General features: G+C 69.2%; 51 protein-coding genes (2 of these 51 only partly in view). 30 read left to right on the forward strand and 21 right to left on the reverse strand.

The window, feature by feature from the left end; genetic code table 11:
* From HWX62_RS23380 to dacB, 3 genes are all read right to left on the reverse strand, one after another.
* Positions 1–775: the 5' portion of an SGNH/GDSL hydrolase family protein gene (locus HWX62_RS23380; protein WP_175927719.1), read on the reverse strand. It extends 365 nt beyond the left edge of the window; 775 of the gene's 1,140 nt are visible here — the first part of the coding sequence; the start codon lies at positions 773–775; the stop codon falls past the left edge of the window.
* 96 nt (positions 776–871) lie between these two features.
* On the reverse strand, positions 872–1,786 hold the full coding sequence (locus HWX62_RS23385; protein WP_175927718.1) for a sterol desaturase family protein: 915 nt from the start codon (positions 1,784–1,786) through the stop codon (positions 872–874).
* A 322-nt stretch (positions 1,787–2,108) separates the two neighbouring features.
* Positions 2,109–3,641, reverse strand: coding sequence for a D-alanyl-D-alanine carboxypeptidase/D-alanyl-D-alanine-endopeptidase (gene dacB, locus HWX62_RS23390; protein ID WP_175927717.1), 1,533 nt, complete (start codon positions 3,639–3,641; stop codon positions 2,109–2,111).
* A gap of 187 nt (positions 3,642–3,828) precedes the next feature.
* On the opposite strand from dacB, the gene HWX62_RS23395 reads away from it, so the two are divergent.
* The 6 genes from HWX62_RS23395 (at position 3,829) to HWX62_RS23420 (ending at position 9,210) form a co-directional block, all read left to right on the forward strand.
* Positions 3,829–4,491 carry a response regulator gene (locus tag HWX62_RS23395; RefSeq protein WP_175927716.1) on the forward strand — a complete coding sequence of 221 codons (663 nt, stop codon included), beginning with the start codon at positions 3,829–3,831 and terminating at the stop codon, positions 4,489–4,491.
* Between the two features lie 3 nt (positions 4,492–4,494).
* Entirely contained in the window at positions 4,495–5,841 is a 1,347-nt protein-coding gene (locus HWX62_RS23400; RefSeq protein WP_175927715.1) for an ATP-binding protein, read from the forward strand.
* A 123-nt stretch (positions 5,842–5,964) separates the two neighbouring features.
* Positions 5,965–7,446, forward strand: a complete 1,482-nt coding sequence (locus tag HWX62_RS23405; RefSeq protein ID WP_175927714.1) for a DegQ family serine endoprotease — start codon at positions 5,965–5,967, stop codon at positions 7,444–7,446.
* Positions 7,447–7,549: 103 nt separating this feature from the next.
* Positions 7,550–7,987 (forward strand): carboxypeptidase-like regulatory domain-containing protein, encoded by a 438-nt coding sequence (locus HWX62_RS23410; RefSeq protein ID WP_175927713.1) that lies wholly within the window; start codon positions 7,550–7,552, stop codon positions 7,985–7,987.
* 127 nt (positions 7,988–8,114) lie between these two features.
* Positions 8,115–8,474: a DUF427 domain-containing protein gene (locus HWX62_RS23415; protein ID WP_175927712.1), complete on the forward strand. Its 360-nt coding sequence runs from the start codon at positions 8,115–8,117 to the stop codon at positions 8,472–8,474.
* Positions 8,475–8,502: 28 nt separating this feature from the next.
* Positions 8,503–9,210, forward strand: coding sequence for an SRPBCC domain-containing protein (locus tag HWX62_RS23420; RefSeq protein ID WP_175927711.1), 708 nt, complete (start codon positions 8,503–8,505; stop codon positions 9,208–9,210).
* A gap of 70 nt (positions 9,211–9,280) precedes the next feature.
* On the opposite strand, the gene HWX62_RS23425 is transcribed toward HWX62_RS23420, so the two are convergent.
* Complete coding sequence (locus HWX62_RS23425; RefSeq protein WP_244136082.1) at positions 9,281–10,360, reverse strand: helix-turn-helix domain-containing protein; 1,080 nt, start codon at positions 10,358–10,360, stop codon at positions 9,281–9,283.
* Between the two features lie 152 nt (positions 10,361–10,512).
* Here HWX62_RS23425 and HWX62_RS23430 point away from each other — a divergent pair, with 152 nt between their 5' ends.
* Entirely contained in the window at positions 10,513–11,178 is a 666-nt protein-coding gene (locus tag HWX62_RS23430; RefSeq protein ID WP_175927709.1) for a cysteine hydrolase family protein, read from the forward strand.
* Between the two features lie 37 nt (positions 11,179–11,215).
* Here HWX62_RS23430 and HWX62_RS23435 read toward each other — a convergent pair whose 3' ends face one another.
* The gene (locus HWX62_RS23435; protein WP_175927708.1) at positions 11,216–11,857 is read right to left on the reverse strand and encodes a TetR family transcriptional regulator; all 642 of its coding nucleotides are present in this window, start codon (positions 11,855–11,857) and stop codon (positions 11,216–11,218) included.
* A 317-nt stretch (positions 11,858–12,174) separates the two neighbouring features.
* Between HWX62_RS23435 and HWX62_RS23440 the strand changes: the two genes are divergently transcribed.
* The 3 genes from HWX62_RS23440 to HWX62_RS23450 are packed head-to-tail and all read left to right on the forward strand — an operon-like array spanning position 12,175 to position 18,188.
* Complete coding sequence (locus HWX62_RS23440; RefSeq protein WP_175927707.1) at positions 12,175–13,449, forward strand: efflux RND transporter periplasmic adaptor subunit; 1,275 nt, start codon at positions 12,175–12,177, stop codon at positions 13,447–13,449.
* A gap of 15 nt (positions 13,450–13,464) precedes the next feature.
* Positions 13,465–16,665 (forward strand): efflux RND transporter permease BpeB, encoded by a 3,201-nt coding sequence (gene bpeB / locus HWX62_RS23445; RefSeq protein WP_175985240.1) that lies wholly within the window; start codon positions 13,465–13,467, stop codon positions 16,663–16,665.
* Positions 16,665–18,188 carry an efflux transporter outer membrane subunit gene (locus HWX62_RS23450; protein ID WP_175927705.1) on the forward strand — a complete coding sequence of 508 codons (1,524 nt, stop codon included), beginning with the start codon at positions 16,665–16,667 and terminating at the stop codon, positions 18,186–18,188. Before bpeB ends, HWX62_RS23450 begins: the two co-directional genes overlap by 1 nt.
* 364 nt (positions 18,189–18,552) lie before the next feature.
* Here the strand turns inward: HWX62_RS23450 and HWX62_RS23455 are convergent, their stop codons facing one another.
* Positions 18,553–19,929, reverse strand: a complete 1,377-nt coding sequence (locus tag HWX62_RS23455; protein ID WP_175927704.1) for a nucleobase:cation symporter-2 family protein — start codon at positions 19,927–19,929, stop codon at positions 18,553–18,555.
* A gap of 438 nt (positions 19,930–20,367) precedes the next feature.
* Here HWX62_RS23455 and HWX62_RS23460 point away from each other — a divergent pair, with 438 nt between their 5' ends.
* The 5 genes from HWX62_RS23460 to HWX62_RS23480 all read left to right on the forward strand — a co-directional run bounded on the left by HWX62_RS23460 (position 20,368) and on the right by HWX62_RS23480 (position 25,195).
* Positions 20,368–21,834, forward strand: a complete 1,467-nt coding sequence (locus HWX62_RS23460; protein WP_175927703.1) for an FGGY family carbohydrate kinase — start codon at positions 20,368–20,370, stop codon at positions 21,832–21,834.
* Positions 21,835–22,046: 212 nt separating this feature from the next.
* Positions 22,047–23,153, forward strand: a complete 1,107-nt coding sequence (locus HWX62_RS23465) for an S-(hydroxymethyl)glutathione dehydrogenase/class III alcohol dehydrogenase (RefSeq protein ID WP_006483756.1) — start codon at positions 22,047–22,049, stop codon at positions 23,151–23,153.
* A 17-nt stretch (positions 23,154–23,170) separates the two neighbouring features.
* A complete protein-coding gene (fghA, locus tag HWX62_RS23470; protein WP_175927702.1) occupies positions 23,171–24,019 on the forward strand; it encodes an S-formylglutathione hydrolase in 849 nt (282 codons plus the stop codon).
* Between the two features lie 40 nt (positions 24,020–24,059).
* A complete protein-coding gene (locus tag HWX62_RS23475) occupies positions 24,060–24,881 on the forward strand; it encodes a hypothetical protein (RefSeq protein ID WP_244136083.1) in 822 nt (273 codons plus the stop codon).
* A gap of 17 nt (positions 24,882–24,898) precedes the next feature.
* Complete coding sequence (locus HWX62_RS23480) at positions 24,899–25,195, forward strand: hypothetical protein (protein ID WP_175927701.1); 297 nt, start codon at positions 24,899–24,901, stop codon at positions 25,193–25,195.
* 24 nt (positions 25,196–25,219) lie between these two features.
* Here HWX62_RS23480 and HWX62_RS23485 read toward each other — a convergent pair whose 3' ends face one another.
* Genes HWX62_RS23485 through HWX62_RS23500 form a run of 4 tightly spaced genes read right to left on the reverse strand, consistent with a single transcriptional unit; the run spans position 25,220 to position 28,319 of the window.
* Positions 25,220–26,002 carry a metal ABC transporter permease gene (locus HWX62_RS23485; protein WP_175928162.1) on the reverse strand — a complete coding sequence of 261 codons (783 nt, stop codon included), beginning with the start codon at positions 26,000–26,002 and terminating at the stop codon, positions 25,220–25,222.
* Positions 25,995–26,885, reverse strand: coding sequence for an ABC transporter ATP-binding protein (locus HWX62_RS23490; RefSeq protein WP_175927700.1), 891 nt, complete (start codon positions 26,883–26,885; stop codon positions 25,995–25,997). Before HWX62_RS23490 ends, HWX62_RS23485 begins: the two co-directional genes overlap by 8 nt.
* Before the next feature lie 16 nt (positions 26,886–26,901).
* Positions 26,902–27,813 (reverse strand): metal ABC transporter solute-binding protein, encoded by a 912-nt coding sequence (locus HWX62_RS23495; RefSeq protein ID WP_175927699.1) that lies wholly within the window; start codon positions 27,811–27,813, stop codon positions 26,902–26,904.
* Between the two features lie 44 nt (positions 27,814–27,857).
* On the reverse strand, positions 27,858–28,319 hold the full coding sequence (locus HWX62_RS23500; protein WP_011546084.1) for a Fur family transcriptional regulator: 462 nt from the start codon (positions 28,317–28,319) through the stop codon (positions 27,858–27,860).
* Positions 28,320–28,649: 330 nt separating this feature from the next.
* On the opposite strand from HWX62_RS23500, the gene HWX62_RS23505 reads away from it, so the two are divergent.
* The 8 genes from HWX62_RS23505 to ugpC all read left to right on the forward strand — a co-directional run bounded on the left by HWX62_RS23505 (position 28,650) and on the right by ugpC (position 37,000).
* On the forward strand, positions 28,650–29,426 hold the full coding sequence (locus tag HWX62_RS23505) for an L-iditol 2-dehydrogenase (protein WP_048988957.1): 777 nt from the start codon (positions 28,650–28,652) through the stop codon (positions 29,424–29,426).
* A 50-nt stretch (positions 29,427–29,476) separates the two neighbouring features.
* On the forward strand, positions 29,477–30,433 hold the full coding sequence (locus tag HWX62_RS23510) for a sugar kinase (RefSeq protein WP_175927698.1): 957 nt from the start codon (positions 29,477–29,479) through the stop codon (positions 30,431–30,433).
* Complete coding sequence (locus tag HWX62_RS23515; RefSeq protein WP_175927697.1) at positions 30,421–31,785, forward strand: D-tagatose-bisphosphate aldolase, class II, non-catalytic subunit; 1,365 nt, start codon at positions 30,421–30,423, stop codon at positions 31,783–31,785. Before HWX62_RS23510 ends, HWX62_RS23515 begins: the two co-directional genes overlap by 13 nt.
* Positions 31,786–31,857: 72 nt before the next feature.
* The gene (locus tag HWX62_RS23520) at positions 31,858–33,183 is read left to right on the forward strand and encodes a sugar ABC transporter substrate-binding protein (protein WP_175927696.1); all 1,326 of its coding nucleotides are present in this window, start codon (positions 31,858–31,860) and stop codon (positions 33,181–33,183) included.
* A 114-nt stretch (positions 33,184–33,297) separates the two neighbouring features.
* Positions 33,298–34,251 (forward strand): sugar ABC transporter permease, encoded by a 954-nt coding sequence (locus tag HWX62_RS23525; RefSeq protein WP_011546081.1) that lies wholly within the window; start codon positions 33,298–33,300, stop codon positions 34,249–34,251.
* Positions 34,248–35,099 (forward strand): carbohydrate ABC transporter permease, encoded by an 852-nt coding sequence (locus HWX62_RS23530; protein ID WP_175927695.1) that lies wholly within the window; start codon positions 34,248–34,250, stop codon positions 35,097–35,099. Before HWX62_RS23525 ends, HWX62_RS23530 begins: the two co-directional genes overlap by 4 nt.
* Positions 35,096–35,806 (forward strand): HAD family phosphatase, encoded by a 711-nt coding sequence (locus HWX62_RS23535; protein ID WP_175927694.1) that lies wholly within the window; start codon positions 35,096–35,098, stop codon positions 35,804–35,806. The genes HWX62_RS23530 and HWX62_RS23535 overlap by 4 nt, the downstream gene beginning before the upstream one ends.
* A gap of 84 nt (positions 35,807–35,890) precedes the next feature.
* Positions 35,891–37,000, forward strand: a complete 1,110-nt coding sequence (gene ugpC, locus HWX62_RS23540) for a sn-glycerol-3-phosphate ABC transporter ATP-binding protein UgpC (protein ID WP_175927693.1) — start codon at positions 35,891–35,893, stop codon at positions 36,998–37,000.
* A gap of 14 nt (positions 37,001–37,014) precedes the next feature.
* Here the strand turns inward: ugpC and HWX62_RS23545 are convergent, their stop codons facing one another.
* Complete coding sequence (locus HWX62_RS23545) at positions 37,015–37,899, reverse strand: LysR family transcriptional regulator (protein ID WP_175927692.1); 885 nt, start codon at positions 37,897–37,899, stop codon at positions 37,015–37,017.
* Between the two features lie 113 nt (positions 37,900–38,012).
* Between HWX62_RS23545 and HWX62_RS23550 the strand changes: the two genes are divergently transcribed.
* A complete protein-coding gene (locus tag HWX62_RS23550) occupies positions 38,013–39,209 on the forward strand; it encodes a serine hydrolase domain-containing protein (protein WP_175927691.1) in 1,197 nt (398 codons plus the stop codon).
* On the forward strand, positions 39,206–40,429 hold the full coding sequence (locus HWX62_RS23555; RefSeq protein WP_175927690.1) for an MFS transporter: 1,224 nt from the start codon (positions 39,206–39,208) through the stop codon (positions 40,427–40,429). Before HWX62_RS23550 ends, HWX62_RS23555 begins: the two co-directional genes overlap by 4 nt.
* A gap of 24 nt (positions 40,430–40,453) precedes the next feature.
* Here HWX62_RS23555 and HWX62_RS23560 read toward each other — a convergent pair whose 3' ends face one another.
* The 4 genes from HWX62_RS23560 to HWX62_RS23575 all read right to left on the reverse strand — a co-directional run bounded on the left by HWX62_RS23560 (position 40,454) and on the right by HWX62_RS23575 (position 45,594).
* On the reverse strand, positions 40,454–41,467 hold the full coding sequence (locus HWX62_RS23560) for a sugar-binding transcriptional regulator (protein ID WP_175928161.1): 1,014 nt from the start codon (positions 41,465–41,467) through the stop codon (positions 40,454–40,456).
* 62 nt (positions 41,468–41,529) lie between these two features.
* The gene (gene xylB, locus HWX62_RS23565; RefSeq protein ID WP_175927689.1) at positions 41,530–43,011 is read right to left on the reverse strand and encodes a xylulokinase; all 1,482 of its coding nucleotides are present in this window, start codon (positions 43,009–43,011) and stop codon (positions 41,530–41,532) included.
* Between the two features lie 105 nt (positions 43,012–43,116).
* Positions 43,117–44,511: a D-arabinitol 4-dehydrogenase gene (gene dalD / locus HWX62_RS23570; RefSeq protein ID WP_175927688.1), complete on the reverse strand. Its 1,395-nt coding sequence runs from the start codon at positions 44,509–44,511 to the stop codon at positions 43,117–43,119.
* Positions 44,512–44,682: 171 nt separating this feature from the next.
* Positions 44,683–45,594: a LysR family transcriptional regulator gene (locus HWX62_RS23575; protein WP_175927687.1), complete on the reverse strand. Its 912-nt coding sequence runs from the start codon at positions 45,592–45,594 to the stop codon at positions 44,683–44,685.
* A gap of 99 nt (positions 45,595–45,693) precedes the next feature.
* On the opposite strand from HWX62_RS23575, the gene mdlC reads away from it, so the two are divergent.
* The 4 genes from mdlC (at position 45,694) to HWX62_RS23595 (ending at position 51,408) form a co-directional block, all read left to right on the forward strand.
* Entirely contained in the window at positions 45,694–47,301 is a 1,608-nt protein-coding gene (mdlC, locus tag HWX62_RS23580; protein WP_175927686.1) for a benzoylformate decarboxylase, read from the forward strand.
* A gap of 29 nt (positions 47,302–47,330) precedes the next feature.
* Positions 47,331–48,782, forward strand: coding sequence for an aldehyde dehydrogenase (locus tag HWX62_RS23585; RefSeq protein ID WP_175927685.1), 1,452 nt, complete (start codon positions 47,331–47,333; stop codon positions 48,780–48,782).
* A 14-nt stretch (positions 48,783–48,796) separates the two neighbouring features.
* Complete coding sequence (locus tag HWX62_RS23590; RefSeq protein ID WP_175927684.1) at positions 48,797–49,741, forward strand: 2-dehydropantoate 2-reductase; 945 nt, start codon at positions 48,797–48,799, stop codon at positions 49,739–49,741.
* 257 nt (positions 49,742–49,998) lie between these two features.
* A complete protein-coding gene (locus HWX62_RS23595) occupies positions 49,999–51,408 on the forward strand; it encodes an MFS transporter (RefSeq protein WP_175927683.1) in 1,410 nt (469 codons plus the stop codon).
* 18 nt (positions 51,409–51,426) lie between these two features.
* Here the strand turns inward: HWX62_RS23595 and kynA are convergent, their stop codons facing one another.
* From kynA to kynB, 3 genes are all read right to left on the reverse strand, one after another.
* On the reverse strand, positions 51,427–52,362 hold the full coding sequence (kynA, locus tag HWX62_RS23600; RefSeq protein WP_175928160.1) for a tryptophan 2,3-dioxygenase: 936 nt from the start codon (positions 52,360–52,362) through the stop codon (positions 51,427–51,429).
* A gap of 101 nt (positions 52,363–52,463) precedes the next feature.
* On the reverse strand, positions 52,464–53,714 hold the full coding sequence (gene kynU, locus HWX62_RS23605; RefSeq protein WP_175928159.1) for a kynureninase: 1,251 nt from the start codon (positions 53,712–53,714) through the stop codon (positions 52,464–52,466).
* Positions 53,715–53,744: 30 nt separating this feature from the next.
* Positions 53,745–54,386, reverse strand: a complete 642-nt coding sequence (gene kynB, locus HWX62_RS23610; protein WP_175927682.1) for an arylformamidase — start codon at positions 54,384–54,386, stop codon at positions 53,745–53,747.
* Between the two features lie 129 nt (positions 54,387–54,515).
* Here kynB and HWX62_RS23615 point away from each other — a divergent pair, with 129 nt between their 5' ends.
* Positions 54,516–55,016: an Lrp/AsnC family transcriptional regulator gene (locus tag HWX62_RS23615; RefSeq protein ID WP_006477992.1), complete on the forward strand. Its 501-nt coding sequence runs from the start codon at positions 54,516–54,518 to the stop codon at positions 55,014–55,016.
* Here HWX62_RS23615 and HWX62_RS23620 read toward each other — a convergent pair.
* The 3 genes from HWX62_RS23620 to HWX62_RS23630 form a co-directional block, all read right to left on the reverse strand.
* Positions 55,003–55,512 carry a flavin reductase family protein gene (locus HWX62_RS23620; protein WP_175927681.1) on the reverse strand — a complete coding sequence of 170 codons (510 nt, stop codon included), beginning with the start codon at positions 55,510–55,512 and terminating at the stop codon, positions 55,003–55,005. The two genes, HWX62_RS23615 and HWX62_RS23620, sit on opposite strands and share 14 nt — an antisense overlap.
* 297 nt (positions 55,513–55,809) lie before the next feature.
* Complete coding sequence (locus tag HWX62_RS23625) at positions 55,810–56,475, reverse strand: hypothetical protein (RefSeq protein WP_175927680.1); 666 nt, start codon at positions 56,473–56,475, stop codon at positions 55,810–55,812.
* Positions 56,472–56,810: the final stretch of a selenium-binding family protein gene (locus HWX62_RS23630; protein ID WP_175927679.1), read on the reverse strand. Its footprint extends 1,068 nt past the window's final position; the window shows 339 of its 1,407 coding nt (coding positions 1,069–1,407); its start codon lies off the right edge, out of view; it ends in the stop codon at positions 56,472–56,474. The genes HWX62_RS23625 and HWX62_RS23630 overlap by 4 nt, the downstream gene beginning before the upstream one ends.

A 56,810-nucleotide genomic window follows, 5' to 3' on the forward strand; every position in this document is an offset into this window, starting at 1 on the left:
GCCCCGACAGTTGCGTGAACGCGGCCTGCGTGCCGCCCTGCAGCGCGAGCGGCGTGCCGCCGATGTCCGGCACGTTCGCGACGAACACGTGCGTCGCGCCCGCCGCGACGATCTGCTGGACGATCCCGCCGAGCTGCTGCGCGGCCAGGCCGATCGCCTGCGCGGCCGCGAGCTGCGCGGCCGGCGTATTGCCTTGCGCCTGCGCGACCTGGGCCTGATAGAAGATGTCGTTCGCGCCGCCGTTGATCAGCACGATCTGGCCGGCGTTGAAGCTGCCGTGCTGCGTCAGGTACTGCTTGACCTGATCGGCGATCGGCGTGGTGGTGGCCTGCGCATAGTCGGGGTTCGGCACGCTGGCGTCCGCATGGCCGATGCCCGGCTGCAGCGTCACGCGCGAGCCGCCCTGTGCGTAGCCGAGGCCGCCGGTGGCCTGCAGCGGAATGCCGAAGCCGCCCTGGTTCGCGGGCTGCAGCGTGTCGCCGTAGTACTGCGCGACGTCCTGCGTCCATACCTGGCCCGGGTTGGTCGTGAAGCGGCCGCCGCCGAAGCCGAGCTTGATCTGCGAATAGGTGCCGACGTCGGACAGGCTGTCGCCGAACGACACGATCTGCATCTTCACGCCCGACGGCGGCGTGTTCGACGCGCTGCCGCCGTTGTTGTCGTCACCGCCGCCGCATGCCGCGAGCAGCGCGAGCGCGGCGCCGGCGATCGCGACCTGCGCGATGCGCAGCATGCGCGGCCGGCTGCGGGAAGGTGCGTGTTGTTGTGTCTGCATCGTTCGATCTCCTCGTAGATATGGCCCTGATGTGTTTCTCATCTGCCGCGTGCCTGCTCGGTTCCGGGCTGCGCGGCGGCCGTTGGCTGAAACGGTTTATCGATCGCGCGCGGCCGCCAGCGGCGCGGTGCGCGGATCCGGGTTCGCGGCCTCGGCAATCTGCGCATGATAAGCGCTCGCCCATTCGGGCGGGCCGAAAATCGCGCGCAGCTTGTTGCGCCATCCGCCGACGCGCCACGCGTCGGACGCCAGCGACGCCCACTCGTGGAACGTCGCGACGAACGGGTTGTTCGAGCCGAGCCGCTCGACGATGCCGTATTGCGGCGGATCGTCGGGCGTCTCCTCGACATAGCTGCCGAACAGGCGATCCCAGATCACCAGGACGCCTGCGTAATTGCGGTCGATGTAGCGCGGGTTGCGCGCATGGTGCGCGCGATGGATCGACGGCGTGTTCAGCACGTATTCGAGCCAGCCGAGCTTGCCGATCGCCTGCGTGTGCACGAAGAACTGGAACGCGAGGTTGATCAGCACGATGCCGACGACCTGTTGCGGCGGAAAGCCGGCGAACGCGAGCGGCAGCCAGAACAGCCACATGCCCGCGACCGGGTACATCAGGCTCTGGCGGAAGGCGGTCGAGAAATTCATCCGCTCGGACGAGTGGTGCACGACGTGCGCGGCCCACAGCCAGCGCACGCGATGGCTCGCGCGATGGAACACGTAGTAGAGGAAGTCCTGCGCGACGAACAGCACCGCGAACGACAGCCAGCCGTCGTGCCACGTGTAAAGACGATAGTGCCGGTAGCAGTACGCATAGACGGGAATCACGAACAGCCACGCGATCTTGTCGGCGCCCTGGTGCATCAGCGCGAGCGCCGCGTTGCACAGCGTGTCGCGCCACGCATAGATGTGGTCGTGCGCACGGGTGCGGGCGAGGTGCCAGGCCTCCCACGCGATGCAGAGCAGGAAGACGGGCGCCAGCGCGAGCAGAAGCAATTCGACGTCGAATCGCATGGGCGTGTCTCCTTCGTTCCCCTGCAAGCCATGAGGCCGGGCGTGCGGCCCGTTGTAGATATCGGTCAGGCCAACAGCCTACGCAATCGCCACGCGCTAGGCGAGGGGGCAGCGTAGAGGGTTCCCTCTGAGGACAGGGTTTCTACGGAATCCGTACTGCGCGGGACCGGGCGGTACGGCCCCGCTTCGTGGGGCGCGGTGTGCGCGCGACGCGTGGCGGGCGCGTTTCAAACCGCGCAGCGCGGCATTTCACGGGCGACGCGCCGCAGGGCCGCATGGGCCCGCCCGGTCGGGACGGCCCGCTTGCGGGCTGCGCGGCGCGTCAGTGCGCGCCCGCGTAGATCCACTCGAGCAGCGTGTCGTGCGCGGCGCGCGCGGCTTCCGCGTGATCGTGGTTGATGAAGCTGACGACGATGTAGCTCTGGCCGTCGGCACCTGCGACGTAGCCGGCGATCGCCCGCACGTCGCGCAGCGTGCCGGTCTTGATGTGCGCGTTGCCGAGCACGCCCGCGTTGGTGAGACGGTTCTTCATCGTGCCGTCGATGCCGGCGATCGGCAGCGAATCGATGAACGCCTGCGCGACGGGGCTCGCGTTCGCGGCCTGCAACAGCGCGGCGAGCGACAGCGCGCTCACGTGCTCCTCGCGCGACAGCCCCGAGCCGTTCTCGAGCACGAGGTCGGGCATCGCGATGCCGCTCTTCTGCAGGAACGCCTGGATCGCGCGGCTCGACTGCTCGGGCGTCGCGGGCGGCTTGCCGGCGACCGCACCGATCGTCAGGAACAGGTTGCGCGCCATCACGTTGTTGCTGAACTTGTTGATGTCGTAGACGATGCTGCCGAGCACCGGGCTGTGATGCACGGCGAGCGGGCGCGCGGTGCCCGGTACCTTGCCTTCGCTCACCGGCCCCGCGATCGTGCCGCCGTCCTGCTGCCACAGCGCGAGGAAGCCGCGCGCGAAGAACGTCGTGTGATCGAGGATCGCGAGGTTGGTCGTATGCGCGCCGCAGCGCAGCGGGTAGTCGCCGGCGAACGACGCGGTCATGATCCCGGCGCCGGCCGTCAGCGTCGGGCGCGCGGCCGCGGCCGCCGCGCTGCACGAGCCCGAGCCTTCGACGAGCTGGTTGTCGATCGACAGGTTCGCGAGCGGGGGCAGCACGTCGACGGCGACCTTGCCGTCATCGCCCGGCGTGACCGTAAACGACACGGCCTTGAACGCGTACAACAGCGGATCGGGGCCGACGTTGTACGGCGCGCTCGCATCGTCGTCGAACGACGGCAGGTCGCGCGTCGACGCCGCGAAATAGCTCTTGTCGAGCACGAGGCCGCCGGCCACGCGCTTGACGCCGGCCTTGCGCAGCTTGTCGACGAGATCGATCAGCTCTTCGGGCACGAGCTTCGGATCGCCGGTGCCCTTGATGTACAGGTTGCCCTGCAGCGTGCCGTCGGGGTCGACCGTGCCGTCCGTATACGCGGTCGTGCGCCAGCGGTAGTCGGGGCCGAGGATCGACAGGCCCGAAAAGGTCGTCACGAGCTTCATCGTCGAGGCCGGCATCATCGGCCGGCTCGCATTCCACGCGATCAGCGGTTGCGGATCGCCGACGCGCTCGACGACGACGCTCATCGCCGACGCCGGCACCTTCGCGCGCTGCAGCGCGACGAGCACGGACGCCGGCAGGCCGGCCGCGCGCGCGGCGGGCGACACGACGGCGGTCTTGCGCGCTTCCTTGCGGGCTTGCTTGCGGGCCTGCGCGGGCGGCGCGAACGCGAGGGCCGTGCAGGTGGCGACGACGGCGGCCGCGCGCAGGCAGACGCGGGCGCGGGGGGCGAACCGGGCGGAAAGATCGGAAATCGGCATGGGCGAATACGGGAAAAGCAGGGGCTCGGGCAGGGCGCGCGGGGGCGCCGAAGCGCACATTGTAGAGACAAGTCGCGGCAGGTCCCCATGCAATCCGCCTTACTGTTGCATTGCACGGTGCCGCGCACGCGATTCGCGGCGCTACAATGGTCGCCGTGTTTGACTCGCCCCATGGATGCCTGTCGCGATGCGGATTCTGCTTGTCGAAGATGATCGAATGATTGCCGAGGGCGTGCGCAAGGCGCTGCGCTCGGACGGCTTTGCGGTCGACTGGGTGCAGGACGGCGACGCGGCGCTCACGGCGCTCGGCGGCGAGACGTACGATCTGCTGCTGCTCGATCTCGGCCTGCCGAAGCGCGACGGCATCGACGTGCTGCGCGCGCTGCGCGGGCGCGGGCTGTCGCTGCCGGTGCTGATCGTCACCGCGCGCGATGCCGTCGCCGATCGCGTGAAGGGGCTCGACGCGGGCGCCGACGACTACCTCGTCAAGCCGTTCGATCTCGACGAGCTCGGCGCGCGGATGCGCGCGCTGATCCGCCGCCAGGCCGGCCGCAGCGAGTCGCTGATCCGCCACGGCGCGCTGACGCTCGATCCCGCGTCGCACCAGGTCACGCTCGACGGCGCGCCCGTCGCGCTGTCCGCGCGCGAGTTCGCGCTGCTCGAGGCGCTGCTCGCGCGGCCGGGCGCGGTGTTGTCGAAGAGCCAGCTCGAGGAGAAGATGTACGGCTGGGGCGAGGAGATCGGCAGCAACACGGTCGAGGTCTATATCCACGCGCTGCGCAAGAAGCTCGGCTCGGACCTGATCCGCAACGTGCGCGGGCTCGGCTACATGGTCGTCAAGGAAAGCTGACGCGTGCGGTCGATTCGTCATCAATTGCTGATCTGGCTGCTCGCGATCGTCGTCGCGGGCGTGGGCATGGCGGGCTGGCTCATCTACCGGCAGGCGCTCGCCGAGGCGAACGAGCTGTTCGACTACCAGTTGCAGGAAATCGCCGCGGCGCTGCCGTCGGAGCCGTTCTCGCAGGTGTTCGGCTCGCGCACCAACGGCGACGAAGGCATCGTGATCCAGATCTGGAATCGCAACGGCGTGCTGATGTACTTCTCGCATCCGCGTGCGCCGATCGCGCCGCGCGCGGAGCTCGGCTTCTCGACCGAGCGCACCGATCGCGGCGAATGGCGCGTGTACGGCGCGATCGTCGGCGACAACGTCGTGCAGCTCGCGCAGCCGCTGTCGGTGCGCAACCGGCTCGCGGCGAACGTCGCGTTGCGCACGCTGTGGCCGCTGATCGTGCTGCTGCCGTTCCTCGGCGCGGCCGTGTGGGGAATCGTCGGGCGCGGGCTCGCGCCGCTCGGCCGCGTGACGCGCGCGGTCGAGGCGCGCCGGCCGGAAGCGCTCGATCCGCTGCCCGACGCGCGCCTGCCGCTCGAGGTGCAGCCGCTCGTGCGCGCGCTGAACGGGCTGCTCGCGCGGCTGTCGTCGGCGCTCGACACGCAGAAGGCGTTCGTCGCCGACGCCGCGCACGAATTGCGCACGCCGCTCGCGGCCGTGCAGATCCAGGCGCAGCTCGTCGCGCGCGCGAAGGACGATGCATCGCGCCGCGACGCGATCGCGGATCTCCAGGACGGCGTGTCGCGCGCGACGCGCCTCACCGAGCAACTGCTCGCGCTCGCGCGCGCCGAGCCGGACGGCGCGACGATGCGCGAGCCGGTCGACCTGCAGGCGCTGCTCGCCGAATGCGTGGCTGCGCACGCGCCGCTCGCGCAGCGGCGCGACATCGATCTCGGCTTCGAGGAAACGCACGCGGCGAGCGTCGTCGCGGACGTCGGCGCGCTGCGCGTGATGTTCGGCAACCTGCTCGACAACGCGGTGAAGTACACGCCGGACGGCGGCCGCATCGACGTGTCGTTGACGCGCGACGCGGCCGGCCGCGCGTGCGTGCAGATCGCCGACAGCGGGCCCGGCATTCCGGCCGACGAGCGCGAGCGCGTGTTCGACCGCTTCTATCGCGACAGCACGGCGCGGGCACGCACCGACGTGTCGGGCAGCGGGCTCGGGCTCGCGATCGTCAAGCGCGTGGCGGCGCAGCAGAGCGCGACGGTGTCGCTCGGCGATGCGGCCGCGGGCGGCCTGCTCGTCAGCGTCGTGTTCCGCGATGCCGAGATGCCGGCCCCGGCGCCGCAGCGTTCCGAATCCGTCTGAAGGGGCCCCGGCGACGGCGTGCGGGCCGGGCGCCGGCAGCCGCTTAAGCCTCGCTTAAGGCTGATTAAGCCTCCTTTAAGTCAGGGTCGTTACGCTGCGTCCTAACAACGAGGAGGTCCTACGATGAACACCCGATTCCTTGCGCGCGGCACCGTCGCGGTCGCCGTGGCGGCCGCCCTGTCGGCAGGCTATTTCGCCGGCACCCGCCGCGCCGATCCGCAGATCATCACGCCCGCGCAGGCCGCCATGATGCCGGCCGAAGCCGCCGCCAAGACCGGCATTCCCGATTTCTCCGGGCTCGTCGAGACCTACGGCCCGGCGGTCGTGAACATCAGCGCGAAGCATGTCGTGAAGCAGGTGTCGCGGCGCGTGCCGCAGCCGCAGCTGCCGATCGATCCGAGCGACCCGTTCTACCAGTTCTTCAAGCACTTCTACGGCCAGGTGCCGGGCATGGGCGGCGACGCGCAGCCGGACGACCAGCCGAGCGCGAGCCTCGGTTCGGGCTTCGTCATCAGCTCCGACGGGTACATCCTCACCAATGCGCACGTGATCGACGGCGCGAACGTCGTCACGGTCAAGCTGACCGACAAGCGCGAATACAAGGCGAAGGTCGTCGGCGCCGACAAGCAGTCCGACGTCGCCGTGCTGAAGATCGATGCGAGCGGCCTGCCGACCGTGAAGATCGGCGACCCGGCGCAGAGCAAGGTCGGCCAGTGGGTCGTCGCGATCGGCTCGCCGTACGGCTTCGACAACACGGTCACGTCGGGCATCATCAGCGCGAAGTCGCGCGCGCTGCCGGACGAGAACTACACGCCGTTCATCCAGACCGACGTGCCGGTGAACCCCGGCAATTCGGGCGGCCCGCTGTTCAACCTGCAGGGCGAGGTGATCGGCATCAACTCGATGATCTACTCGCAGACGGGCGGCTTCCAGGGCCTGTCGTTCGCGATCCCGATCAACGAGGCGATCAAGGTGAAGGACGAGCTCGTGAAGACGGGCCACGTGAGCCGCGGCCGTCTCGGCGTGGCCGTGCAGGGGCTGAACCAGACGCTCGCGAGCTCGTTCGGGCTGCAGAAGCCGGACGGCGCGCTCGTCAGCTCGGTCGACCCGAACGGGCCGGCCGCGAAGGCCGGGCTGCAGCCGGGCGACGTGATCCTGTCGGTCAACGGCGCGCCCGTCGCCGATTCGACGTCGCTGCCCGCGCAGATCGCGAACCTGAAGCCGGGCTCGAAGGCCGACCTGCAGATCTGGCGCGACAAGTCGAAGAAGTCGATCAGCGTGACGCTCGGTGCGATGACCGATGCGAAGCTCGCGTCGAACGACGGCGGGCCGGTCGAGCAGGGCCGCCTGGGCGTCGCGGTGCGTCCGCTGTCGCCGCAGGAGCGCAGCGCCGACAACCTGTCGCACGGGCTGATCGTGCAGCAGGCGACGGGGCCGGCCGCCAACGCGGGCATCCAGCCCGGCGACGTGATCCTCGCGGTCAACGGCCGCCCGGTCACGAGCCCCGAGCAGTTGCGCGACGCGGTGAAGGGCGCGGGCAACAGTCTTGCTCTGCTGATCCAGCGCGACAATGCACAGATCTTCGTGCCGGTCGACCTGAGCTGACCGGCAACGGCCGACGGCCGGCCTGACCGGCCGCGGCGGGCGCCGCCGCCGTTCGATCGCGCGACGTTGCGCCCGTATGTGTTCCGACCCCAAGGAGAGAGCCATGCAATATCTACGCAACGTGTCCCGATTTGCCGTCGCCGCGGCACTGAGCGCCGGCCTCGCAGCCGGCGCGACCGGCGCGTACGCGCAGTCGGACGGCTTGCCGGCCGCGCGCCAGCAGGGCGACGTCACCTTCGTGTCCGGCGGCGTCGGGCAGGACGAATCGACGGCGTTCCAGCGCAACGAGGCGCAGTGGCCGCTGGCGCTGCGCTTCACCGGCAAGGGCGGCGAGTTCCTGGCCGACGTGCATGTCCGGATCGTCGACGGCAAGGGCGCCGAAGTGCTGAAAACCGACGCACGCGGGCCGTACATGCTCGTGAAGGTGCCGCCGGGGCGCTATACGGTGCATGCGTCGTACCAGGGCAGCGACGAATCGCGCGCCGTCACGGTCGGCGCGAAGGGCGGCGCGAAAGCCGCGTTCCAGTGGAGCGCGCAGTAACCTACCGCGCGCGGCCCGGGCCCGGCCGCGCAATCGGACGAAGTTTCGCCCATAATGAAAGCCACGGCATGCGTGCCGTGGCTTTTTCGTTTCCTGCCCGGCCTGGCGGCCGCCCGAAGGAGAAACGATGTCCGATCCAGCCGACCCTCGACTCGAAATCGTGCCGAACCGTCATCGCGTGCGCGTGATCCACCGCGGCATCACCTATGCCGATTCGCACGGCGCGCTGACCGTGCGTGAGGCGGGGCTCCCGGACATCCATTACCTGCCGCGCCGCGACGTCAACATGCGCCGGCTCGTGAAATCGGGCGTCACGACGGCCTGCCCGTTCAGGGGGCAAGCCGTGCATTTCGACTTGCAGACGGAAGACGGCGTGATCGAGAACGCCGCATGGAGTTACGAAGAACCGAAGGAGGCGGCGGCCGTGCTCGCGCACTACGTCGCCTTCGACGTCGCACGGGTCGACAGTCTCGTCGAGACGTCCTGATGCGGCGTGCGTTCATCGGGGAGGCGTCATGGAACTGAACGACACGTTACGCGTACCGCTCGCGCCGCCTGTCGTGCGGGATGCGCTGGAGGATCTCGCGCTGCTGCGCGCGAGCTTCGATCATTGCGAATCGTTCGTGAAGCTCGCGCACGGCGAGTTCGCGCTGACGATCACGGTACCGCTCGGCCCGCTGCGTGCCCGCTACGACGTGCGCGCGCATGCGGTCGCCGAGCAGGGCGACGCGCAAGGGCAGCCGCGCCGCGTGCTCAACTTCAAGGCGCGCGCCGACGGCCTCGGCGCGCTGCGCGGCCAGGTCGAACTCGTGCTGATGCCGGATGACGATGCGACGGCCACGCGAATCGAGTACGTGGTCTGGGCGACGGCGAGCGGGCCGCTCGCCGAGTTGCCGGCGCGGCAGATCGACAATGCGCTGCGCGAATGGACCGACACGTTCTTCCGCGAATTCTGCGCGGTCGTGCAGGCGAAGCACGGGCTCGCGCCGAATCGTGCGAGCGCCGCCGCGCAGCGGCGCCAGCATGTATTTCTGCGGCCGGCATCGCTGGTGGCCGCGACGAAACGTTCGATATCGCCGCATCTGGGCGGCGCGCTGAGCGGGCGTGCCGCGACCGCGCTCCCGCATCGCGATTCCGGCACGGTGCCCGTATGGGCCTGGGCGGCGATGATCGTGTTCGTCGCGCTGCTGCTTTACGCGACGCGCTGGATCAACGGCGGCTAGGAGCCGGCGGCAACCCCGTTATCGGCGCGAACAGGCCCTGAGCGGCTGCCTGCTTCCCGCGCGGCGGCTGTTACCGCCCCGCGTGGGCACCGGCGCCGGCGCCGCGAAACTCCCTTCGATACGCAGACGGCGACGTGCCGAGCGCGCCCGCGAAATGCTGGCGCAGCGACACGCTCGAGCCGTAGCCGGCCGCCTGCGCGATCGCGTCGATCGATTGTCCGGTGGTTTCGAGCAGATGCTGCGCGCGCGCGAGCCGCTCGGCCTGCAGCCATGCGGTGACGGTCGTGCCCGTCGCCTGGCGGAAGCGGCGCGTGAACGTGCGCCGGCTCATCAGTACGCGTTCGGCGAGCGAATCGACGCTGTGCGCGGCGTCGAGATGGGCGCGCACCCAGTCGAGCAGGCCCGCGAGCCGCGCGTCGCGCGGGTGCGCGGCGACCGGCTGCGGCACGTACTGGGCTTGCCCGCCCTGGCGATGCGGCGGGATCACGAGGCGGCGCGCGATCCGGTTCGCGGCGTCCGAGCCGAAGCGTCGGCGCACGACGTGCAGGCAGCAGTCGAGGCCCGCGGCCGTGCCGGCCGACGTCATCAGGTTGCCGTCGTCCACGTACAGCACGTCGGGATCGAGGTTCACGCGCGGAAAGCGCCGGGCGAAATCCTCGGCCCACGCCCAGTGCGTGGTGGCCGGGCGGCCGTCGAGCAGGCCGGCCGCCGCGAGCACGTAGGCGCCGAGGCAGAGGCCGACGAGCTGCGCGCCGCGCGCGGCGGCCGCGCGGACGGCATCGAGCAGCGCGTCGGGCGGCGCTTCGTCCGGGTCGCGCCACGAAGGCACGATCACGATGTCCGCATCGTCGAGCGCGTCGAGCCCGTGCGGCGCGGTGATCGTGAAGCCGCCCGTCGTCGCGAGCGGGCCGCGCTCGGCCGAGCAGACGCGGAACTCGAACGCGGGCGACGCGGCCGCGTTGCGTTCCTTCGCGAACACGATCGACGGCACCGACAGGTGGAACGGGCTGATGCCGTCGTACGCGATCACGGCGACGACGGTCGGAACCGACGAGGCGGACGAAGCGGACGAGGTGGGCGAGGCGGACGAGGTGGGCGAGGTGGGCGAAGCGGACGAGGCGGACGAGGCGGACGAGGCGGCGGCGAGCATGGCGGACTCCGCGGAGGCGATGGCCCGATTCTATCGAAGAATGGCCATCGGGCCACTATCGGCGCCGGTCGCGCGGCCCGACAATGCATCGCATCGCGCTGCTGGCCGCCCCGCGCCGGGGCGGGGCAGCGCCTCCCGACCAGGAGCCCGTCATGTCGAACGCCGTCCCCCATTTCGCTTCCCGTCCCGCTGCCCGCCGCGCACTGATCGTGATCGACGTGCAGAACGAATACGTGACGGGCAACCTGCCGATCGAATATCCGCCGCTCGACGTGTCGCTCGCGAACATCGGCCGCGCGATCGACGCCGCGCACGCGGCCGGCGTGCCGGTGATCGTGGTTCAGCACGTCGCGCCGGCCGGCGCGCCGATCTTCGCGCCCGGCACCGACGGCGTCGCGCTGCACGCGGTGGTCGCGAGCCGGCCGTACGCGCACCGGATCGAGAAGGCGCAGGCGAGCTCGTTCGCCGGCACCGATCTCGCCGCGTGGCTCGATGCGCACGGGATCGACACGCTCACGGTGGCCGGCTACATGACGCACAACTGCAATGCGTCGACGGTCTACCACGCGGCGCATGCGGGGCTGAAGGTCGAGTACCTGAATGACGCGACGGGCGCGCTGCCTTACGAGAACGAAGCGGGCGCGGCGAGCGCCGAAGAGATTCACCGCGCGTATGCGGTGGTGTTCCAGTCGAATTTCGCGGCGGTGATGTCGACCGACGCGTGGATCGCGGGACTCGCCGGCGCGCCGGTGCCGGCGCGCGACTCGGTGGCCGCGTCGAACCGGCGGGCCCGCGCGCGGCGCGCGAAGGCGGCCTGACCCGGCACGGCGCCGGGGGGCGCGATGCGCCGCGCGGTCAGTCGCGGTCCTTCAGCATCGCCGGGCTGTAGCGCAGCATGTCGAAGCAGCCGTCGACGAGTTTTTCCGCATGCTGCTCGGCGTCGATCTCGTCGGGCAGCATCAGCATGTCGCGCACGAACCCGCTGACGAGCGTGTGCAGCATCAGCGTCGCGCGCCACGTGTCGAGCCGCTCGGGCAGCAGCTTGAGCCCCACGGCTACCGCGAGATCGGCGTCGATCATGTGCAGCGCCTCGCTCATCCCCGCGCGGTTGCGTTGCAGCAGCGGCTCCATGTCCGCGACGTACTCGCACTTCATGAACAGGACGCTGAACACGCGGCGCAACTGCGGGTCGCGCTGCACGCCGAGCAGGCACCAGATCAGGATCTGGCGCACCTTCTCGAGCGGATTGCCGCCCGGCGCGTCGTGCGGCATCCGCTTCAGTTCGTCGATCGGCAGGAACACGCGGTCGAACATCGCATCGAACAGCTCGCTCTTGTTCGCGAAATGCCAGTAGATCGCGCCGCGCGTCACGCCGGCGTGCTGGGCGATGTCCGCGAGCGACGTGTGCGACACGCCTTTCTCGAAGAACACGTGTTCGGCGGCGTCGAGAATGCGATTGCGTGTCTCGAGCGCCTCCTCCTTGGTACGTCTGACCATGTGCAGGCCTGATTGGATCGATCGTCGGTGAATATAGGGTCCGTAACCCCTCGCCGCCGTCATGCAGACCGGCTATGCTTGCTGCTGGTAACAATCTGTAAGACTGAACGGTCGACGGAGTACAAACGGGCTTTTTACATACATTCGTGAATGTATATACAATACGCGGCATCCCCGTCGGCACGGAGGTCTCGTGCCGACGTGCTGTATCTGGCAGTCCGTAATTCAGGTGTTCGATCTGCGCCGCGAGGCGCATCCGTGTTGCGCTCCGGTCGGGCGCGGCACTTATTCCATTGGTTATACACAGAGGTCGCTCCATGCGCGTCGAACGGGTTCCATACCGCTTAATCACTGTCGCGACGGCCGCCGTTTTCCTGGCCGCGTGCGGGAAAAAAGAATCGGCACCGCCGCCGCAAACGCCGGAAGTCGGCGTCGTCACCGTCCAGCCGCAAGCCGTACCGGTTTTCACCGAACTGCCGGGCCGCACCAGTGCGTTCCTCGTCGCGCAGGTTCGCGCGCGGGTCGACGGCATCGTGCTGCGCCGCGAATTTACCGAAGGCACCGACGTGAAGGCCGGCCAGCGCCTCTACAAGATCGATCCGGCGCCGTACATCGCGCAGCTGAACAGTGCGAAGGCGACGCTCGCGAAGGCGCAGGCGAACCTCGTCACGCAGAACGCGCTGGTCGCGCGCTACAAGGTGCTGGTCGCCGCGAACGCGGTCAGCAAGCAGGACTACGACAACGCGGTCGCCACGCAAGGGCAGGCCGCGGCGGACGTCGCGGCCGGCAAGGCGGCGGTCGACACCGCGCAGATCAACCTCGGTTACACGGATGTCGTGTCGCCGATCACCGGCCGCGTCGGCATCTCGCAGGTGACGCCGGGCGCGTACGTGCAGGCGAGCCAGGCGACGCTGATGTCGACGGTGCAGCAGCTCGATCCGGTGTACGTGGACCTCACGCAGTCGAGCCTCGAAGGGCTGAAGCTGCGCCAGGACGTGCAGAGCGGGCGCCTGAAGACGAGCGGCCCGGGCGCGGCGAAGGTATCGCTGATCCTGGAAGACGGCAAGACCTATTCGGAAGCCGGCAAGCTGCAGTTCTCGGACGTGACGGTCGACCAGACCACCGGTTCGGTGACGATCCGCGCGGTGTTCCCGAACCCGAACCGCGTGCTGCTGCCGGGCATGTTCGTGCGCGCACGGATCGAGGAAGGCGTGAACGAGAACGCGTTCCTGGTGCCGCAGATCGGCGTCACGCACGACCAGAAGGGGCAGGCGATCGCGATGGTGGTGAACGCCAGCAACAAGGTCGAGCCGCGTCCGCTGAAGACGACCGGCATGCAAGGCCAGAACTGGATCGTCGAAGGCGGTCTGCAGGCGGGCGATCACGTGATCGTGCAGGGCGTCGACAAGGTGCGCCCGGGCGCGACCGTGAAGACGGTCCCCGCGCAGCTCGCGCCGGCGGCCGATGCCGCCTCGGGCGCTGCTGCCCCCGCCGCGCCGGCCGCTGCCGGTTCCGGCGCCGCTGCCGCTTCCGGTGCCGCCGCATCGGGCGCCGCGCCGGCGAGTGCCGCCGCTGCGTCGAGCGCGCAATAACAGGGAGCCTGCTTCATGGCAAAGTTTTTTATCGATCGCCCGATCTTCGCGTGGGTGATCGCCATCATCCTGATGCTGGCCGGGGTTGCGGCGATCTTCACGCTGCCGATCTCGCAGTATCCGACGATCGCGCCGCCATCGATCCAGATCACCGCGAACTACCCGGGCGCTTCCGCGAAGACGGTGGAAGACACGGTGACGCAGGTGATCGAGCAGCAGATGAGCGGTCTCGACAACTTCCTGTACATGTCGTCGACGAGTGACGACTCGGGCAACGCAACGATTACGCTGACCTTCGCGCCGGGCACCAACGCCGACATCGCGCAGGTCCAGGTGCAGAACAAGCTGTCGCTCGCGACGCCGGTTCTGCCGCAGGTCGTGCAGCAGCTCGGTCTGTCGGTCACGAAGTCGAGCAGCAGCTTCCTGCTGGTGCTCGCCTTCAACTCCGAAGACGGCAGCATGAACAAGTACGACCTCGCGAACTTCGTGGCGTCGCACGTGAAGGATCCGATCAGCCGGCTGAACGGCGTCGGTACCGTCACGCTGTTCGGCTCGCAGTACGCGATGCGGATCTGGCTCGACCCGAACCGCCTGACCAACTACGGCCTCACGCCGGTCGACGTCAGCTCGGCGATCGCCGCGCAGAACGTGCAGATCGCGGGCGGCCAGATCGGCGGCACGCCGGCGAAGCCGGGCACCATGCTGCAAGCGACGATCACCGAATCGACGCTGCTGCAGACGCCCGAGCAGTTCGGCAACATCCTGCTGAAGGTCAACCAGGACGGCTCGCAGGTTCGCCTGAAGGACGTCTCGAAGATCGAGCTCGGCGGCGAAAACTACAACTTCGACACGAAGTACAACGGTCAGCCGACCGCGGCACTCGGTATCCAGCTCGCGACCAACGCGAACGCGCTCGCGACCGCGAAGGCCGTGCGCGCGAAGATCGACGAGCTCGCACCGTTCTTCCCGCACGGCCTGGTCGTCAAGTATCCGTACGACACGACGCCGTTCGTGAAGCTGTCGATCGAGGAAGTGGTCAAGACGCTGCTCGAAGGTATCGTGCTCGTGTTCCTCGTGATGTATCTGTTCCTGCAGAACCTGCGGGCGACGATCATCCCGACGATCGCGGTGCCGGTCGTGCTGCTCGGTACGTTCGCGATCATGTCGATGGTCGGCTTCTCGATCAACACGCTGTCGATGTTCGGTCTCGTGCTCGCGATCGGCCTGCTGGTCGACGATGCGATCGTGGTGGTCGAGAACGTCGAGCGCGTGATGGCGGAAGAGGGGCTGTCGCCGAAGGAGGCGACCCGCAAGGCGATGGGCCAGATCACCGGCGCGCTCGTCGGCGTGGCGCTCGTGCTGTCGGCGGTGTTCGTGCCGGTGGCGTTCTCCGGCGGCTCGGTCGGCGCGATCTATCGTCAGTTCTCGCTGACGATCGTGTCGGCGATGGTGCTGTCGGTGCTGGTCGCGTTGATTCTGACGCCGGCGCTGTGCGCGACGATCCTCAAGCCGATCCCGCAAGGGCATCACGAAGAGAAGAAGGGCTTCTTCGGCTGGTTCAACCGCACGTTCAACAACAGCCGCGACAAGTACCACGTCGGCGTGCACCACGTGATCAAGCGCTCGGGCCGCTGGCTCATCATCTATCTGGTCGTGATCGTCGCGGTCGGGCTGCTGTTCGTGCGCCTGCCGAAGTCGTTCCTGCCCGACGAAGACCAGGGCCTGATGTTCGTGATCGTGCAGACGCCGTCGGGTTCGACGCAGGAAACGACCGCGAAGACGCTCGCGAACATTTCCGACTACCTGCTGAAGGACGAGAAGGAAATCGTCGAGTCGGCGTTCACGGTCAACGGCTTCAGCTTCGCGGGCCGCGGCCAGAACTCGGGTCTCGTGTTCGTGCGCCTGAAGGACTATGCGCAGCGTCAGCATGCGAACCAGAAGGTGCAGGCGCTGATCGGCCGGATGTTCGGGCGCTACGCGGGCTACAAGGACGCGCTCGTGATTCCGTTCAACCCGCCGTCGATTCCGGAACTCGGTACGGCCGCCGGCTTCGACTTCGAGCTGACGGACAACGCCGGTCTCGGTCACGACGCGCTGATGGCCGCACGTAACCAGCTGCTCGGGATGGCTTCGAAGGATCCGACGCTGCAGGGTGTCCGTCCGAACGGCCTGAACGATACGCCGCAGTACAAGGTCAACATCGACCGCGAGAAGGCGAATGCGCTCGGCGTGACGGCGGATGCGATCGACCAGACGTTCTCGATCGCGTGGGCGTCGCAGTACGTGAACAACTTCCTCGACACCGACGGCCGGATCAAGAAGGTGTACGTGCAGGCCGACGCGCCGTTCCGGATGACGCCGGAAGACATGAACATCTGGTACGTGCGCAACAGCTCGGGCGGGATGGTGCCATTCAGTGCGTTCTCCAGCGGCCACTGGATCTACGGGTCGCCGAAGCTCGAGCGCTACAACGGCGTGTCGGCGATGGAAATCCAGGGTCAGGCCGCGCCGGGCAAGTCGACCGGTCAGGCGATGGCCGCGATGGAAACGCTCGCGAAGAAGCTGCCGGTCGGTATCGGCTATTCGTGGACGGGCCTGTCGTTCCAGGAAATTCAGTCCGGCTCGCAGGCGCCGATCCTGTATGCGATCTCGATCCTCGTCGTGTTCCTGTGTCTCGCGGCGCTGTATGAAAGCTGGTCGATCCCGTTCTCGGTGATCATGGTCGTGCCGCTCGGCGTGATCGGCGCGCTGCTCGCGGCCACGCTGCGCGGCCTCGAGAACGACGTGTTCTTCCAGGTTGGCCTGCTGACCACCGTGGGCCTGTCCGCGAAGAACGCGATCCTGATCGTCGAGTTCGCGCGCGAACTGCAGCAGACGGAGAAGATGGGGCCGATCGAGGCCGCGCTGGAAGCGGCGCGCCTGCGGCTGCGTCCGATCCTGATGACGTCGCTCGCGTTCATTCTCGGCGTGCTGCCGCTCGCGATCAGCAACGGTGCGGGTTCGGCGAGCCAGCACGCGATCGGTACGGGCGTGATCGGCGGGATGATCACGGCGACGTTCCTCGCGATCTTCATGATCCCGATGTTCTTCGTGAAGATCCGTGCGATCTTCAGCGGCGAGAAGGAAGACGTCGACGAGGCGCTGCGCCTGGCTCAGGAGCACTCGCACCACGAAGAGAAGCCGGGCAACGGCGACGAAGGCAACAAGGGACAGTGATGATGCAAAAACACGCTTTGACTGCAATCGCAGTCGCGCTCCTTGCCACGGGCTGCACGATGGCGCCGCATTACAAGCGGCCCGACGCACCCGTCGCGCAGGCGTACCCGGCCGGCGGCGTCTACGCGACGCAGCCGGGTGCGGCCGGCGCGCGCAGCGCGAACGGCCAGGCGGCGACTGCCATCGGCTGGCGCGAGTTCTTCGTCGATCCGCGCCTGCAGCGGCTCATCGAGATCGCGCTGAAGAACAACCGCGACCTGCGCGTGTCGGTGCTCAACATCGAGGCGGCGCGTGCGCAGTACCAGATCACGCGCGCCGGGCTGTTCCCGACGCTCGACGGCACAGGCACGGGCAATATCCAGCGCGTGCCGCAGGGGCTGTCGCAGACGGGGGCGCCGTACATCTCGCGCGCCTACAACGTCGGCCTGTCGGCGTCGTGGGAGCTCGATCTGTTCGGCCGCGTGCAGAGCCTGAAGGACCAGGCGCTCGCGCAATACCTGTCGACGTCGTATGCCCGGCAGGCATCGGAAATCTCGCTGGTGTCGCAGGTGGCCGACCAGTACCTGACGCTGCTGTCGACCGACGAGCTGCTGAAGGTCACGGAAGACACGCTGAAGTCCGCCCAGGGGCAGTACGACCTGACGAAGCTGCGCTTCGACAACGGCACGGGCTCCGAGCTCGAGCTGCGGCAGGCTCAGACGGTGGTCGAGCAGGCGCTCGCGAACCAGCAGGCGCAGGCGCGTGCGCGTGCGCAGGCGCTGAACTATCTGGTGCTGCTGATCGGCGAGCCGCTGCCGGACGATCTGCCGGCGGGCATGCCGCTCGACGCGCAGAACCTGCTGACGGACGTGCCGGCCGGCCTGCCGTCGGATCTGCTCACGCGCCGTCCGGACGTGATGCAGGCCGAGCAGGCGCTGCTGGCCGCGAACGCGAACATCGGCGCGGCGCGCGCGGCGTTCTTCCCGAAGATCTCGCTGACGGGCGCGTTCGGCACCGGCAGCCCGACGCTCGGCGGCCTGTTCAAGGCCGGTACGGCGGCATGGTCGTTCGCGCCGCAGATCACGATGCCGATCTTCGAAGGCGGACAGAACATCGCGAACCTGAACCTCGCGCATGTGCAGAAGCGCATCGAGATTGCCAACTACGAGAAGGCGATCCAGTCGGCGTTCCGCGAAGTGGCGGACGGTCTCGCCGCGCGCGGCACGTACGACCAGCAGATCGCGGCGCTCGAGCGCAACGAGCATGCGCAGCAGCGCCGCTTCGACCTGTCGGACCTGCGCTACAAGAATGGCGTCGACAGCTACCTGACGGTGCTGACCGCGCAGACGGATCTGTACGCCGCGCAGCAGTCGTTGATCAATGCCCGTCTGGCACGCTGGACGAATCTGGTCGACCTGTACCGCGCACTGGGCGGCGGCTGGATCCAGCGCGCCGGCGAAGTGCCGCGCGCACCGGATGCACCGGTCGACTACGACAAGGCGGCCGCGCCTGCGCCTGCATCGGCAACGGCGACGAACGGGTAAGCGCGAAGAAGGGCAGGCGCGGCTTGCCGCACCTGCGCTTCAACCCGTTGTATGCGCAACAGAAAACGCCACGGACGAAAGTTCGTGGCGTTTTCTTTTGCGCGGTCGAATCGTGCGGGAGGCCGTTGTCGTCGTGACGACAGGTGTGGCGCGTTCCACTGGCGCCGATCACGTCAATCGCGCCGATCCACACCGATCCGCGCGGTCGGCCGGCATTGCGCATCGCGCCACCGGCGCCCCGCCTGCTCGCGAGAATCGAGATTGCTTGAGCCTGACGCGTGGTCAAGAATTCCCAAAACAAAACGCCACGGCATGCCGTGGCGTTCGTCGTTACCGCCTCACGCCATTGCTCGGCGCGGTGCGATCAGTGGTGCACGTCGACGGGGCGGCCGTCGAAATCATGGCCTGCACGCCGAATCTCGCACTTCGCATCCTTTTCGCCTTTCACGCCGTTGAACACGATGTTCAGGATCACGGCCGTCGCCGATGCCAGCAGGATGCCGCTGTGCAGGATCGGTGCGAGCGCGGGCGGCAGCTTCGAGAAGAAGTGCGGCGACACGACCGGCACGAGGCCCATGCCGACGCTCACGGCGACGATGAACAGGTTGTGCGAATTGTTCACGAAGTCGACCTTCGACAGCACCTTGATGCCGTTCGCGGCGACCATCCCGAACATCACGATGCCTGCCCCGCCGAGCACGAACGGCGGCACCGACGCGACGACCTGCGCCATCTTCGGGAACAGGCCGAGCAGCACGAGGATCACGCCGCCCGTCGCGCACACGAAGCGGCTCTTCACGCCCGTCACGCCGATCAGGCCGACGTTCTGCGAGAACGACGTATGCGGGAACGAGTTGAAGATGCCGCCGATCAGCGTGCCGAGGCCGTCGACGCGCAGGCCGCGCACGAGGCGCTCCTGGTCGACCGGGCGATCGACCATGTCGCCGACCGCGAGGAACATGCCGGTCGATTCGATGAACGTGACGAACATCACCGTGACCATCGTCACGATCGACAGCGGGTCGAAGTGCGGCAGGCCGAAGTGGAACGGCATCACGAAGCCGACCCACGGCGCGTGCGCCACGCCGTCGGTATTCACGCGGCCGAGCGCGAATGCGATCACGAAGCCGGCGACGATGCCGAGCAGCACCGAGATGTTCGCGATGAAGCCGCGGCCGTACTTGTTGATCAGCAGGATCAGCGTGAGCACGAGCAGCGACAGGCCGAGATAGACGGGGCTGCCGTACTCGGGATTGCCGACGCCGCCGGCCGCCCAGTTGATGCCCACTTCCATCAGCGACAGCCCGATCACGGCGATCACCGTGCCGACGACCACCGGCGGGAAGAACCGCAACAGCCTGCCGATCATCGGCGCGAGCACGATGCCGATGATGCCGGCGGCGATGGTCGAACCGAAGATGTCGAGAATGCCGAGGCCGGGGTTCGTGCCGATCGCGATCATCGGGCCGACGGCCGCGAACGTGCAGCCCATGATGACGGGCAGGCGGATCCCGAAGATCCACAGGCCGAGCGTCTGGATCAGCGTGGCGATGCCGCACGAAAACAGATCGGCGCTGATCAGGAACGCGATCTGGTCTTTCGGCAGCTTGAGCGCCGCGCCGACGATGAGCGGCACGGCGACGGCGCCGGCGTACATGACGAGGACGTGTTGCAGGCCAAGCGTTACCAGCTTGCCGGTCGGCAGCACCTCATCGCACGGATGGACCGTGTTCGATTGCATCTGTCTCACTCCATGATCTTGTTTTCGGGGTGATACGAAGTTATTCGGAATGAATCCATGCAACAAGAGCACTGGGTTCTATTCCGTTCTTTGCTGGTTCGATATGCCATTTCGGCATGGAGCAGGGAGTCGATCATCGGGAAACTGCCGCGGGAGTGAGGTTTACCGGTTTTATAGCGCTTCAAAATAGCGCCGGCCCCCCTGTCAAATATGGCCGGCTTTATGGTGTGTATCGGGTCCGTCGCATAGTGGCAAAAACGGGCGTGCGGAAACCGTGCCGGGTTAACCCGCGAGCGGCCGCTTTTGCATGCAAGGTGCCGCCTCGTCGAACCCGCCGGCCGGCGGCACGTTCGATGTGTCGACGCGGCGGCAAAAACCGGGGCGCCCATCGCGATCCCGTTATCATCGACATCCGTTCATACGAATCCCCGTCACGTCATGCGCCTGCTCGGAATCGACCTCGGCACCGGCTCCGTCAAACTCGTCACGCTCGATGCCGACGGCGTCGAGCGCTCGGTCGCGAGCGAACCTTATGCGTTGTCGTCGCCGCAGCCCGGCTGGGCGGAAATCGCGCCCGACACCTGGTGGCAGGCGCTCGTGCGCGCGGCCGCGCGGCTGCCGGCCGACGAGCGCGCGCAGGTCGCGGCGATCGGCTTTTCGGGCCAGATGCATGGCGTCGTGCTGATCGACGCGGCCGGCGAGCCGGTGCGGCCCGCGCTGCTGTGGCCCGACACGCGCGCGGTGCGCGAGACAGACGCGGCCGGGTGGTCCGTCGCCGGATTACCCGTCGCCGGATTACCCGTCGTCCCGAATCCCGTCGCGCCCGGCATGGCCGGCCCGCTGTTGCGCTGGCTCGCCACGCACGAACCCGATGCGCTGCGTGCCGCCCGCTGGGCCGTGCAGCCGAAGGACTGGCTGCGCATCGCGCTCGGCGGCGACGTCGCGGCCGATCCGAGCGACGCGTGCGCGACGGCGCTCGCGACGCCCGACGGCGCGTGGGACGGCGCATTGATCGATGCGCTGGGCTTGCCGGCCGACCGCTTCGCGCCGGTGCGTGCGTCGACCGCGCGCTGCGGGGTGCTCGGCGCGCAGGCCGCGGCCGCGCTCGGCCTGCCGGCCGGCGTGCCGCTCGCCACGGGCGCGGCCGATACCGCGTGCGCCGCGCTCGGCAGCGGGCTGACCGCGGCGGGCGACGCGCTGCTGACGACCGGCAGCGGCGGGCAGATCGTCGTGCTCGCGGATGCGCTGCCGCCCGCGCGGCGCGGATTGCATCGCTATCGTGCGGCGGCGGGCGGCGGTTGTTACACGATGGCGGCGATGCAGAACGTCGGGCTCGCGCTCGAAGCCGTGCGCGGCTGGCTCGGCTATGCGCGATGGGCCGATGCGTACGACGATGCGTTCGCGCAGCCGGCGTCCGAACGGCTGTGCTTCCTGCCATACCTGACCGGCGAACGTTCGCCGTGGATGAACCCCGATGCGCGCGGCGGCTGGCTCGGCCTCGGGCTCGGCGACACGCGCGGCGCGATGATGCGCGCCGCGTTCGAAGGCGTCGCGTTCGCGTTGCGCGCCGGGCTCGACGCGATTCGCGACGCCGATCGCCGCGACGCGGTGACGACGCTGCGTCTCGCCGGCGGCGGCTCGGTCGACCCACGCTGGCGCCAGTTGCTCGCCGACGCGCTCGGCGCGTCGCTGCACGCGATCGACTGCCCGAACGCTGCGACGCGCGGCGCCGCCTTGCTCGCCGGCATCGCGATCGGGCATTGGCGTGAAGATGCGTTGCGCGCGCTGGCGCCGGGTGCGTCGCCGGTCGCCGCGCCGCATGACGACCGCCTGCTGGCCGCACGCCACGCGCGCTTTGTCGATCTGTACGCCCGCACGGATGCATGGTTCACGACGGGCGTTTAAACTCGAACACTTGTTCATTTGCGTCAGCGATGACGCATCAAGGCAAGCCAGCGACCGTTTCCCGCACGCGATGCGCGCCGGGAGCGGCCATCATGGCGAGCACGACATTCTTGCGCCGGGCCACGCGGCACGGCGTCGACCGCATTGCATGAATCCCGGCCGGCGTCGCACGCCAGCCCGGGCCGATCTCACCGACACACAGGAGTGACACGATGAAAACGAAAGCCGCGATTGCATGGAAGGCCGGGGCGCCGCTGACGATCGAGGAAGTCGACCTCGAAGGGCCGCGCGCCGGCGAAGTGCTGATCGAAGTGAAGGCGACGGGCATCTGCCACACCGACTACTACACGCTGTCGGGCGCCGATCCGGAGGGGATCTTCCCGGCGATCCTGGGCCACGAGGGCGCGGGCGTGGTGGTCGACGTCGGCCCCGGTGTCGGCACCGTGAGGAAGGGCGACCACGTGATTCCGCTCTACACGCCCGAATGCCGCGAGTGCAAGTTCTGCCTGTCGCGCAAGACCAACCTGTGCCAGAAGATTCGCGCGACGCAGGGCAAGGGCCTGATGCCGGACGCGACGTCGCGCTTCTCGCTCGACGGCAAGCCGCTGTTCCACTACATGGGTACGTCGACGTTCTCGAACTACATCGTCGTGCCGGAGATCGCGGTCGCGAAGGTGCGCGAGGACGCGCCGTTCGACAAGATCTGCTACATCGGCTGCGGCGTGACGACGGGCGTGGGCGCGGTCGTGTACTCGGCGAAGGTCGAGGCCGGTGCGAACGTGGTCGTGTTCGGCCTCGGCGGGATCGGCCTGAACGTGATCCAGGGCGCGAAGATGGTCGGCGCGGACAAGATCATCGGCGTCGACATCAACCCGAAGCGCGTCGAGCTCGCGAAGAAGTTCGGGATGACGCACTTCATCAACCCGAACGAAGTCGAGAACGTCGTCGACCACATCGTGCAGCTGACCGACGGCGGCGCGGATTACTCGTTCGAATGCGTCGGCAACGTGAAGCTGATGCGCCAGGCGCTCGAATGCACGCACAAGGGCTGGGGCCAGTCGTTCATCATCGGCGTGGCCGCGGCAGGCGAGGAGATCAGCACGCGTCCGTTCCAGCTGGTGACGGGCCGCGAGTGGAAGGGCTCGGCGTTCGGCGGCGCACGCGGGCGCACCGACGTACCGAAGATCGTCGACTGGTACATGGAAGGCAAGATCAACATCGACGACCTGATCACGCACACGCTGCCGCTCGAGCGGATCAACGAAGGCTTCGACCTGATGAAGGCCGGCGAGTCGATCCGCTCGGTCGTGCTGTACTGACCGGGGAGCGCACCGCCATGCTCGAACTCGTTTCCTCGCATGCGTGCCACGGCGGCGAGCAGCGTTTCTACCGTCACGATTCGGCAGTCATCGGCCTGCCGATGAAGTTCTCGGTGTACCTGCCGCCGCAGGCCGCGCACGGCCGCGTGCCGGCGCTGTTCTATCTCGCGGGGCTCACGTCCACCGACGAGACGTTCGCGATCAAGGGCGGCGCGCAGCAATATGCGGCGCAGCACGGCATCGCGCTCGTGATGCCCGACACGAGCCCGCGCGGCGCGGGCGTGCCGGGCGAGACCGATGCGTGGGACTTCGGCGTCGGCGCGGGCTTCTACGTCGATGCGACCGAAGCGCCGTGGTCGACGCATTACCGGATGGAGTCGTACGTGACGGGCGAGCTGCGCGAGCTCGTCGCGGCCGAGCTGCCGATCGACGGCGCGCGGCTCGGCATCTTCGGTCACTCGATGGGCGGGCACGGCGCGCTGACGCTCGCGTTGCGTCATCCGGGCCTGTACCGGTCGGTGTCGGCGTTCGCGCCGATCGCCGCGCCGACGCGCTGCCCGTGGGGCGAGAAGGCGTTTTCCGGTTACCTCGGCGCCGATCGCGACGCATGGAAGGCGCACGACGCGAGCGAGCTGGTCGCGCGCGCCGATGCGCCGAAGTTCGCGGAGGGCATCCTCGTCGATCAGGGGCTTGCCGATCAGTTCCTCGCGAACCAGCTGAACCCGGACGTATTCGAAGCCGCGTGCGCGAAGGCCGGTCAGCCGCTGACGTTGCGCCGTCATCCGGGCTACGACCACGGGTACTACTTCATCTCGACGTTCATCGCCGATCACCTCGCGCATCACGCGCGCGTGCTGGCGCGGTGAGCGATCTCTGACGCCACGTCGTTGCGCTCCGGCGGGCGACGTGGCTGTCATCCTTCGTTACTCATCCAACGGGGCGGTTGCCCGGAAAGATCACCTGCTGCCGCAAATTCGTACTCGTTCTATAGGATATCGAATCGATTCGCCGAATAATGATCGACGATTTAATCGTCGTGAAATTTATTCGAGCGAGGCTTTGACCCGAATGGATCGCATCGTTTGCGATGTATCAAACAACTCCCCGAACTGGGGGTTGATCAATCTGTTTGCGTGGAAACTTGTGCCCGAACGATGGGCTGGCGGCATCAAATATATCCAGGCGTTCAAGGATGCGTGGGTCGTGCACAACAAGTCATCTATCCGCGTGGCAGCAGGGAGAAACCGTCTACCTCGGGAAATGCTCGCAGGCGTATGTTGGATCGAGGTGGCCGGTGACCCCGAATTCATCGATCGCGTTGCATTTGAAGTGCGCACGTTCGACTGGAGTGGTCCGGCATTTGTCGACAAGCATCTGACACTTACACGTCATCCCACGATGACATCGTTCGGTCCGGTGAGCATGCAGCTTCGCACGGCAGCACAAACACTCGGAATGGATCCGTCGCAAATGTCAGCGTCGCAGTTCCGGAATTTGGCCCACTGCCTCCAGCGCGATGTTTTCAATATCGATGTGGTTGCGCGTCATTTGAGTCAATTGGCGAAGAGCGATGGATTCCAGTATCCGTTCTCGATGGATCAAATTCGCATCGTCGGTGCTCGCTACAACCGAGGAAGCGGGTTGTCTCTCGAGCAAATAAGACAAAATACCAGCTACGGTAACTTCATCGTTACGCATTGGTCGCGTTTCGCGCGGCTCATGCAGTAATGCATCAGGATGCAAACATGGCTCGTCTCCTTCGCTTCGTCATTCACGTCGCATGTGTCATCGGATTGCTCGTCGTTATCGCGATCAGCGGGAACAAGTACGCGTGGATGCACGAAATCGATCCGTCCGTCGCGATCGGTGCGATCAAGGACGAAGCCGGCGACCATACGCTGGCCAGCTATGCATTGCTCGTGGTCGTTGCGACCGCGCAGATCGTGTTGCTCGCGAGGTCTGCGGCCACAGGTGCCAAACCATGGGTCGGGTTTCTGATCCTCGCGGCAACGGTGATGTGCGCATGGGGAGCGATCACGTAACGCCCCCCGCGGGCATGCAGGGCATCATGCCTTGCGCAACAGGCTCGCGCCGTACACGAGCGCCGACAGCGCGGTGATCCAGAAGCTCGTCGGCCAATCGGTGTGATACGCGAGCACGATGCCGGCCCACGCTTCGAACAGCGCGAACAGCGCGGCGAGCAGCACGCCCGTCGACAATCGCGTCGACACGTTCTGCGCGGCCGCCGCCGGCCCGACCAGCAGCGTGAACACGAGCAGCACGCCGACGATCTGCGTCGCCGCGGCCACCGCGAGCGCGCACACCGCGAGGAACAGCATCGACACCGTGCGCAGCGACACGCCCTTGGCCTCGGCCAGCTCGGGTTGCAGCGACGCGAACAGCAACGGCCGTGCGATCAGCGCGAGCGCGGCGAGGCTCACCGCGCCGATGCCCGCCAGCACCGCGAGCGTGTCGTGGCTGACCGCCAGCACGTTGCCGAACAGCAGCGCGGTGACCTGCGTCGCGAACGACGTGTAGAAGTGCAGGAACAGCAGGCCGAAGCCGAGCGCGCCGGACAGGATCACGCCGATCGCGACGTCGCGGCCCGCGAGCCGCTCGCCGAGCGCGCCCATCGCGACCCCGGCCGCGAGCGTGAAGCCGACCATCCCCCAGATCGGCGACATGCCGAGCAGCACCGCGCCCGTCGCGCCGGTGAAGCCGACGTGCGACAGCGCGTGGCCGGCGAAGGTCTGCCCGCGCAGCACCAGGAAATAGCCGACGATGCCCGCGAGCACCGCGACGATCCCCGACGCCGCGAAGGCGTTGATCATGAAGTCGTATTCAAACATCGTGCGAATGCCCGGGATGAGCGTGTCCATGATGGTGATGGCCGTGACCGCCGCCACCGCCGTGCGAATGACCGTCGTCGTCCTCGTGCTCGTGATCGTGCTTCTCGATCTCGACGTCGCCCGACATCACGAAGATCTTGCCGTTCACGCGCATCACGTCGATCGGCGATCCGTAGAGCCGCGACAGCACGGGCTTCGTGATCACCTCGTCGACGGTGCCGAGCGCCGCGACGCCGTTGCCGAGATACAGCACACGATCGAGCGCGTTCAGCAGCGGATTCAGTTCGTGCGCGGAGAACAGCACGGTGATGCCGAGCTCGCGCTGCACGGTGCGCACGAGTTCGACGACGCCGCGCTGGTGGTTCGGGTCGAGGCTGATCAGCGGCTCGTCGAGCAGCAGCAGCTTCGGATTGCCGAGCAGGCATTGCGCGAGCAGCAGGCGCTGCCGTTCGCCGCCCGACAGTTCGGACAGCGGCCGGCGCGCGAGCGACCGGCCGCCGACGAGCTCGAGCACGCGGTCGACGTCGCGGCGCGTGGCCGCGCTCGTGTGCGGCAGGCCCCAGCGGTGGCCGTCGGCGGCCATCGCGACGAGGTCGTAGCCGCGCATCCGGCGGTTCGCGAGGCCGCTCCTGATCTGCGGCATGTAGCCGATCGACGCGTTGCCGCGTGCGACCGGCACGCCGCCGACCGACAGCGTGCCGGCCGACACGGGGACGAGGCCGAGCACCGCGCGCATCAGCGTCGTCTTGCCCGCGCCGTTCGGCCCGAGCACGCCGACGAATTCGCCGGGCTCGATCGAGAAGCTGACGTCGCGCAGGATCGTGCGACCGCCCAGTTCGAGCGTGACGCGATCGAGTGCGAGGGCGTGGGGAGTAGCGGTCATGTCGTTACGTCGTCTATCACTTGCCGGCTGAAAGCGCGTTGCCGAGCGCGTCGAGCTGGCCGGCCATCCACTGCTGGAAGGTCTTGCCGGCCGGCTGCGTCTCGGTGACGCTGACGGTCGGCACGCCGCCGTCGCGCGCGATCTTCAGCATGCGCTTGGTCATCGGTTCTTCGGCCTGGCTGTTGTAGATCAGCACGCGCACCTGCTTCTTGCGCAGGTCGTTCTCGAACGCGGCGACGTCCTGCGCGCTCGCCTCGGTGTCGTTCATCGTCGCGAGCTGGAAGCGCTGGTTGCGCATGTCGAGGCCGATCGCGTCGGACATGTAGCCGAACACGGGCTCGGTGGCCGTCACCGGCACGCCCTTGTACTTCGCGCGCAGTGCGGCGACCTTGTCGTCGACGGGCTTCAGCGATGCGACGAACTTCTCCAGGTTCGCGTCGTACTCGGCCTTGTTCGCCGGGTCGGCGCGGCCGAGTTCGGTCGCGATCGCGCGTGCGGCCGCCGGCATCGTCGCCGGGTCGTACCACAGGTGCGGGTTGTCGCCGGCCTTCTTGCCGACCAGATCGGCGACGACGATCGTCGCGCGCTTCGCCTGTTTCGACGCGCCGAGCAGCTTGCCCATCCACGGATCGTAATTGGCGCCGTTGTAGATCACGACCTGCGCGTGCTGGAGCGCGCGGGCCGTTTTCGGGCTCGCCTCGAACAGGTGCGGATCCTGATCGGGATTGCTGAGGATGCTCGTGACCGCGACGTGGCGGCCGCCGATCTGCGACGCGACGTCGCCGTAGAAATTCTCGGCGGCGACGACGTTGACGGTCGCGGCGTGCGCGGCCACGGGCGCGGCGAACGACAGCGCGGCAGCGGCGGCGGCCAGCCAGCGGACAGGCGACAGGGCGCGGCGCGGCGCGCGCTTCAGGGCAATGGACATGGAACTCCTCGTTGGAAGGGCGGCGCGTACGCCGCGATTCGGCGTCAGCGTTGCGCGGGCTTGCGCTTGCAGTGCCCGCACAGGCCGCTCAGCTCGACGACCTGGTGGTGGACTTCGAAACCGTGCGCGGGCTCGCTCGCGGACAACTGCTTCGCGAGGTCGCCGCCGGGAATCTCGACGGTGTCGCCGCACGAATCGCAGATCAGGAACTGGCCTTCGTGCGGCACGCCGATCTCGCAGCATGCGAAGAACGCGTTCTTCGATTCGATCCGGTGGATGAAGCCGTGCTCGACGAGGAAATCCAGCGCGCGATAGACGGTCGTCGGCGGCACGCGGCCGCGTTGCGGTTCGAGTTCGGCGAGCAGGTCGTACGCGCCGATCGGGCGTTGCGCGGCCAGCACGCGTTCGTAGACCTGGCGGCGCAGCGGCGTCCACGCGAGCCCGTGCTCGGCGGCGAATGCGTCGGCCCGGGACAGCCGGGCGTCAATGGACGATGAGGTAGCCATGGCGTGAAGCAGGGCAATGAAACACAGTACGGCGATGATATAACGTATCGCCGCGCCGTGCAGCGCGAATTCCGCTTTTCCGCCGTCGCCCCGTCCCCTTCGCTGCCGATACCACTGCGTCGCACCGTGCGCGCCGCGCGTTGGCGCGCGGGCATGGCAATGCGTGGTCGTGTGCCGCCGTGCCGCAGTGCGTCATAGAAAGCCGTCACGTCGTCTTGACAGCGCGTATCGCGTATCCGATCATTCGATCACCAACAGAGCAATTGATCGGTCGCCGAGCGTTCGCTCACTTCGCGGCCATCGTGCAACAGAACGAACCGGAGACAGCCAGTGAGACTGGAAGACAAGGTCGCGATCCTGACGGGCGCCGCGAGCGGCATCGGCGAGGCGGTCGCGCAACGCTATCTGGACGAGGGCGCGCGCTGCGTGCTGGTCGACGTGAAGCCGGCGGGCGGCTCGCTCGCGCGGCTGATCGAGGCCAACCCCGGCCGCGCGGTGGCCGTGACGGCCGACGTCACGCGCCGCGACGACATCGAGCGGATCGTCGCCACGGCGGTCGAGCGCTTCGGCGGCGTCGACATCCTGTTCAACAACGCGGCGCTGTTCGACATGCGCCCGCTCCTCGACGAATCGTGGGACGTGTTCGACCGGTTGTTCTCGGTCAACGTGAAAGGGCTGTTCTTCCTGATGCAGGCCGTCGCGCAACGGATGGTCGAGCAGGGGCGCGGCGGCAAGATCGTCAACATGTCGTCGCAGGCCGGCCGTCGCGGCGAGGCGCTCGTTTCGCACTACTGCGCGACCAAGGCCGCGGTGATCAGCTATACGCAGTCGGCCGCGCTCGCGCTCGCGCCGCACCGGATCAACGTGAACGGCATCGCGCCGGGCGTCGTCGACACGCCGATGTGGGAACAGGTCGATGCGCTGTTCGCGCGCTACGAGAACCGGCCGCTCGGCGAGAAGAAGCGGCTCGTGGGCGAAGCCGTGCCGCTCGGCCGCATGGGCGTGCCGGGCGACCTGACGGGCGCCGCGCTGTTCCTCGCGTCGGCCGACGCCGATTACATCACCGCCCAGACGCTGAACGTCGACGGCGGCAACTGGATGAGCTGACCCATGGCGCCGCTCGCACGCGCAGCCGCCGAACGACGAGGGCTCGCCTGATGGCCGAGATCGTCGTCGCCGGCGAACTGCTGGCCGAATTCGTCGCCGCCGAGCGCGGCCAGGGTTTCGATGCGCCGGGCCTGTTCGCCGGCCCGTTCCCGAGCGGTGCGCCGGCGATCTTCGCCGACCAGGCCGCACGGCTCGGCGCGCGCGTCGCGTATGCGGGCTGCGTCGGCCGCGACGCGTTCGGCGATGCGATCGTCGCGCGGCTCGCCCGCGACGGCGTCGACGTCGCGCGCATTCGCCGCGTCGCCCGCCCGACCGGCACCGCGTTCGTCGCGTATCGCGACGACGGCTCGCGCAGTTTCGTCTTCACGCTGTCGACCAGTGCCGCTGCGTGCGTCGATGCGTCCGACGTCGACACAGCGATGTTCGACGGCTGCCGCTACTTCCACGTGATGGGCTCGTCGCTGACGAGCGAATCGGCGATCGCGGCCGTGCAGCGCGGCGTGATCGAGGCCGCGCGCGCGGGAGCCAAGGTGTCGTTCGATCCGAACGTGCGGCCCGAGATGCTGAGCTTCCGCCCGATGCGCGCGGCCCTCGACGAGATGCTCGCCGCGTGCCACCTGTTCCTGCCGAGCGAAGCCGACCTGCCGTTCTTCTGCGGGCCGCAGCCGGCCGAGCGCGCGATCGCGGGCCTGCTCGCGACGCATCCGCTGCTCGAGCGCGTCGTGCTCAAGCGCGGCGCGCAAGGCAGCGTCGCGTTCGATCGTGCGAGCCGCGTCGACGCACAGGCTTATCCTGTCGACGAAGTCGATCCGACCGGCGCCGGCGACTGCTTCGGCGGCACGCTGGTCGCGAGCCTCGTCGCGGGCTTGGCCGTCGACGTCGCGTTGCGCCGCGCGAACGCGGCCGGCGCGATCGCGGTCACGCGGCGCGGCCCGATGGAGGGCAACAGCAGCGCGGCCGAGATCGACCGCTTCCTGACCGAACGAGGTATCGCATGTCCGGCCTGACGACCGTTGCCGAGCGCACGCGCACCGCGCACGCGGACACCGTGCTGCGGATGATCTTCGACGCGAACCGCGCGGACGCGCAGCGCGGCATCTATGCGGTCTGCAGCGCGCACCGGCTCGTGCTGGAGGCCGCATGCGAAGCCGCGCGCGCGGACGGTTCGCCGCTGCTCATCGAGGCGACCTGCAATCAGGTGAACCATCTCGGCGGCTATACGGGCATGACGCCCGCGGATTTTCGTCGCGACGTCGAGGCGATCGCCGCGCAGTGCGGGCTCGCGCCGTCGGCGCTCGTGCTCGGCGGCGACCATCTCGGCCCGAACCCGTGGCGGCACCGCCGCGCGGCCGACGCGATGCGTGAAGCGGCCGCGATGGTCGCGGCCTACGTGGAAGCCGGGTTCGAAAAGATCCATCTCGATGCGAGCATGGCGTGCGCGGACGATCCGGCGCGGCTCGACGATCGCACGATCGCCGCGCGTGCAGCCGAGCTGTGCCGCGTCGCGGAAGACGCGGCGGCGCGCGCCGGGATCGCGCCCGTCTACGTGATCGGCACCGAGGTGCCGACGCCGGGCGGCGAGGTGAGCGGCGAGGCCGGCAACGACGCAGGCGGCCATGCGATCGCGCGGATCGCCGTCACGCGCAGCGACAGCGTCGCGGCCACGCTCGACGCGCACCGTCGCGCGTTCACCGCGGCCGGGCTCGACGACGCGTGGACGCGCGTCGTCGCGATCGTCGCGCAGCCGGGCGTCGACTTCGACGATCGCCACGTGCTCGATTACGACAGCGCCAAGGCAGCGTCGCTGGGCGCGAGTATCCTGCAGACACCGCGCCTCGTGTTCGAGGCGCATTCGACCGATTACCAGACCGAGGACGCGCTCGCCGCGCTCGTGCGCGACCACTTCGCGGTGTTGAAGGTCGGCCCCGCGCTGACGTTCGCGCTGCGCGAGGCGCTGTTCGCGCTGACGTTCATCGAGGACGCGCTGATCGACGATGTCGCGCAGCGCTCGCGATTGCGCGACGTCGTCGACGCGGCGATGCGCGCGCAGCCCGAGCACTGGGCGCCGTACTACCGCGGCGACGAGAGCGCGCAGCGGCTCGCGCGCCAGTTCAGCTACAGCGACCGCATCCGCTATTACTGGCTGCAGCCGGCCGTCGCGGCGGCGGTCGAGCAGCTGTTCGACAACCTCGCGCGGCAGCCGGTGCCGGAGACGCTCGTCGCGCAGTGGCTGCCGGACGTCTACGCGGCGTGCCGCGCGGGCGGCCTCGCGAAAGCGCCGCGCGCGTGGGTGCGCCACCGGATACGCGACGTGATCGCGCACTATGCGCGCGCGTGCGGCATGCAGCGGCCGGCATGACGGGCCGCGAAGGAAACGACGCAACACCGACGCAAGACCGACGACATTTCGAACAATCACAGGAGACATGCCATGCAACGAAAGATGCTCGACGCCGCCGCACGCTGTTTCGCCGGAGCCGCGCTCGCGACGGCGGCCTGCGCGGCGTCCGCCGGCACGCTGACGATCGCGACGCTGAACAACCCCGACATGATCGAGTTGAAGAAGCTGTCGCCGGCGTTCGAGAAGGCGAACCCGGACATCAAGCTGAACTGGGTGATCCTCGAGGAGAACGTGCTGCGCCAGCGCGCGACGACCGACATCACGACCGGCAGCGGCCAGTTCGACGTGATGGCGATCGGCACCTACGAAACGCCGCAGTGGGGCAAGCGCGGCTGGCTCGCGCCGATGACGGGGCTGCCCGCCGACTACGACCTGAACGACATCGTGAAGACCGCGCGCGACAGCCTGTCGTACAACGGCCAGCTCTACGCGCTGCCGTTCTACGTCGAAAGCTCGATGACGTTTTACCGCAAGGACCTGTTCGCGGCGAAGGGGCTGAAGATGCCCGACCAGCCGACCTACGACCAGATCGCCGAATTCGCGGACAAGCTCACCGACAAGTCGAAGGGCACCTACGGGATCTGCCTGCGCGGCAAGGCCGGCTGGGGCGAGAACATGGCGTACGTGTCGACGGTCGTGAACACGTTCGGCGGGCGCTGGTTCGACGAGAACTGGAACGCGCAGCTCACGTCGCCCGAGTGGAAGAAGGCGATCAATTTCTACGTGAACCTGCTGAAGAAGAACGGCCCGCCCGGAGCGAGCTCGAACGGCTTCAACGAGAACCTGACGTTGACCGCGTCCGGCAAGTGCGCGATGTGGATCGACGCGACGGTCGCGGCCGGGATGCTCTACAACAAGCAGCAGTCGCAGGTGGCCGACAAGATCGGCTTCGCGGCCGCGCCGGTCGCCGCGACGCCGAAGGGCTCGCACTGGCTGTGGGCGTGGGCGCTCGCCGTGCCGAAAACGTCGAAGCAGCAGGACGCCGCGCGCAAGTTCATCGCGTGGGCGACGTCGAAGCAGTACATCGAGATGGTCGGCAAGGACGAAGGCTGGGCGTCGGTGCCGCCGGGCACGCGCACGTCGACGTATCAGCGCGCCGAGTACAAGGCCGCCGCGCCGTTCTCGGACTTCGTGCTGAAGGCGATCGAGACGGCCGACCCGAACGATCCGTCGCTGAAGAAGGTGCCGTACACGGGCGTGCAGTACGTCGGGATTCCTGAATTCCAGTCGTTCGGCACGGTGGTCGGCCAGTCGATCGCGGGCGCGGTCGCGGGCCAGATGTCGGTCGACCAGGCGCTTGCGGCCGGGCAGGCCGCCGCCGACCGGGCAGTCCGGCAGGCCGGCTACAAGAAGTAACGCGCAAGCCGCCGCGCGGTCCGCCTCGTGCGCCGTCGCACACGACGCGGGCCGGCGAAGCTGACAGGCGGGCGCGCCGTTCGCGCCCGCGCATCAACCGGAGGGACTCCGATCATGCGTCACCTGCGTCTTCCCCTGAGTCACGCTCACGCGCCGTCGGTCGGCGACGCGTCGTCGCCGCCCGGCGCGCCGCGCCGTGCGCGCGGCGGCGCGAGCTGGCTCGTGTCGCCGTCCGTCGCGGTGCTGCTGCTGTGGATGTCGATTCCGCTCGCGATGACGATCTGGTATTCGTTCTCGCGCTACAACCTGCTGAACCCGGACGTGAAGGGCTTCGCCGGCTTCGACAACTACCGCTTCCTCGCGACCGATCCGTCGTTCCTGCCCGCGATCTGGCACACGCTCGTGCTGATCGGCGCGGTGCTCGCGATCACCGTGATCGGCGGCGTGCTGATGGCCGTGCTGTTCGATCGCAAGTTCTACGGGCAGGGCGTCGCGCGCCTGCTCGCGATCGCGCCGTTCTTCGTGATGCCGACCGTCTCCGCGCTGATCTGGAAGAACATGATCCTGCATCCGGTGTACGGGCTCGTCGCGAACGCGATGCGCGCGCTCGGGATGACGCCGATCGACTGGTTCGCCGATTATCCGTTGACCGCGGTGATCATCATCGTCGCGTGGCAGTGGCTGCCGTTCGCGTTCCTGATCCTGTTCACCGCGATCCAGTCGCTCGACCAGGAGCAGAAGGAAGCCGCGCGCATCGACGGCGCCGGCCCGATCGCGATGTTCTTCTACATCACGCTGCCGCACCTGAAGCGCGCGATCGCCGTGGTCGTGATGATGGAGACGATCTTCCTGCTGTCGATCTTCGCGGAAATCTACACGACGACCGGCGGCGGCCCGGGCGACGCGACGACCAACCTGTCGTACCTGATCTACGCGCTCGGCCTGCAGCAGTTCGACGTCGGCCTCGCATCCGCGGGCGGCATCATCGCCGTCGTGGTCGCGAACGTCGTGTCGTTCTTCCTCGTGCGGATGCTCGCGCGCAACCTGAAGGGGGAATACGAAAAATGAGCGACCTGACTCTGGCAGGCCGGCGCACGCCGGCCGTGTTCGACCTCGTGCGGCGCGCGCTGCCCGGCACGCTTGCGTGGCTGATCGCGCTCTTGCTGTTCTTCCCGATCTTCTGGATGGCGATCACCGCGTTCAAGACCGAGCAGCAGGCGTACGCGTCGTCGCTGTTCTTCATGCCGACGCTCGACAGCTTCCGCGAGGTGTTCGCGCGCAGCAACTACTTCGCGTTCGCGTGGAATTCGATCCTGATCTCGGCCGGCGTCACGGTGATCTCGCTGCTGTTCGCGGTGCCGGCCGCGTACGCGATGGCGTTCTTCCCGAACCGCCGCACGCAGAAGGTGCTGCTGTGGATGCTGTCGACCAAGATGATGCCGTCGGTCGGCGTGCTCGTGCCGATCTACCTGCTGTGGAAGAACGCGGGGCTGCTCGATACGGTGTCGGGGCTCGTGATCGTCTACACGCTGATCAACCTGCCGATCGCGGTGTGGATGACCTTCACGTACTTCAACGAGATCCCGAAGGACATCCTGGAAGCCGGGCGCATCGATGGCGCGTCGACGTGGCAGGAGATCGTCTACCTGCTGATGCCGATGGCGCTGCCGGGGCTTGCGTCCACCGCGCTGCTGCTCGTGATCCTGTCGTGGAACGAGGCGTTCTGGAGCATCAACCTGTCGAGCTCGAACGCCGCGCCGCTGACCGTGTTCATCGCGTCGTACTCGAGCCCCGAAGGGTTGTTCTGGGCGAAGCTGTCGGCCGCGTCGCTGCTTGCGGTCGCGCCGATCCTGATCGTCGGCTGGCTGTCGCAGAAGCAGCTCGTGCGCGGGCTCACGTTCGGGGCGGTGAAATGAGTGCGGGCAAACGCGCGACCGGTCATGGCATGAACGTGCTGATCTGCGATTGCGACGGCGTGCTGATCGACAGCGAGGCCGTCGCCGCCGACGTGATCGTGCGCGAACTCGACGCGCGCTGGCCGGGCGTCGATGCGCGGCCGGCCGTGATGCCGCTGCTCGGGCTGCGCATCGAACGCGTACTGGCCGGTGCGAGCGAGGCCGTCGGCCGCACGCTGTCGGCCGACGACGTCGACGCGATCCGCCGCGCGGTCGAGGCGGCGGCCGTGAATGCGCCGATGGTCGAAGGCATCGACGCGGCGCTGGCCGCGATCGACCTGACGACGGCCTGCGCGAGCAACAGCTACCGCGCGTACGTCGAAGCGGCGCTCGCGCGCACCGGCCTCGCGCGCTTCTTCGGCGACCGGCTGTTCTGCGCGGATTCGGTCGCGCGGCCGAAGCCGGCGCCCGACGTGTATCTCGCGGCCGCGCGCGCGCTCGGCGCGGTGCCCGCGCAATGCCTCGTCGTCGAGGACAGCGTGACCGGCATCACCGCGGCGGCGGCGGCCGGCATGACCGTGCTCGGCTTCGTCGGCGGCGGGCACGCATCGGCGGCGCAGATCGATGCGTTGCGCGGCATCGGCGCGCGCCACGTATTCGACGACATGCACGAGCTGCCCGGCTACGTCGCGCGTTGGCAGGCGACGGGCGCGGTACTGCCGGGCTAGCAATCAGCAACGAACCGGCAACGAACCAGGAACGAATGCGCGCCGCTTTCAGCGCGGCGCATCACGAACGAACGGAGACAGATCATGGCAAGCGTGCTCCTGCGCAACATCGCGAAGCGCTACGACGATACCGAAGTGCTGCGCAACGTGAACCTCGACATCGCCGACGGCGAATTCGTCGTGTTCGTCGGCCCGAGCGGCTGCGGCAAATCCACGCTGATGCGGATGATCGCCGGGCTGGAGGACATCTCGAGCGGCGACCTGCTGATCGACGGCGCGAAGGTCAACGACGTGCCGAGCGCGAAGCGCGGCATCGCGATGGTGTTCCAGTCGTATGCGCTGTACCCGCACATGACGCTGTACGACAACATGGCATTCGGCCTGAAGCTCGCGGGCGCGAAGAAGCCCGAGATCGACCAGGCCGTGAAGCAGGCCGCGAAGATCCTGCACATCGATCACCTGCTCGACCGCAAGCCGAAGCAGCTGTCGGGCGGCCAGCGGCAGCGCGTCGCGATCGGCCGCGCGATCACGCGCAAGCCGAAGGTGTTCCTGTTCGACGAACCGCTGTCGAACCTCGACGCCGCGCTGCGCGTGAAGATGCGGCTGGAATTCGCGCGGCTGCACGACGAGCTGAAGACGACGATGATCTACGTGACGCACGACCAGGTCGAGGCGATGACGCTCGCCGACAAGATCGTCGTGCTGTCGGGCGGCGCGGTGCAGCAGGTCGGCACGCCGAACGCGCTGTATCACGCGCCGGCGAACCAGTTCGTCGCGGGCTTCATCGGCTCGCCGAAGATGAACTTCCTGAAGGGCACGGTCGAGTCGGCCGATGCGGGCGGCGTGCTCGTGCGCTTCGACAGCGGCGAGACGCAGCGCGTGGCGGTGGACGCGGCGGGGCTGCAACGCGGCGCCGCGGTGACCGTCGGCGTGCGGCCCGAGCATCTGCTGGTCGATGCGGCGTCCGCGGGCGTCGCCGCGCGGACGATGGCCGTCGAGTCGCTCGGCGACGCCGCGTATCTGTATGCGGAGTCGGCCGTCGCGCCGGACGGGCTGATCGCGCGGATTCCGCCGCTCGACACGTACCGCACCGGCGAGGCGCTGCGCGTGCATGCGCAGCCCGAGCACTGTCACCTGTTCGACGAGCACGGGCAGGCGTTCCGGCGGCTCGGCGTGCACGCGAAAGCCGCGTGACGGCTGCGCGCCGGCTACAGCCGCAAATGCTCGGCCATGTAGTCGACGAATGCGCGTAGCTTGGGCATCGGATGGCGGCCGGACGGCCACAGCACGTAGAACGGCGTGCGGCTCGCGACATGGTCGTCGAGCACCGTGCACAGCCTGCCTTCGTCGAGCGCGTCGCGCACGAAGAACTCGGGCAGGCATGCGATGCCGAGCCCGCGCAGCGAGAAGCACAGGCGCGTCTCGGCGTTGTTGCTGACCATCGAGACGGGGACCTCCGGCGGCGTGCCGGTGCGCGGCGCGCGCAGCGGCCAGATCTCGAGCCTGCCGCTGCTCGGGAAGCGGTAGTGCAGGCAGCGGTGCCGCGCGAGATCGGCCGGCGTGCGCGGCGTGCCGTGCCGCTCGAGATACGCGGGCGACGCGACGAGGTGCTGGCGGAAATGCCCGAGCAGCCGCGACGACAGCCGCGAATCGGACGGCTGGCCGGTGCGCAGCACCACGTCGAAGCCTTCATCGACGACATCGACGAGCCGGTCGCTGAAATCGATGTCGAGCTCGATTTCCGGATACGCAGCCATGAAATCGGCGAGCACCGGCAGCAGCAGCGTGCCGATCGTCGGCAGGCTCACGCGCAGGCGTCCGCGCGGCGCTTCGGCACTGTGCGTCAGTTCCCGTTCGGCCGCGTCGATCTCGGCGATCACGCGCCGGCACCGTTCGAGAAAGCGCGCGCCTTCGGCCGTCAGCGTGATGCTGCGCGTGCTGCGGTGAAAGAGCCGCACGTTCAGGCGCGCCTCGAGCCGCGCGATGCGCTTGCCGATCGCCGACGCCGACAGCCCGAGCGCGCGGCCGGCCGCGACGAAGCTGCGCGTTTCCGCGACCTGGACGAACACGACGAAACCGCCAAGATTTTCCATGCTGGGCCCCGATTGCGGACATCGATGTCCGGAGTGTCCGGAACTCTAACCCGGTTTTTCTCCTTGCGCAGGCTCCCTACGATGGGCGTTCCTTCACTGTTCGAGGTCACGCCATGTCATCCCTGCCTGTCTCCGTCACGCGAGCCGATCCCGACGCCGCACTGCGCGGCCGGCTCGATGCCGCTCTCGACCGCGCGCTGGCCGATGCGCGCGTGGTCGGCGCGGTCGTGCTGGTTGCCCGCGATGGCGAACCGCGCTATGCGCGCGCGGCCGGTCTCGCCGATCGCGAACGCGGCACGCCGATGCGGGAGGACACGCTGTTCCGGCTTGCGTCGATGTCGAAGCCGATCGTGACGGCCGCCGCGATGCGACTCGTCGAGGCCGGCCGCATCGCGCTCGACGAGCCGGTCGCGCGCCGGCTGCCGGCGTTCGAGCCGACGCTGCCGGACGGCACGCCGGCCGACATCACGCTGCGGCATCTGCTGTCGCATACGGCCGGGCTCGGCTACCGCTTCCTCGAAGCCGATGGCGACGGCCCGTATGCGCGCGCCGGCGTGTCCGACGGGATGGACCGCGCGGGCCTGTCGCTGGCGGAGAACGTCCGGCGCATCGCCAGCGTGCCGCTGCGGTTCGCGCCCGGCACGTCGTGGGACTACTCGCTCGCGACCGACGTGGTCGGCGCGCTGATCGAGGCGGTCGACGGCCGGCCGCTCGCCGATGCCGTGGCCGCGCTCGTGACGACGCCGCTCGGGATGGCCGACACGGCATTTTTCACGCACGACGCGGCGCGCGTGGCGACGCCTTACGTCAGTACGCCCGACGTGCCGCGCCGGATGACCGACGACGATCTCGTGCCGGTGTACGAGGGCACGGTCGGCATCCGCTTCGCACCGGCGCGCGCGTTCGACGCGGCCGCGTGGCCGTCGGGCGGCGCAGGGATGATCGGTACGGCGGGCGATTGCATGACGCTGCTCGATACGTTGCGCACCGGGCGGGACGGCTGGCTCGCCCGCCGCTGGATCGACGAGATGTCGCGCGTGCAGCCCGGCGCGCACGACCTGCCGGATGCGCCGGGGTTCGGCTTCGGGCTCGGCTTTTCCGTGCTGCATGACCCGGCGGCCGCGCAATCGCCGGAATCGGTCGGCACGTGGCGCTGGGGCGGCGCGTACGGGCATGCGTGGTTCGTCGACCGCGCGGCGGGGCTGACGGTGGTGGCACTGACCAATACGCTGTACGAAGGGATGCACGGGCGGATCGTCACCGACGTGCGCGATGCGGTGTACGGCGTCGACGATCGGAGCGCGCGATGAGCGAGTGCGTATCCGTTTCCGGCCGCGCGATCGATCGTGCGGCAGATCCGTCCGCGCCGGCCAGTGCGCGCCTGCCCGTCGCGAACCTGCTCGCGCTTGCCACCGCCGGTTTCATCACGGTCCTTACCGAAGCGCTGCCGGCCGGCCTGCTGCCGCTGATGAGCGCCGACCTGCGCGTGACCGAGGCGCTGATCGGCCAACTGGTGACCGTCTACGCGCTCGGCTCGATCGTCGCGGCGATTCCGCTCGTCGCCGCGACGCGTGCGATGCGCCGGCGCCGCCTGCTGATCGCGGCGCTGGCCGGCTTCGTCGTGTCGAATGCGGTGACGGCCGTGTCGCCGTACTACGCGCTCACGCTGGCCGCGCGCTTCGTCGCCGGGATGGCGGCCGGGCTGCTGTGGGCGCTGCTGGCCGGCTATGCGAGCCGGATGGTCGACCCTTCGCTGCGCGGCCGCGCGATCGCGGTCGCGATGCTCGGCATCCCGGCGGCGATGTCGATCGGCATTCCGGCCGGCACCGCGCTCGGCGCGATGCTCGGCTGGCGCATCGCGTTCGCCGGTATTTCGGCCGCGGCGCTGGCGCTGATCGGCTGGATCCGGCTGCGCATGCCCGACTATCCGGGCCAGCCGGCCGGCGCGCGCGAGCCCGTGCTCGGCGTGATGGCGCTGCCCGGCGTGCGGCCGGTGCTGACGGTGATGTTCGCGTACGTGCTCGCGCACAACATGCTGTACACGTACGTCGCGCCGTTCCTCGCGGGCGTGCGGATGGGCGCGCAGGTCGACGTGGTGCTGTTCGTGTTCGGCGTCGCGTCGCTCGTCGGCATCGCGCTGACGGGGGCATGGATCGGCGCCGCGCAGCGCCGCCTGACGCTCGCGAGCATCGCGCTGTTCGCGCTGGCGGCGGCGATGCTCGGCGCCGGGGCGGGGATGGCGATCGTCTATGCGGGTGTCGTGTTGTGGGGGCTCGCGTTCGGCGGTGCGCCGACGCTGTTCCAGACCGCCGCCGCGAACGCGGCGGGGGAATCGGCCGACGTCGCGCAGTCGATGCTCGTCACGGTGTGGAATCTCGCGATCGCCGGCGGCGGCATCGCGGGCGGGATGCTGCTCGACGCGACGGGCGCCGGCGCGATTCCGTGGGTGCTCGTCGTGCTGCTGGCGGCAGCGTGGGCCGGCGCGTGGCGCGCCCGCCGCCATGCGTTTCCGGCGCCGCGCGCGGCCTGAGCCGTAGCGTGCGCGACGGCGGCGTCAGGCCGCCTTCGCGGCGAGCGCGGCGCGTGCGCAGGTCTCGTCGGTGACGAGCCCCGACAGCCAGCCGCCGCGCAGCGCGGCAATCACCGCGTCGTGTTTCTTCGGGCCGCCGGCGAACGCGATCGTCGGCCGCTTCGGCGGCGTGGCGAGCGCGACGCTCGTCACGCGCGCGCTCGTCGACACGGTGATCTGCGTGCCCTGCGCGTCGATCGGCACGCCGAGCAGTTCGGCCACCGCGCCGAGCGCGGTCATCTCGTCGCGCTCCTGTTCGGTGATGAAGCCGTCCTCGTAGAGCGGGCAGTGCGGGCCGATGTTGCCGATCCCGACGAACGCGACGTCGGCCTCGCCCGACAGCGCCTCGACGATCCGGTACAGCCGGTGGTTGCACCACTGCGCGCGTTCGGCGTCGCTGTCGGCGAACAGCGGCGCGGGCAGCAGGAAATGCTTGCTGCCGGTTTTCTCGGAGATGTACTGCGCGACGTCGTAGCGGTTCGACGAACCGTCGGCCGCGATCGCGCCGACCATCGACACGAGCCGGTGCTGCGGGCGATCGATCTGCGCGATCTGCGCGACCGCGGCCTTCAGCGTCCGGCCGCTGCTGACCGCGATCACCATCGGGCGCGTTTCGTTCAGGTAGCGCTCCATCACCTGCGCGCCGGCGACCGCGAGCTTGCGATCGATCGCGTCGGGCGCATCGGCGTCGACCGGCACGACTTCGCACATCGCGAGGCCGTAGCGTTTCGACAGTTGCGCGCCGAGATCGAGACAGTCGGCGAGCCGATGATCGACGCGCACGCGGATCAGGTTCTTCTCGACCGCGAACGCGACGAGGCGCTGCGCGACGGGGCGCGACACCTGCAGCTTTTCGGCGATTTCGTTCTGCGTGTCGCCCGCGACGTAATAGAGCCACGCGGCGCGCGTGGCGAGATCGAGTTTTTCTGAGGACTTGGACACGATAGCGATTCGGTTCGGATCTGGGGGCCGCCCCGCGGGCCGGCCGGCGGGCCGCACGACGGCATCCACTGTACCGCATGTCGCGCGCACGGCCGGCGGCCGGCCGCGCGGGCGCGGGTCTACGCGAGCCGTGCGCGCGACGGCTCGTACAGCGGCCTCACGTGACGGTAGAGCGTGCGGAACGCATCGAGGCGTTCGCGCAGCCGCGCATGGCGGGCGGCGTCCGGCGCATATTCGGCGCGCACCGGCGGCTTGGTCAGCACGGTGTGCGGATCGCCGCCGACGGCCAGCCAGCCGAGCCGCGCCGCGCCGAGCGCCGCGCCCGTTTCGCCGCCGCCGTGCTGACGTGTGCGCACGTTCAGCGCATCGGCGATCAGCTGGGCCCAGAACGCGCTGCGCGCCCCGCCGCCGATCAGCGACAACTGGTCGGTCTCGACGCCGGCCGCATGCAGCGCGTCGAGGCCGTCGGCGAGGCCGAGCGTCACGCCTTCGAGCACCGCGTAACCGAGATGCGCGCGCTCCGTGGCATGCGTCATCCCGAAGAATGCGCCCTGTGCATACGGATCGTTGTGCGGCGTGCGCTCGCCCGAGAGGTAAGGCAGGAACAGCGGCGCCGTCGCGACCGCGTCGGCGTCGAGCGCCTCGACTTCGGCGAGCAGCGCGGGTTCGTCGGTGCCGGTCAGCTTGCAGACCCAGCGCAGGCAGCTCGCGGCCGACAGCACGACGCTCATCAGTTGCCAGCGATCGGGAATCGCATGGCAGAACGCATGCACGGCCGACGCGGGATTCGGCATGAAGCGGTCGCCGACCACGCTCAGCACGCCCGACGTGCCGAGCGACACGAAGCCGTCGCCCGCGTGGATCGCGCCGATGCCGAGCGCGCTCGTCGCATTGTCGCCGCCGCCGCCCGCGACCGGGACGGCTTCCGACAGCCCGAGCGTGCGTGCGACGTCCGCGCGCAGCGTGCCGGACGGCGCGTTGCCCTCGACGATGCGCGGCATCTGCTCGCGCGTCATCCCGCACGCGCCGAGCAGCGCATCGGACCAGTCGCGGCGCGCGACGTCGAGCCACAGCGTGCCGGCCGCGTCCGACGGGTCGGAAACTTTCGCGCCGGTCAGCCGGAATCGCAGGTAGTCCTTCGGCATCAGCACGCACGCGGTCGCCGCGAACACGTCGGGCTCGTGCTTCGCGACCCACAGCAGTTTCGGCGCGGTGAAGCCGGGCATCGCGAGGTTGCCGGCCAGTGCGTGGAGATCGGGTGCGCGTTCGGTGAGCAGCGCGCATTCGTCGGCGCTGCGCATGTCGTTCCACAGGATCGCGGGGCGCAGCACGCGGTCGTCGCGGCCGAGCAGCACCGCGCCGTGCATCTGGCCCGACAGGCCGATGCCGTGCACCTGCGCGAACGCGTCGCGGTGCCGTTCGCGCAGCGCCGCGAGCGCGGCGAGCGTGCCTTGCCACCAGTCGTCCGGGTGCTGTTCGGCCCAGCGCGGATGCGGGCGGGACACGCTGAACGGCGAGCCCGCGGTGCCGACCACCGTGCCGTCCTGGGCCAGCAGCAGCACCTTCACTTCCGAGGTGCCGAGGTCGATGCCGAGATACATGAACGATCCGTTCGGTCAGAGAGGAGCCGCTACTGTAGCCGTGCCGCGCGGCCTGTGCCAAGCGGGTTCACCCGACTGCGCGGCCGGGGGCCGGCGCGCGCGCCGTCAGCGCGCGGCGAGCCATGCATCGACGCGTGCGAGCCCGGCGCGCAGCGCGTCGAGCAGCGCCGCGTTGCCGGCGAGCGAGCCCCACAGCGCGCGGTTGGCGCACAGTGCGACCGCCGGATCGTCGGCCCCGACGATCGCGCGGGCGCTGCCGTCGTCCATTACGCCGTCCTGGTACGCATACGGCAGCGTGCCGCGCGCCCAGCGTTCGAGAAAGCGCAGGAACAGCGCGGGCAGCACGGCGGTGGCGACGGGCGCCGCGCCGCGCGCGAACGATTCGACGAGCGTCGGCGCGATGAAGCCGGGAATCTTCGAGAAACCGTCGGCCGCGACGCGCTGGTTCGTGTCGAGCACGTACGGGTTGCCGAAGCGCTCCAGCACGACGTCGCGGTAGCGCGCGAGATCGAGCGGGCTCGGCGTGAGGCACGGGATCACGTCCTGCGTCACGTAGTCGTGCGCGAAGCGGCGGATCGCCGCGTCGTGCGTGCCTTCGTGGATATACGTATGGCCCGCGAGCGTGCCGGCCCACGCGATGCAGCTGTGCGTCGCGTTGAGGATGCGGATCTTCGCTTCCTCGTACGGATGCACGTCGTCGACGAGCTCGGCGCCGGCCAGCTCCCAGCGCGGCCGGCCGGCCGCGAAGCGGTCCTCGATCACCCACTGGATGAACGATTCGCCCATCACCGGGCACGCGTCGTCGACGCCGGTGGCCGCACGTACGCGTTCGCGCACGTCGGCGGTCGGGCGCGGCGTGATGCGGTCGACCATCGCGCTGGGCGTCGCGACGTGCGCATCGAACCACGCGAGCAGGCCGCCTTCGCCGCGCCGCTCGAGGAATTCGCGCATGCCCGCGCGAAAGCGTGCGCCGTTGTTGCGCAGGTTGTCGCAGCTTTGCAGCGTGAGCGGGCCCGCGCAGCGCTTCACGCGTTCGGCGAGCAGCGCTGCGAGCGCGCCGTACAGCGTCGTGCGCGCGCCCTGCAGGTCGGCCGCGAGATCGGCGTTCGCGACGTCGAGCCGGTTGTGTTCGTCGAGGTAGTAGCCGCCTTCGGTGACGGTAAACGACACGATCCGGCAGGCCGGATCGGCGCCGGCGTCGATCAGCGCGGCGAGGTCGATCGACCACGGCAGCACGCGCGTGATCGCCCGGATCGTCTCGTAGGCGCGCTCGCCTTGCGGCGTGACGGTCTCGAGCGTGTACGCGCCGTGCTGCGCGGCGAGCGCGTCCATCGTCGCGCGCATGTCGTCGCGGATGTTGCCGACCGTCAGCGACCAGCGTTCGCCGACCGGCACGGCCGCGTTCACGCGATGCAGATACCACGCCTGGTGCGCGCGGTGAAACGAGCCCGCGCCGATGTGCAGCAGCACGGGCGCGCGGGCGGCGGGCGATTCGGTCATCAGGTGTCTCCTGTTCCTGCCTGTTCTGTCGAATACGATCATTTGCTCTTTGTGTGAGCGAATGATCGTATTCGGGCGAACGAAAGTCAAGGCGGAGGCGCGGCATTTCGATGGTGCGCTGCGGCGGCATTCGGGGCAGGGCGGACGCGGCGGCGCCGGCGGAAAAAAGTGTCAGCGCCCTTCGCGCGTGAGCGCGACGAGTTCGTCGAGCAGCTTCCCGGCCGGCCCCGGCAGGATCCCGTGGCGGCGCCGGAACGCGGTGAGCGTGCGCACCGCGACGACTTCGCGCACGGGCAGCGTGTCGATCGTGCCGGCACGCTGCTCGGCGCCCACCATCGGCTCGGCCATCCAGCTGAGGAAGCCCGCGTGCGCGACCAGGCTTTTCAGCGTGATGACCGAGCGCGTCTCGACCGCGATGTCGGGCAACGGCAGCCCGTGCGCGTCGAAGGTCGCGCGCATGTGGTCGAACGGCGCGGTACCGCGCGGCGGAAGCGCCCAGCGCGCGTGCAGCGTATCGGCGAGCGTCGGCGCGCGGCCGAGCGCGCGCAGCGGATGGTGCGGCGCCGCAACGATATGGCTGCGATCCTCCCAGCGGCACTCGGGAATCGCGACGATCTCGTCGGTATCGGGCGCGTGCGCGGACAGTGCGAGGTCGATCTCGTGCTTGACCAGCCCTTGCGCGAGCCGGTCCCACACGCCTTCGATGATGTCGACGCGCAGGTTCGGCCAGCGGTCGAGCACGCGGCCGACCGCGACCGGCAGCACGAGGCTCGCGATGCTGCCCACCGTGCCGACCTTGATCGTGCCCTTCGCGAGCCCGCGCATCGCGTCCAGTTCCTCGCGCGCATGCTCGGCCTCGTGCTGCAGCAGTGTCGCGTGGGGCAGCAACGCCTCGCCGAACGCGGTGAGCTGCACGCCCTTCGAGTGGCGTTCGAACAGCGGCGCGCCGACCTGGTCCTCGAGCCGTTTCAGGATCCGGCTCAGCGCCGGCTGCGTGACGTGCAACGCGTCGGCCGCGCGGCCGAGGCTGCCGCACGCGACGATCGTCGTGAACGCGCGCAATTGTCGGAGATCGAAAGTCATGCCGGAACGTAATGGCTTTTCGCAGAAAATACAGTATCCGAGAATGGCTTGCGCTTCGATACTGTGGAAACCGCCAAGCCATCGAGGAGACGCCCGAGCATGTCCGGCACCCCGTCCCATTCCGCCGCACCGGTCAGCGTTCGCGATGCGGTCATCGACCTGCTCCGCCAGTTCGGCATCGACCGCGTGTTCGGCAATCCCGGCTCGACCGAGCTGCCGATGTTCCGCGACTTCCCCGACGATTTCCGCTATGTGCTCGGCCTGCACGAGGCCGTCGTGGTCGGGATGGCCGACGGTCATGCGCAGGCCGCCGGCAATGCGGCGGTCGTCAACCTGCATTCGGCGGCCGGCGTCGGCAACGCGATGGGCAATCTGTTTACCGCATTCAAGAACCGCACGCCGCTGATCGTCACCGCGGGCCAGCAGGCGCGCGCGATCCTGCCGTTCGATCCGTTCCTCGGCGCGACCCAGGCCGCCGAGCTGCCGAAGCCGTACGTGAAGTGGAGCATCGAGCCGGCGCGCGCGCAGGACGTGCCGGCCGCGATCGCGCGGGCGTACCGGATCGCGATGCAGGAGCCGCGCGGCCCCGTGTTCGTGTCGATCCCGGTCGACGACTGGGACCAGCCGGCCGAATGGCTGCCGCGCCGTGACGTGAGCAGCATCGTGCGGCCCGATCCCGACGCGCTCGCGCGGCTCGGCGACGCGCTCGACGCCGCGCGCCGGCCGGCGTTCGTGGTCGGCGCGGCCGTCGATCGCGCGGGCGCGTGGGACGACGTCGTGCGCCTCGCCGAACGGCACCGTGCGCGCGTGTACGTCGCGCCGATGTCGGGGCGCTGCAGTTTTCCCGAGGACCATCCGCTGTTCGCCGGCTTCCTGCCCGCGATCCGCGAGAAGATCGTCGCGCGGCTCGACGGGCACGATCTCGTGTTCGCGTTCGGCGCGCCCGCGTTCACCTACCACGTCGAGGGCTTCGGCCCGCACGTGCCGCCGGGCGCGACGCTCGTGCAGCTCGTCGACGATCCGGGCGTCGCCGCGTGGACGCCGTCGGGCGATGCGGTCGTCGGCAACTTGCGGCTCGCCGCGCGCGAGCTGCTGGCGCGGCCCGCGCCGCCCGAGCGGCCGATGCCCGCACCGCGCGCGCCGCGGGTGCGCGCCGCCGCGCCTGCGGCCGGCGAGCGCATGTCGGCAGCGTTCGCGCTGCAGACGCTCGCCGACGTGCGCGACGCGCACGACATCGTCGTCGAGGAGGCGCCGAGCGCGCGGCCCGTGATGCAGGAACATCTGCCGTTCACGCGCAGCGGCACGTTCTACACGATGGACAGCGGCGGGCTCGGCTACGGGATGCCGGCCGCCGTCGGCGTCGCGCTCGCGCAGCCGGGCCGGCGCGTGATCGGGCTGATCGGCGACGGCTCCAGCCTGTATTCGATCCAGGCGCTGTGGAGCGCGGCGCAGCTGAAGCTGCCGATCACGTTCGTGATCCTGAACAACCGGCGTTATGCGGCGCTGCAGGATTTCGCGCCCGTGTTCGGCTTCGGCCCCGGCGACCCGGTGCAGGGCACCGATCTGCCCGACCTGGATTTCGTCGCGCTCGCGCAAGGGATGGGTTGTCGCGGCGTGCGGGTCACCGAAGCGGCGAAGCTGCGCGATACGCTGACCGACGCGCTGCGTGCCGCGACGCCGGTCGTCGTCGAAATCGAGATTGCTTGACGCGCCGTGCGCGTCTTTCCGGAGATGCCATGCAAACCGTAGCGATGCTGATCGGCGGCGAACGCCGCCACGCGTCCAGCGGCGCGACCTTCGTGCGCCGCAACCCGCTCGACGGAGAAGTCGCGTCGGAAGCGCCCGCGTGCACCGTCGACGATGCACGCGCGGCGGCCGATGCCGCGGCCCGCGCGTTTCCCGACTGGGCCGCGCTCGGCCCCGGCGCGCGCCGGGCGCTGCTGCTCAAGGCCGCTGCCGCGCTCGAAGCGAAGCGCGACCCGTTCGTCGCCGCGATGGCGGCCGAGACGGGCGCGTCCGCGCTGTGGGCCGGCTTCAACGTGCAGCTTGCCGCGAGCGGGCTCGTCGAGGCCGCGTCGCTCACCACGCAGGTCGGCGGCGAGCTGATTCCGTCCGACGTGCCGGGTTCGCTCGCGATGGGCGTGCGGCAGCCGGCCGGCGTCGTGCTCGGCATCGCGCCGTGGAATGCGCCGGTGATCCTCGCGACGCGCGCGCTCGCGCTGCCGCTCGCATGCGGCAACACGGTCGTGCTGAAGGGCTCGGAGCTGTGTCCCGTCACGCACGGGCTGATCGTCGAGGCGTTGCAGGAGGCCGGACTGCCGCCGGGCGTCGTCAACTTCGTGACGAACGCGCCCGACGATGCGGGCGCCGTCGTCGATGCCCTGATCGCGCATCCGGCCGTGCGCCGCGTGAATTTCACCGGCTCGACGCGGGTCGGGCGGATCGTCGCCGAAGCGTGCGCGCGTCACCTGAAGCCGTCGGTGCTGGAACTCGGCGGCAAGGCGCCGTTCGTCGTGCTCGACGATGCCGATCTCGACGCGGCGGTCGCCGCAGCCGCGTTCGGCGCATTCGCCAATTCCGGGCAGATCTGCATGTCGACCGAGCGCATCGTCGTCGACGCATCGATCGCCGATGCATTCGTCGCGAAGCTCGCCGACAAGGCCGCGTCGCTGCCGCTCGGCGACCCGCGCAACGGGCCCGTCGTGCTCGGCTCGCTGATCGACATGAAGGCCGTCGAGCGCTGCAACGCGCTGATCGACGATGCGCTCGCGCACGGCGCGACGCTGCTGTGCGGCGGCCGCGCCGACAGCACGTTGTTTCCCGCGACGCTGCTCGACCACGTGACGCCGGCAATGCGCATCTACGCGGAAGAATCGTTCGGCCCGGTGAAGGGCATCGTGCGCGTCGACGGCGAGGAAGCCGCGATCCGCTGCGCGAACGACAACGCATTCGGGCTGGCGTCGGCCGTGTTCAGTCGCGACGTCGCGCGGGCCTTGCGCGTCGCGGCGCGTATCGAATCGGGCATCTGTCACGTGAACGGGCCTACCGTGCACGACGAGGCGCAGATGCCGTTCGGCGGCGTGAAGGACAGCGGCTTCGGCCACTTCGGCGGCAACGCCGGCATCGCCGCGTTCACCGATCTGCGCTGGATCACCGTGCAGACGGCGCCGCGCCACTATCCGTTCTGACGAGGCCGCCGACGATGAGAATCGCGATTCTGGGCGCGGGCGCGATGGGCTCGCTGTTCGGCGGGCGGCTCGCCGAAAGCGGCGAAGCCGTCACGCTGATCGACGTCAACGATGCGCATCTCGATGCGATCCGCCGCGACGGGCTGCGCATCGACGACGACCGCGGCGAACGGCGCATTCGCACGCTGCACGCCATGCGGCCGGAAGCCGCGAACGCGCAAGCGGCCGCAACGCCCGACACGCCGTTCGATCTCCTGATCGTTTTCACGAAATCGCTGCACACGCGCACGGCGCTCGACGGCGTGCGTGCGCTGCTGACGCCGGACACGTTCGTGCTGACGCTGCAGAACGGGCTCGGCAACGTCGAGACGCTGAATGCGTTCGTGCCGCTCGAGCGCATCCTGGTCGGCGTGACGACGTGGCCGGCCGACGCGGCCGGGCCTGCGCACGTGCGCTCGCACGGCGCCGGCACGATCCGCATGATGACGGCCGACGGCGCGGCCCGCCCGTTCGCGGCGGCCGTGGCCGACGCGCTGTCGCGCGCGGGGCTCGCGTGCACGCTCGACGTCGACGTGTGGGCCGCGATCTGGGAGAAGGTCGCGTTCAACGCGGCGCTCAACACGGTGTGCGCGGCGACGGGCTGCACCGTCGACCAGCTCGGCCATCATCACGACGGGCCGCGGCTCGCGCTCGCGATCGCGGCCGAGACGGCCGCCGTTGCACGCGCGAAGGGCATTGCGGTCGACGGCGAGCGCATCGCGCGCAACGTCGAGCATGCGATCCGCGACCATCGCGGGCACCGTCCGTCGATGCTGCAGGACGTGCTCGCGGGCCGTCGCACCGAGATCGACGCGATCGGCGGCAAGGTCGTCGCGGCCGCGCGCGAAGCGGGCGTCGCGGTGCCGCATGCCGAGACGCTGCTCGCGCTGGTCCGGTTGATCGACGCACGGGCGAACTAAGCAGCTGGCCGGCGGCCGGCTGGCGCCGCATGACGATACGGGTGCCGCGCGAGCGACGCGATGGCGCCGGATCGTGAAGGATGGGACAGGAGGCCGACGCCGATGCAGGGCGCCGGCCGACTGCACAGCACGAGATCCGGGCACGCGTGTGCGCCAGCCCGGGCAACCGGAGACGCCATGAAAGCCATCGAACGCCGTTGTCTTGCCGCGCGCCGTGCGCGCACGTTGCCGCCGCCGCGCGGCGCCCGGGAGGCCGCATGAGCGCGCCCGACGCACTGGATGGACGGCTGCCGCCGTCGGTCGACATCGGCACGACGCTCGACGACGGGCCGTTCACGCCGATGCAGCGCTGCGTCGTGTTGCTCGCCGCGCTCGCGATCGTGCTCGACGGCTTCGACGGCCAGTTGATCGGCTTCGCGATTCCCGTGTTGATCCGCGAATGGGGCATCACGCGCGGCGCGTTCGCGCCGGCCGTCGCGGCGGGGCTGATCGGGATGGGCATCGGCAGTGCGTGCGCGGGGCTCGTCGCCGACCGCTTCGGCCGCCGCCAGGCCGTGATCGGCAGCGTGTTCCTGTTTGGCCTCGCGACCTGCGCGATCGGGTTCGCGCCCGACGTCGCGACGATCGCGATGCTGCGCTTTTGCGCCGGACTCGGGATCGGCGGCGCGCTGCCGACGGCCACGACGATGACCGCCGAATACACGCCCGCGCGGCGCCGCACGATGATGGTGACCGCGACGATCGTCTGCGTGCCGCTCGGCGGAATGCTGGCCGGGCTGTTCGCGCACGAGGTGCTGCCGCGCTACGGCTGGCGCGGGCTGTTCTTCGCGGGCGGCGCGTTGCCGCTCGTGCTCGGCTTCGTGCTCGTGCGCGCGCTGCCCGAATCGCCGCGCTATCTCGCGCGATGCCCCGCGCGCTGGCCGGAACTCGGCGCGCTGCTCGCGCGGATGCGGCGGCCGGTCGCGCCGGGCACCGTGTTCACCGATACGAGGGACGCGCGCGTGCCCGGCGGCCGCGGCGGTTTCGGCGCGCTGTTCGCGAGCGGCCAGGCGCGCGACACGATCGCGCTGTGGTGCGCGTTCTTCATGTGCCTGCTCGCCGTGTACGCGGCGTTCAGCTGGCTGCCGACGATGCTCGCGGCGAGCGGGTTGAGCGTGTCGGTCGCGGGCTCGGGACTCACCGCGTACAACCTCGGCGGCGTGATCGGCGCGCTGCTGTGCGCATGGGCGATCGCGCATGCGGGGTCGCGCTGGCCGCTCGCGCTGTGCAGCATCGGCGGCGCGGCGAGCGCGGTATGGCTGATGGGTGTCGATGCCGGCCGCCATACGAGTTGGCTGATCGTCGGGCTCGGCCTGCACGGGTTGTTCGTCAACGCGGTGCAGTCGACGATGTATGCGCTGTGTGCGTACATCTACCCGACGGCCGTGCGCGCGACGGGCACCGCGAGTGCGCTCGCCTTCGGCCGGCTCGGCGCGATCCTCAGCGCGTTCGCCGGCGCGATCGTGATCACGGCGGGCGGCGCGGGCGCGTACCTGACGATGCTGGCCGTCGCGATGGGTGTGGTGTGCATCGCGCTGCTCGCGGTGCGGCGGCACATTCCGCGGCTGTCGCATGCGCCGGCGCAGCCGCCGCGCGAAGGGGAGGAACTCGCCCGCACGTCGTCGTGACGGCGGGCGCATGGCGCGTTACAGCGTGGTGCGCACGTGCCAGAGCTCGGGGAACAGCACGACGTCGAGCATCTTGCGCAGGTACGGCGCGCCGCTCGTGCCGCCCGTGCCCTGCTTGAAGCCGATGATGCGCTCGACCGTCGTCACGTGACGGAAGCGCCACTGGCGGAACGCATCCTCGAGATCGACGAGTTCCTCGGCCATCTCGTACAGCTCCCAGTGCTGCTGCGGATGACGATAGACCTCGAGCCACGCGGCTTCGACCGTCTCGTCGTGCCGCGTCGGCTGCGTCCAGTCGCGCTCGAGCCGCCCGGGCGCGATCGGGAAGCCGCGCCGCGCGAGCAGGCGCACGACCTCGTCGTAGAACGACGGCGCCTCGAGCGTCGCGCGCACCTGTTCGAGGATGTCCGGCCGGTGCGCATGCGGCTGCAGCATCTGCGCATTCTTGTTGCCGAGCAGGAATTCGAGCTGGCGATACTGGTAGGACTGGAAGCCCGACGACTGGCCGAGATACGGCCGCATCGCCGAATACTCGGACGGCGTCATCGTCGACAGCACGTTCCACGCCTGCACCAGTTGCTCGAGGATGCGCGACACGCGCGCGAGCATCTTGAACGCGGGCGGCAGCGCGTCGGTGCGCACCGCGTCGAGCGCGCCGCGCAGCTCGAACAGCGCGAGCTTCATCCACAGCTCGCTCGTCTGATGCTGGATGATGAACAGCATCTCGTTGTGATCGGGCGACAGCGGATGCTGCGCGTCGAGGATCGAATTCAGCGACAGGTAGTCGCCATAGCTCATCGACTTCGAGAAATCGAGCTGCGCGTTGTGCCAGCCGGCTTGAGTGTCGGCCTCGCCCGGCACGTGCGGCGCTTCGTGCGCGGCTTGCGCCGGTTGTGCGGCGCGTGCGCCCGAGAACGGGCAGCCTGCCGGCGCGTCGCCGCCGGGGGGCTGCATATGACCAGAATTCACGACTTTCTCCAGATTTGAATGACGAACGCGCGGCGCGCTTCGCATGCAACTGCGGCATGCAACGATCGCGCGCCGCGCAGAACCGGTCAGGTCACCGCGCCGCGCTCGGCGAACTCGGGCGCCTTCCACGCATCGGTGGCGAGGATGTCGCGCAGCGTCTCGACCGCATCCCACACGTCGGCGAAGCGCGTATAGAGCGGCGTGAAGCCGAAGCGCAGCACGTACGGCTCGCGGTAATCGCCGATCACGCCGCGCGCGATCAGCGCCTGCATCACTTCGTAGCCGTGCGGATGCTCGAAGCTCGCCTGCGAGCCGCGCTGATGATGCGCACGCGGCGTGACGAGCTTCAGCGACAGGCCGGCGCAGCGCGCTTCGACGAGCGCGATGAAGGCATCGGTCAGCGCGAGCGACTTGCGGCGGATCGTGTCCATGTCGGTCTGCAGGAACACGTCGAGCCCGCATTCGACCATCGACATCGACACGATCGGCTGCGTGCCGCACAGGAAGCGCGCGATACCCGGATCGGGCGCGAAGCCCGGCTGCATCGCGAACGGCGCGCGGTGGCCCCACCAGCCGGACAGCGGCTGCGAAAAATGCGCGAGATGGCGTTGCGGCACCCACACGAACGCAGGCGAGCCGGGGCCGCCGTTCAGGTACTTGTACGTGCAGCCGACCGCGCCGTCCGCGCGCGCGCCGTTCAGGTCGACCGGCACCGCGCCGGCCGAGTGCGCGAGATCCCACAGCATCAGCGCGCCCGCGTCGTGCACGAGCTGCGTGACGGCCGGCATGTCGTGCATGTAGCCGGTGCGGTAGTTCACGTGCGTGATCATCGCGACGGCCGTGTCCGCGCCGAGCGCGTCGGGCAGGTCGGCCGGATCGTCGATCAGGCGCAGTTCGTAGTCGCCGCCGAGCTGCTCGATCAGCCCCTGCGCGATATACAGGTCGGTCGGGAAGTTCGAGCGTTCCGACACGATCACGCGACGCTCGGGCGCACGCTCGGCCTGGTGGCGCAGCATCGCCGACAGCAGCTTGAACAGGTTGATCGAGATGGTGTCGGTCACGACCGTTTCGCCAGGTGCGCCGCCGATCAGCGTCGCGAGCTTGTCGCCGAGGCGGCGCGGCAGCGCGAACCAGCCGGCCGTGTTCCAGCTGCGGATCAGGCCGTCGCCCCATTCGGCGCCGATCACCTGCTGCGCGCGGGCGGCCGACGCGCGCGGTTGCGCGCCGAGCGAGTTGCCGTCGAGGTAGATCACGCCGTCGGGCAGCGAGAACTGCTCGCGCAGCGGGGCCAGCGGGTCGTCGCGGTCGAGCGCGAGCGCATCTTCACGGGTCTTGATCATCATCATATGAGGTCGTAGGTCGGGTAATCAGGAAGCCTGTGCCGGCAGCGCGCGCAGCACCGCGCGCACGGGGCTCGCGTCGAGCGTCGCGAATTTCAGCGGCAGCGCGATCAGTTCGTAATCGCCGGGCGGCACGTCGTCGAGCACGATGCCTTCGAGGATCGCCATCCGGTGCGCGCGCACGCGGCGATGCGCATCCATCGTCTTCGATTCCTGCGGGTCGAGCGACGGCGTGTCGATGCCGATCAGCTTCACGCCGTGCGCGGCGAGCAGGTCGACGGTGTCGGGCGCGACCGCGCAGAAGTTGCTGTCCCATTGCTCGACCGCGGCGCGCGCATACGTGCGCAGCAGCACGCGCGGCGGCACGCCGGCGAGCGCGGCTTCCACGTCGGCCGGGCGCACGGCCGGCGCCGCGCCGATGCAATGGATCACGCGGCACGGGCCGAGATAGGTGTCGAGCGGCACCGCGCCGATCGGCGCGCCGTCGGCGTCGTAGTGCAGCGGTGCGTCGCAGTGCGCGCCCGTGTGCGGCGACAGCGTCAGGCGCGCGACGTTGACCGGCGAGCCGGCCTCCATCCGCCACACGCGTTCGACGGAAACCGGCGTATCGCCCGGCCACACGGGGGTGGCGGGGCTGACGGGCGGCGAGATGTCCCAGAGTGTGTCCATGGCATGACGAAGCGTGAATCGATGCTTCGAATGATAGGTGGACGCTCGCGGAAAGTGCTTGCGAAATAAACATGGACAATCCGCCGGATTGGCAGATAATTCGACTCAGAGGGAAAACGGGGACCAAAAATGCACGCGATCACGCTCGATGCCACCGACTGCCGGATTCTGGCGGTATTGCAGGAGGAGGGCAGAATCAGCAATCTCGACCTGGCCGAACGCATCTCGCTGTCGCCGTCGGCCTGCCTGCGCCGCATGCGCCTGCTCGAGGAGCAGGGTGTAATCGAGCACTATCGCGCGTGCCTGAGCCGCGAGAAGCTCGGCTTCGAGCTCGAGGCATTCGTGCAGGTGTCGATGCGCAACGAAGAGAATCAATGGCACGAGCGCTTCGCGGAAGCGCTGCGCGAATGGCCGGAGGTGGTCGGCGCGTTCGTCGTGACGGGCGAGAGCCACTATCTGCTGCGCGTGCTCGCGCACAACCTCAAGCACTATTCGGATTTCGTGCTGAACCGCCTGTACAAGGCGCCGGGCGTGATGGACATCCGTTCGAACATCGTGCTGCAGACATTGAAGGACGAAGCGGGCGCGCCGGTCGGGCTGGCGCGCACGGGGGCGATCAAAGCGGTGTGAGGCCGTGGAAGCCGCCGCCGTGGAACACGAGCGGCGGGGCCGTGTCCGATACCGCGCGCACGCCGCAGCGTTCCACTTCGCCGACGAAGATCACGTGGTCGCCTTCGTCGTAGCGGCTGCGGTTGTGGCATTCGAACCACGCGAGCGCGCCGTCGAGCACGGGCATCCCCGAGTTGCCGGCCGCATGCGCGATTCCTTCGAAGCGGTCGCCCTTGTAGGTCGAGAAGCGCTTGCACAGGTCGAGCTGCGACGCCGCGAGCACGTTCACCACGTAATGGCTGTTGCCGCGGAACACCGGCGTCGATGCCGATTTGTGCGCGAGGCTCCACAGCACGAGCGGCGGATCGAGCGAAACCGAATTGAACGAGCTGGCGGTGATGCCGATCAACTGGCCGGACGGCGCGCGCGTCGTGATTACCGTCACGCCCGTCGCGAACTGGCCGAGCGCCTGCCGGAAGGCGGCCGAATCGAAATCCGGCGGACTGGCGTGGCTCATGTGACTCATCGGGCCACCATCCGGAACGGGACGGGCGAGCGCGACACGGCACGGATGTGACGGGCGCGGCGGACGAAAGACGAGAAAGACGACCAGGCGGTCGATGAGGAACGGGTGCGCATGGGCCGATTTTAGCGGAATCGGGGCCGCCGGGCCCGATCGGGCGGCGCATCGCGACGGCAGGGTGACGTGGCGAACACTGCGGCGCGCGGCCGGCATCGCCGTTCTGTCACGTTTTGCAACGATGTGGCCGCTCGAGCCGACGCCGTATCGCCCGGCCCCGCATCGCGACCCGCGCTATCGCGCCGCCGCCAGCCCGAGCGATACGGCCCCCGTCACGATCAGGCTCGACGCCCACACCGCATCGAGATTGAACCAGCTCCGCGACACGAACTTCAGCCCGAGGTAGCGGTACACGAGCCATGCGAGCCCGCCGCCGGCGGCGATCATCGCGGCCGCGTGCACGGCGGCGACGACGAGCGCCATGCCCAGATGCGCATCGACGAGCTGCGCGGCCGCGCGGTGGCCGGCATCCCGATCGAGTCCGCAGAGGCCGAGATAGATCGGCACGAGCATCAGCCCCGCGCCGTGCGCGAGCGCGACCGCGAACGACCACAGGCCGAGCCGCGCCGGCGGAATCCGCGCGAGCGCCCGCGGATGCCGGCGCCGGATCAGCAGCACCGCGCCGAAGCCGATCACGAGCGCGCTCGCGCCGATCCGGATCGCCGACTGCCACGCGAGCAGCGCGGCGAGCAGCCCGAACGGCAGCATCACCGCGAAGACGGCGAGCGCATGACCGAGCGCGAGATAGCCGAGCGCCGCGACGAGCGCGCCGCCGCGGCGCGTCATCAGCGCGTTCGACACCGCGAGCGGCCAGCCCATTGCCGGGTTGAGCCCATGATAGACGCCGCTCGCGAGCACGGCCGCCCACAACGCGAGCGATGCATGAAGGCCGGTGCTCAACGCTTGACCGACGGATAGCAGAACGAGTCGGTCGAGCAGTCGCCGCCTTCGAGCCGGATCTGGTGCGCGCGATAGCCGTCGGGGAAGTCGACCCAGTAGTCGTCGGCGAGCGTCAGCCCGCCGTTTGGCCCCGCGTGCGCGAGCACCTGCGCGGCCGGCACGCCGTCCGGGTAGAACTGGTCGTCCCACGTCGAATAGAGCGAGTTGGTCCAGTACACGCGCCGGCCGTCGCGGCTGATCTCGACCATCTGCGGGCCGCCCGCGAACGCGCGGCCGTTCGAGTGCGGCGCGCGCCGCGCGATGCCGCCGATGCGCACCGACCCGGCCAGCACCGG

This window comes from Burkholderia sp. BCC0506 (assembly GCF_902833145.1).
Taxonomy (GTDB): Bacteria; Pseudomonadota; Gammaproteobacteria; order Burkholderiales; family Burkholderiaceae; genus Burkholderia.

Bases quoted from the DNA above. Each gene is read 5' to 3' on its own strand.
- HWX62_RS23590 (WP_175927684.1), top strand. From the start codon at position 48,797: ATGAGAATCGCGATTCTGGGCGCGGGCGCGATGGGCTCGCTGTTCGGC.
- HWX62_RS23620 (WP_175927681.1), bottom strand. From the start codon at position 55,512: ATGAGCCACGCCAGTCCGCCGGATTTCGATTCGGCCGCCTTCCGGCAG.
- dalD (WP_175927688.1), bottom strand. From the start codon at position 44,511: ATGACCGAATCGCCCGCCGCCCGCGCGCCCGTGCTGCTGCACATCGGC.
- HWX62_RS23495 (WP_175927699.1), bottom strand. From the start codon at position 27,813: ATGTCCATTGCCCTGAAGCGCGCGCCGCGCCGCGCCCTGTCGCCTGTC.
- HWX62_RS23425 (WP_244136082.1), bottom strand. From the start codon at position 10,360: ATGCTCGCCGCCGCCTCGTCCGCCTCGTCCGCCTCGTCCGCTTCGCCC.
- HWX62_RS23410 (WP_175927713.1), top strand. From the start codon at position 7,550: ATGCAATATCTACGCAACGTGTCCCGATTTGCCGTCGCCGCGGCACTG.
- HWX62_RS23435 (WP_175927708.1), bottom strand. From the start codon at position 11,857: ATGGTCAGACGTACCAAGGAGGAGGCGCTCGAGACACGCAATCGCATT.
- HWX62_RS23555 (WP_175927690.1), top strand. From the start codon at position 39,206: ATGAGCGAGTGCGTATCCGTTTCCGGCCGCGCGATCGATCGTGCGGCA.
- HWX62_RS23515 (WP_175927697.1), top strand. From the start codon at position 30,421: ATGTCCGGCCTGACGACCGTTGCCGAGCGCACGCGCACCGCGCACGCG.
- HWX62_RS23500 (WP_011546084.1), bottom strand. From the start codon at position 28,319: ATGGCTACCTCATCGTCCATTGACGCCCGGCTGTCCCGGGCCGACGCA.
- HWX62_RS23460 (WP_175927703.1), top strand. From the start codon at position 20,368: ATGCGCCTGCTCGGAATCGACCTCGGCACCGGCTCCGTCAAACTCGTC.
- HWX62_RS23415 (WP_175927712.1), top strand. From the start codon at position 8,115: ATGTCCGATCCAGCCGACCCTCGACTCGAAATCGTGCCGAACCGTCAT.
- HWX62_RS23395 (WP_175927716.1), top strand. From the start codon at position 3,829: ATGCGGATTCTGCTTGTCGAAGATGATCGAATGATTGCCGAGGGCGTG.
- fghA (WP_175927702.1), top strand. From the start codon at position 23,171: ATGCTCGAACTCGTTTCCTCGCATGCGTGCCACGGCGGCGAGCAGCGT.
- HWX62_RS23420 (WP_175927711.1), top strand. From the start codon at position 8,503: ATGGAACTGAACGACACGTTACGCGTACCGCTCGCGCCGCCTGTCGTG.
- HWX62_RS23385 (WP_175927718.1), bottom strand. From the start codon at position 1,786: ATGCGATTCGACGTCGAATTGCTTCTGCTCGCGCTGGCGCCCGTCTTC.
- kynB (WP_175927682.1), bottom strand. From the start codon at position 54,386: ATGGACACACTCTGGGACATCTCGCCGCCCGTCAGCCCCGCCACCCCC.
- ugpC (WP_175927693.1), top strand. From the start codon at position 35,891: ATGGCAAGCGTGCTCCTGCGCAACATCGCGAAGCGCTACGACGATACC.
- HWX62_RS23455 (WP_175927704.1), bottom strand. From the start codon at position 19,929: ATGCAATCGAACACGGTCCATCCGTGCGATGAGGTGCTGCCGACCGGC.
- HWX62_RS23430 (WP_175927709.1), top strand. From the start codon at position 10,513: ATGTCGAACGCCGTCCCCCATTTCGCTTCCCGTCCCGCTGCCCGCCGC.
- HWX62_RS23545 (WP_175927692.1), bottom strand. From the start codon at position 37,899: ATGGAAAATCTTGGCGGTTTCGTCGTGTTCGTCCAGGTCGCGGAAACG.
- HWX62_RS23525 (WP_011546081.1), top strand. From the start codon at position 33,298: ATGCGTCACCTGCGTCTTCCCCTGAGTCACGCTCACGCGCCGTCGGTC.
- HWX62_RS23480 (WP_175927701.1), top strand. From the start codon at position 24,899: ATGGCTCGTCTCCTTCGCTTCGTCATTCACGTCGCATGTGTCATCGGA.
- mdlC (WP_175927686.1), top strand. From the start codon at position 45,694: ATGTCCGGCACCCCGTCCCATTCCGCCGCACCGGTCAGCGTTCGCGAT.
- HWX62_RS23595 (WP_175927683.1), top strand. From the start codon at position 49,999: ATGAGCGCGCCCGACGCACTGGATGGACGGCTGCCGCCGTCGGTCGAC.
- HWX62_RS23535 (WP_175927694.1), top strand. From the start codon at position 35,096: ATGAGTGCGGGCAAACGCGCGACCGGTCATGGCATGAACGTGCTGATC.
- HWX62_RS23510 (WP_175927698.1), top strand. From the start codon at position 29,477: ATGGCCGAGATCGTCGTCGCCGGCGAACTGCTGGCCGAATTCGTCGCC.
- xylB (WP_175927689.1), bottom strand. From the start codon at position 43,011: ATGTATCTCGGCATCGACCTCGGCACCTCGGAAGTGAAGGTGCTGCTG.
- HWX62_RS23615 (WP_006477992.1), top strand. From the start codon at position 54,516: ATGCACGCGATCACGCTCGATGCCACCGACTGCCGGATTCTGGCGGTA.
- HWX62_RS23485 (WP_175928162.1), bottom strand. From the start codon at position 26,002: ATGTTTGAATACGACTTCATGATCAACGCCTTCGCGGCGTCGGGGATC.
- HWX62_RS23465 (WP_006483756.1), top strand. From the start codon at position 22,047: ATGAAAACGAAAGCCGCGATTGCATGGAAGGCCGGGGCGCCGCTGACG.
- dacB (WP_175927717.1), bottom strand. From the start codon at position 3,641: ATGCCGATTTCCGATCTTTCCGCCCGGTTCGCCCCCCGCGCCCGCGTC.
- HWX62_RS23490 (WP_175927700.1), bottom strand. From the start codon at position 26,885: ATGACCGCTACTCCCCACGCCCTCGCACTCGATCGCGTCACGCTCGAA.
- HWX62_RS23520 (WP_175927696.1), top strand. From the start codon at position 31,858: ATGCAACGAAAGATGCTCGACGCCGCCGCACGCTGTTTCGCCGGAGCC.
- HWX62_RS23450 (WP_175927705.1), top strand. From the start codon at position 16,665: ATGATGCAAAAACACGCTTTGACTGCAATCGCAGTCGCGCTCCTTGCC.
- kynA (WP_175928160.1), bottom strand. From the start codon at position 52,362: ATGCAGCCCCCCGGCGGCGACGCGCCGGCAGGCTGCCCGTTCTCGGGC.
- HWX62_RS23530 (WP_175927695.1), top strand. From the start codon at position 34,248: ATGAGCGACCTGACTCTGGCAGGCCGGCGCACGCCGGCCGTGTTCGAC.
- HWX62_RS23405 (WP_175927714.1), top strand. From the start codon at position 5,965: ATGAACACCCGATTCCTTGCGCGCGGCACCGTCGCGGTCGCCGTGGCG.
- HWX62_RS23440 (WP_175927707.1), top strand. From the start codon at position 12,175: ATGCGCGTCGAACGGGTTCCATACCGCTTAATCACTGTCGCGACGGCC.
- HWX62_RS23585 (WP_175927685.1), top strand. From the start codon at position 47,331: ATGCAAACCGTAGCGATGCTGATCGGCGGCGAACGCCGCCACGCGTCC.
- bpeB (WP_175985240.1), top strand. From the start codon at position 13,465: ATGGCAAAGTTTTTTATCGATCGCCCGATCTTCGCGTGGGTGATCGCC.
- HWX62_RS23550 (WP_175927691.1), top strand. From the start codon at position 38,013: ATGTCATCCCTGCCTGTCTCCGTCACGCGAGCCGATCCCGACGCCGCA.
- HWX62_RS23575 (WP_175927687.1), bottom strand. From the start codon at position 45,594: ATGACTTTCGATCTCCGACAATTGCGCGCGTTCACGACGATCGTCGCG.